Here is a 51,691-nt window from a genome sequence, read left to right on the forward strand (position 1 = left end):
TACTCAGGGGCGAAGGGAAAGTGGGACCAAGCCCCACCCCGAAAGAGCCCCCAGGCCCTTACCCAGGGCGGGCTCGAGGCGCCACAAGCGCCGGCAAGGAGGGTTTATGGTAAAGGACACCCACCGGTTCCAGCCCTTTACCCCAGAGCCCATAAGGCTCATCGGGGAAAAGGGAGAGTGGCTTGGGGATTTCCCCCTGGACCTAGAGGAAGAAAAGCTGCGCCGCCTCTACCGGGACATGCTGGCGGCCCGGATGCTGGACGAGCGCTACACCATCCTCATCCGCACCGGCAAGACCAGCTTCATCGCCCCCGCCGCCGGCCACGAGGCCGCCCAGGTGGCCATCGCCCACGCCATCCGGCGGGGGTTTGACTGGGTCTTCCCCTACTACCGGGACCACGGCCTGGCCCTGGCCCTGGGCATCCCCCCCAAGGAGCTCTTCGGCCAGATGCTGGCCACCCAGGCCGACCCCAACAAGGGCCGCCAGATGCCCGAGCACCCCGGCTCCAAGGCCCTCCACTACTTCACCGTGGCCAGTCCCATCGCCTCCCACGTCCCCCCTGCCGCCGGGGCCGCCATCAGCATGAAGCTCCTGCGCACCGGCCAGGTGGCGGTCTGCACCTTCGGGGACGGGGCCACCAGCGAGGGGGACTGGTACGCCGGCATCAACTTCGCCGCCGTGCAGGGAGCCCCCGCGGTCTTCATCGCCGAGAACAACTTCTACGCCATCAGCGTGGACTACCGCCACCAGACGGCAAGCCCCACCCTGGCCGACAAGGCCCATGCCTTCGGCATCCCCGGCTACCTGGTGGACGGGATGGACGTCCTGGCCGCCTACTACGTGGTGAAGGAGGCGGTGGAGCGGGCCCGCATGGGCGGGGGGCCGAGCCTGGTGGAACTCCGGGTCTACCGCTACGGCCCCCACTCCTCCGCCGACGACGACACCCGCTACCGCCCCAGGGAGGAGGTGGAGGCCTGGCGGAAGCGGGACCCCATCGGGCGGTTCCAGCGGTTCCTCGAGGCCCAAGGCCTCTGGAACCTGGAGTGGGAGGAGGACCTGAAGGAGGAGATCCGCGCCGAGCTGGAACGGGGCTTGAAGGAGGCCGAGGAGGCTGGGCCCGTACCCCCGGAGTGGATGCTGGAGGACGTGTTCGCCGAGAAGCCCTGGCACCTAAAGCGCCAGGAAGCCCTCCTCCGGGAGGAACTCTAGGAGGTAGCCATGGCCCTCATGACCATGGTGCAGGCCCTGAACCGGGCCCTGGACGAGGAGATGGCCCAAGACCCCCGGGTGGTGGTCCTGGGGGAGGACGTGGGCAAGCGGGGTGGGGTCTTCCTGGTGACGGAGGGCCTCTTACAGAAGTACGGCCCCGACCGGGTCATGGACACCCCCCTTTCCGAGGCGGCCATCGTGGGGGCGGCCCTGGGCATGGCCGCCCACGGCCTGAGGCCCGTGGCGGAGATCCAGTTCGCCGACTACATCTTCCCCGGCTTTGACCAGCTGGTGAGCCAGGCGGCCAAGCTCCGCTACCGCTCCGGGGGACAGTTCACCGCCCCCATGGTGGTGCGCATGCCCTCCGGGGGTGGGGTCAGGGGCGGGCACCACCACTCGCAAAGCCCCGAGGCCCACTTCGTCCACACCGCCGGGCTCAAGGTGGTGGCCGTCTCTACCCCCTACGACGCCAAGGGACTTCTCAAGGCCGCCATCCGGGACGAGGACCCCGTCGTCTTCCTGGAGCCCAAGCGCCTCTACCGCTCGCTCAAGGAGGAGGTACCCGAGGAGGACTACGTCCTGCCCCTGGGCCAGGCGGCCCTGAGGCGGGAGGGGAAGGACATTACCCTGATCGGCTACGGCGCGGTGATGCCCGAGGTCTTGCAGGCGGCGGAGGAGCTGGCCAAAGCGGGGGTTTCCGCCGAGGTCCTGGACCTCAGGACCCTCATGCCCTGGGACCATGGGGCGGTGATGGAGTCCGTGGCCAAGACGGGGCGGGTGGTCCTGGTCTCCGATGCCCCCCGCCACGCTAGTTTCATCAGCGAGGTGGCCGCCACCATCGCCGAGGACATCCTGGACCTCCTCCTCGCCCCCCCCATCCGGGTGGCGGGCTTTGACACCCCCTACCCCTACGCCCAGGACAAGCTCTACCTGCCCACCGTCACCCGCATCCTGAACGCGGCCAAGCGGGCGTTAGACTACTGACGTGCCCTAAGGAGGCCTATGCCCAAGGAAATCCTCATGCCCGAACTCGCCGAAAGCGTGGTGGAAGGCGAGATCCTCAAGTGGCTGGTGGCGGAAGGGGACTACCTCAAGAAGGACCAACCCTTCGTGGAGGTGATGACGGACAAGGTGACGGTGGAGCTCCCCTCCCCCTACGAAGGGGTGCTGGTGAAAAAGCTGGCGAGGGAGGGGGAGGTGGTCAAGGTCCACGCCCCTATCGCCCTCCTCGCCGAGCCGGGGGAAGGGGTGGAACCCCCTGTGCAGGCCCGGGAGGAGCGCTCCATCGTGGAGCCGGGGTTGCCCGCCAAGGAGGAAAAGGAGGACCTCTCCCTCTTCAAGCCCGACCCCACCCAGGTGGCGGTGAAAAACCCCTTCCTCTCCACCCCCCCTACCCCCGAAGCGCCTAAGGGTCCCGGGGGGCGGGTCCTGGCCGTCCCCGCCGCCCGCAAGCTGGCCCGGGAGCTAGGGATCCCCATAGAGGCCGTGCCCGGCTCCGGGCCCTTAGGAAGGGTGCGGGTGGAGGACGTGCGGGCTTACGCCGCCAAGCAGGGGGCCTCGAGGCCAGCCCCACCCCCCCAGGAAGCCCCCAAGGAGGCCCCCAGCCTCCCTCCAGGCTTCCCTCCCCCGCCCCGGTACACCCCCCCCAAGGGGTACGAGGGGCTGGAGGAGCGCGTCCCCCTAAGGGGAATCCGCCGCACCATCGCCCATGGCCTCTGGCAAAGCCACCTCTACACCGTGCGCACCCTCAACGTGGACGAGGCCGACCTCACGGAGCTGGTGGCCCTGCGGGAGCGCCTGAAGCCCGAGGCCGAGCGCCAGGGGGTAAGGCTCACCTACCTGCCCTTCATCGCCAAGGCGGTGGTGCGGGCCCTGAAGAAGTTCCCCATGCTCAACGCCAGCCTGGACGAGGAGCGGCAGGAGATCGTCTACAAGCGCTACTACCACCTGGGCCTAGCCGTGGCCACGGAACGGGGGCTCATCGTCCCCGTGTTGCGGGATGCGGACCGGAAAAGCATCCTGGAACTCGCCCAGGAGATCACCGAGCTCTCGGCCAAGGCCCGGGAGGGGCGGCTTTCCCCTGAGGAGGTGACGGGCTCCACCTTCACCATTACCAACATCGGCTCCGTGGGGGCCACCCTGAGCTTCCCCATCATCAACCTTCCCGAGGCCGCCATCCTGGGGGTGCACTCCATCCGCAAGCGCCCCTGGGTCATGCCCGATGGCTCCATCCAGGCCCGGGACATCATGTACCTCTCCCTTTCCTTTGACCACCGCCTGGTGGACGGGGCCGAGGCGGCCAGGTTCACCCGGGAGGTGATCCGGCTTTTGGAGAACCCCGAGGTTCTCCTCCTGGAAATGTAGGAGGACGCCATGAAAACCTACGACCTGATCGTGATCGGCACCGGACCCGGCGGGTACCACGCGGCCATCCGGGGGGCCCAGCTGGGGCTTAGGGTCTTGGCGGTGGAGGCCGCCGAGGTGGGCGGGGTGTGCCTCAACGTGGGGTGCATCCCCACCAAAGCCCTCCTGCATGCGGCGGAAACCCTGCACCACCTGAAGGTGGCGGAGGGCTTCGGGGTCAAGGCCAAGCCCGAGGTGGACCTGGATCGGCTTGGCGGCTGGCGGGAAAGCGTGGTGAAGCGGCTCACCGGGGGGGTGGCCGGCCTTCTCAAGGGGAACAAGGTGGAGCTGGTGCGGGGCTTCGCCCGCCTCACGGGCCCCAAAGAGGTGGAGGTGAACGGGGAGCGCTACGGGGCCAAAAGCCTCATTCTGGCCACGGGGAGCGAGCCCGCTCCCCTTCCGGGCTTCCCCTTCGGGGAGGAGGTCTGGGACTCCACCCGGGCCCTCAGGGTGGAAGAAGGCCTCCCCAAGCGCCTCCTGGTGATCGGGGGCGGGGCGGTGGGGCTGGAGTTCGGCCAGATCTACCGCCGCCTGGGGAGCGAGGTCACCCTCATTGAGTACATGCCGGAAATCCTCCCCGCCGGCGAGGGGGAAACCGCGGCCCTGTTGCGCAAGGCCCTGGAGAAGGAGGGCCTACGGGTGCGCACCGGGACCAAGGCCACCGGCTACGAGCGGCGGGCGGATGGCCTCCACGTCCGCCTCCAGCCCGCCCAAGGGGGGGAGGAGGAAACGCTGGTGGTGGACCGGATCCTGGTGGCCGTGGGCCGGAGGCCCCGCACCCAGGGCCTGGGCCTGGAGGCCTTGGGGATCGCCCTGGACGAGCGGGGCTTCGTCCGGGTGAACGGCCGGATGGAAACCTCCGTGCCCGGGGTCTACGCCATCGGCGACGTGGCCGGCCCCCCCCTCCTGGCCCACAAGGCCATGAAGGAGGGGATCGTGGCCGCGGAAAACGCCGCTGGGAAGAACGCCTTCTTTGACTACCAGATCCCCAGCGTGGTCTATACCTCCCCCGAGTGGGCCGGGGTAGGCCTCACGGAGGAGGCGGCGAAGCGGGCCGGGTACAAGGTCAAGGTGGGGCGGTTTCCCCTCTCCGCTTCTGGTCGGGCCCTTACCCTGGGGGGGGCGGAAGGGCTCATCAAGGTGGTGGGGGACGAGGAGAGCGACCTCTTGCTGGGGGTCTTCATCGTGGGGCCCCAGGCGGGGGAGCTCATCGCCGAGGCCACCCTGGCCCTGGAAATGGGAGCCACGGTGGCGGACCTGGCCCTCACCGTCCACGCCCACCCTACCCTCTCCGAGGGGCTCATGGAGGCGGCGGAGGCCCTGCACAAGCAGGCGGTCCACATCCTGAACCGCTAGCGGATCTCCCGTCCGCCCCAGCGCTCCAAAAGCTTCAGGGCCTCCACGTGGTCGGCCTCGGGACCCAGTTCCCGCTTGGCCGCCTCGTAAAGTTCCCGGGTCAGGCGGAGGAGGGGGCTCGGGTCCTTGGCCCCCTCCAGCACCCCCATGGCGATGCCCAGGTCCTTGACCAGAAGGCCCAGGGCGAAGGTCTTGGGGAAGGCCCGGGTCAGGACCCGCTCGGGGATGAGGTTTTCCGTGGCGTTGGAGCGGCCCGAGGAGGCGTTGATGACCTCGAGGGCCTTCTCGGCGGAAACCCCCTGGCCCACCAGGGCCAAAAGCCCCTCCCCCGCGGCCCAGAGGTTCACCGCCAGGAGGGCGTTGTTGATGGCCTTGACCGCATGCCCCGCCCCCACGGGCCCCACGTGGACCACCTTGCCGGCGTAGGCCAGGTAAGGCCTCACCCGCTCCACCGCCTCCTCGGGACCCCCTAGCATCACCGTAAGGGTGCCCCGGGCCGCCCCCAGGGTCCCGCCGGAAACGGGGGCGTCCAGGTAGGTAACCCCCTGGGCCCCAAGGCGCTCCGCCAGCCTGCGGCTGGCCTCGGGCTCGCCGCTGGTGGCGTCCACCCAGTAGGTTCCGGGCCGCAGGTGGGGCAGGAGGGCCTCGGCCACCTCCACCACCTCCTTGGTGGTGGGCAGGCAGGTGAAGATCACCCCCGCCTCGGCCACCCGCTCCAAGGGCACGGCCTGGGAGCCGAACTCCTCCTGGTGCCTGAGGGCCTTGGCGAAGGTCCGGTTCCAGACCAGGGTGGGGAAACGCCGCGCCAGGTGCCCGGCCATGGGGTAGCCCATGGCCCCCAGTCCGAGGAAGGCCACCTTTTCCATGCCCCCTTTTTACCAGAGGCGCAGGAGCTTGGCGAGGCCCCTCAAGCCCAGGAGGAAAAGAAGGCTAAAGCCCATGGCCACCCCCAGGAAGACGAAGAACCCGGGGCCAAAACTGCCCCCAAGGACCATCTGCCGCAGCCAAAGCCCCGCGGGCAGGGCAAGGAGCCAGGAGAGGAGGAGGTTGGCCCAGGTGGGCCTGCGGTAGGTGCCGAGGAAGGGGGCCAGGAGGAGCCAGACGAAGAGCACGGGGAGGACGTTGCGGGCAAGCCCCGCCAGGGTGAGGGCCTGGCCGTGGGAGGCGAGGCCCGTCCCGGCGAAGAGGAGGAGGGCCAGGAGGTCCAGGAGGAAGAGGGATGGGAAGGACCTGCGCTCCCTGGTCATGGCCCCATTTTAGGCCCTGGGTGGGCGGTGGCCTCGAGGAAGACCCGGTCCGCCCGGTAGGAGCTCCGCACCAAGGGCCCGGAAAAGACCTCCCGGAAGCCCAGCCCATACCCCCAGGCCTCGTACCTCTTGAAGTCCTCGGGGGGCACATAGCGTTCCACGGGCAGGTGGGCCGGGGTGGGCCGCAGGTACTGGCCCAGGGTGAGGATGTCCACCCCCGCGGCCCTCAGGTCCCGCATGGCCTCCAGGATCTCCTCCTCCGTTTCCCCAAGGCCCAGCATGAGGCTGCTCTTGGTGAGGACCCCGGGACGGTACCGCTTGGCGTGGGCCAGGACCCGTAGGGTCTGCTCGTACCCCGCCCGCGGGTCCCGCACCTTGGGGGTGAGGCGGCGCACGGTTTCCAGGTTCTGGGCATAGACCTCTGGGGAAGCGTCCAGGACGGTTTCCACCGCCTTGAGGTCCCCCTGGAAGTCGGGGGTGAGGGCCTCCACCAGGACCCCTGGGGCCTTTTCCTTGATGGCGCGGATGGTGGCGGCAAACTGGGCGGCCCCTCCGTCGGGCAGGTCATCCCGGTCCACGCTGGTGAGGACCACGTAGCGGATGCCCAGGCGGGCGATGGCCTCCGCCACCCGAAGGGGCTCCTCGAGGTCCACGAGGCCTTTGGGGTTCCCTGTGTGCACGGCACAAAACTTGCAGGCCCGGGTGCAGATATCCCCCAGGATCATCACCGTGAGGGTGCCGTGGGTCCAGCACTCCCCCACGTTGGGGCAGAGGGCCTCCTGGCAGACGGTGTGGAGGCGAAGCTCCTCTACCGTCTGCTTCAGGGCCTGGTAACGGGCCCCCGTGGGCAGGGTGGCCCGGAGCCAGGCGGGCTTGTGGCGGTCTATGGGCTCGGGCCGGACCTGGGCCAGGCCCCGCTTGACCACCTTGAGCTCCACCACCTCCCCGTTGGGGGAGAGAAGTTCCACGGTTTCAAACTTGGGCTTCATGCCGCGCTCCTTTCCACCTGGGGGTGAGGCCGAAGACCTCGGCCAAGGCGGCCACCACCCGCTCCTTGACCTCGGGCATGGGCACCTTGCGGCCCAGGAGGCGCTCCAAGGAGGTAACCCCCTTGCCCTTGAGGCCGCAGGGGACGATGACGGAAAAATCGTTCAGGTCCGTGGAGACGTTCAGGGCGAAGCCGTGGAAGCTCACCTCCTCCTTCACCGCCACCCCGATGGCGCAAAGCTTGTCCTCCCCCACCCAGACCCCAGCGTAGCCGGGGCTGGGCTGGGCCTGGATGCCGTAGGCCGCCGCCACCCGGACGATGGCCTCCTCCAGCTGGCGCAGGAAGCGGCGCACCTCCCGGCCCACGGGGAAGATGGGGTAGCCCACCAGCTGCCCCGGGCCGTGGTAGGTCACGTCCCCGCCCCGCTCCACCCAGTAGAGGGCAAACCCGTTCTCCCAATACCAGCTTTCGGGGAAGAGGAGGTTCTCCCCCGTGGCCTTCCGCCCCAGGGTGATGACCCGGGGGTGCTCCAGGAGGAGAAGGGTGGGAGGGCGTTCCCCCTTGGCCACCTCCCGGTGCACCGCCTTCTGGTAGGCCCAGGCTTCCCCGTAGGGAAGGAGGCCCAAGTCCTCCACCAGGAACTCCACGCCCCTAAGCATACGCCAGGGAGGCAGGGGCTCCAAGGGGAAGGCCACAAACCTGACCGGGGCCTGACGGGGGCGCCCAACACTAAGACCATGGACCTGGAAACCCGGCTGGAGATGCTCCTGGAGCTGGCCCCGGAGACCCTGGAACCCGGCCTGGCCGAGCGCCTCATGGACGAGGTGCTCGGGGTCCTCAGGCGGCACCTGCCGGTGAAGGCCCTCGAGGCCCGCCTGGAGAAGCGGGAAGGCCACCTGGTCTTCCTGGCGGCGGTGGAGCTGGCGGACTAGGCCCCGAGGAAGCGGGCCACGAGCCGGTCCCGGAGGCCCGGGGGCAGGAGGCGGAGGAGAAGGGTCTCCCGGGCCCGGGCGGGGTGGGCCACCAGGTAGCGGGCCTTGGGGTGGGGGGTTTCCAGGGCCTCCCGCACCGCCTGGGCCACCCGCTCCGGGGGAAGCCCCCTTTGGGCGCTTCTTTGCGCCAGCCTCCGGGCTGTTTCCAGGTAGCGGCCATAGACCCCTTCCGTGCCCGGGGGCGGGGGCTCCAGGTACCCTTCTGCCCGGCGCAGGGAGCGCTCCCAGATGGGGGTGGCCACGGAACCCGGCTCCACCAGGACCACCCGCACCCCAAAGGGCAAAAGCTCCACCCGGAGGGCATCGGCCAGGGCCTCGAGGGCGAACTTGCTGGCCGCGTAAGGCCCCATGAGGGGCAGGGCCACCAGGCCGGACACCGAGCCCATGAGGACCACCCTTCCCCGGCTCCGCCGCAGGAGGGGCAAAAAGGCCTTCACCGAGGCGAAGGCCCCCAGGACGTTCACCTCCAGGGCCTCGCGGAAGGCGGGGAGGGGCACCAGCTCTAAAGGCCCCGCCACCGCCACCCCGGCGTTGGCCACCAGGGCGTAAAGCCCCTCCTCGGCCAGGGCTTCCCGGGCCCGCAGGAGGTCCTCCTCCCGGGTCACGTCCAGAAGGAGGGGCTCCACCCCCAGGCCCCTCAGCCTCACCCCGTCCTCCTCCCGCCGCACCCCGCCGTAGACCCGGTAACCCCTTTGGGCCAACAGGTGGGCGGTGGCCAGGCCGATGCCGCTTCCCGCCCCCGTGACCAGAACCGCCCGCGCCATTTACACCCAGTTTACCTTTTTCCCGCCTTGGACGTACAATCCTGGGCAAACCGGAGGCCACATGTGGGGTAGAAAGGTGCAGCAAAGGATCTACCTGGCAGGGCTTTGGGGAGAAAAACCCCCGGTGCCCGTCCATCCCGAGGCGTTGGCCGAGGCGGCGCGCCGGCGCATGTCCCTCGAGGCCTGGGCCTACGTGGCCGGAGGGGCCGGGCTGGAGCGCACCATGGCGGAAAACCGCCAGGCCTTTGACCGCTACCGCCTCCTTCCCCGGATGCTCCGGGGAGCCCCACCCCCAGCCCTGGGCCTAAGGGTCTGGGGAAAGGCCTGGGCCGCCCCCCTGTTCCTGGCCCCCATCGGGGTCCTGGAGCTGGCCCACCCCCTGGGGGAGCTGGCCGCGGTGCGGGCCGCCGCCCGGAAGGGGGTCCCCTTCATGGTCTCCAACCAGAGCTCCTACCCCTTAGAAAGGGTGGTGGAGGCGGCCCGGGCGGTGAACCCGGAGGCCTTGGTCTTTTTCCAGCTCTATCACTCCAGCGACCCCCGGGTGGTGGAGAGCTTCCTCCGGCGGGCCCAAAGGGCCGGGTGCGCCGGGGTGGTCCTCACCGTGGACACCGTCCAGCTGGGATGGCGCCCCCGCGACCTGGACCTGGGCCACCTGCCCTTCCTCAAGGGGCAAGGCCTGGCCCAGTACCTCACAGACCCGGCCTTCATGGCCGCCCTGGACGAGCCCCTGGAAGGGCCTGCCCTCAAGGCCCCACGGAGCCTGGCCCTCCTCCGGGCCCTTTGGACCCTGCGCCGGACGGGAAGCAGGGTGGGGGTGCGGGGCCTGGGCCGCCTCCTCCGGGCGGTGCGCCGCTTCGTGGCCACCTATTCCTTTCCCGAGCTCTCCTGGGAGGAGGTGCGCCGGGTGCGGGAAGCCACCCCCCTACCCCTGCTCCTCAAGGGCATCCTCCACCCGGAGGACGCGGCCCGGGCCGTGGCCCTAGGGGTGGACGGGATCTACGTGTCCAACCACGGGGGCCGGCAGGTGGACGGGAGCCTCCCGGCCCTGGAGGCCCTCCCCAGGGTCGTCCAGGCCGTGGAGGGGCGGGTGCCGGTCCTGATGGATAGCGGCGTCCGCACCGGGGCGGACGCGGTCAAGGCCCTGGCCCTGGGGGCCAAGGCGGTGGGGCTCGGGCGGCCCTACGTCTACGGCCTGGCTCTCCGGGGGGAAGAGGGCGTGGAGGCCGTTCTGGACCACTTCCTGGCGGAGATGGAACTCACCTTGGCCCTCTCGGGGGTGGGCCGCCTGGAAGAGGTAGGCCCCCATCTCCTCGCCCCGGGGCCCTAAAGGCTGGGGCGGGGCCCAAGGCCCCGCCCCTTGCGGCCTGCCGGGCATCCTTACTGGGCCACCACGCTCACCTTAAGCCGGATGGGCACCTCGGGGTGGGGCTTGTAGGTGAGGACGTACTCCCCCAGCTCCTTGATGGGCCGCTCCAGCCCCAGGCGCTTGGGATCGATGGTGATGCCGTGCTGGCGGGAAAGGGCCTCGGCCACGTCCTTGGCGGTCACGGAGCCGTAGATCTTGTTCTCCCCCGCCCGCACCGGGATGGTGAGGGTAAGGCTCTCCAGGATTTCCTTGAGGCGCTCGGCCTCGGCCTTGCGCTCCGCCAGGCGCTTGGCCTGGGCGCGGATCTTGGCCTCCAGGGCCTTGAGGTTGCTCTCGGTGGCCAAAACGGCCAAGCCCCGGGGCAGGAGGTAGTTCTTGGCGTAGCCGGGCTTGACCCGCACCACCTGGCCCACGTCGCCCAGGTTCTCCAGGGGTTCCAGCAGGATGACCTTCACGCTTCACCCCCTACTTGCGCACCAGCTTCTCCGTGAAGGGCAAGAGCCCCAGGATCCGCGCCCGCTTGATGGTGCGGGCCAGGATCCGCTGCTCCTTGGCGGTCAGCCCCGTGCGGCGACGGGGGAGGATCTTCCCCGTCTCCGAGAGGAACCGCTTCAGCACCTCCACGTTGCGGTAGTCCTTGAGGTCAAACTCCCCCAGGCTGGCCTTCACCTTGGCCTTCCGGGAGGGGCGCCTTTGCGCCTCCTTCTTGGGTTTCGCGTTCTTCGTGCTCAAAACGGCAAATCCTCCTCCGGCGGGAAGTCTTCCAGTCCATCGTCAATATCCACCCCACCCGTCTGGGCGGGACGCGCCTTGGGCGCATCCTGGGACCCGCTTCCGCCGGCCTGGGCAGGTCCACGGGTGGGTTGCTCCAAGCGGAGGGCTTCCACACGGGTCTGGAAGCGGCGCTCTCCGTTGGAGCCAGTCCAGGAGTCATTCACCAAACGGCCGATCACCAAAAGCCCATCGCCCCGCCTCAGCTCCCCGGCCCACTCGGCCAGTTCGCGCCAGGCCTGAACCTCAATGAAGTGGGTCCTCTCCTCCTCGCCGCCTTGCCCCCGGCGGCGCTCGTTCACCGCTAAGCCCAGCCGGGCCACCGCCGTGCCCTGGGGGGTGTAGCGGAGGTCGGGGTCGCGGGTCAGGTTGCCCATGAGGAGGACCTGGTTGAGGGCGTGGCGGAGCCTGGGCTGGCTCCTGGCATCCTCCTGGGTCTCGCGGCCTCGAGGCTCCAGGGGGTCCACAAACTCCCCCCGCACCTGGAGCTCGCTCCGCTTCTCCCCCTCCCGCTCCCACTGGCGGTACTCCAGCCGCCCCTCCACAAAGAGGAGCTGTCCCTTCTTCAGGGTATCCCCCCACATCTCCGCCTGACGGCCCAAAAGGCGCACCCGGTGGTACCAGGGAACCTCCCGCCCTTGGCCCCCGCTTTCCAGGTAGTCCTGGCCGGCCAAGGTGAGGTCCAAGACGGCCAACCCCCCCGGGGTGTAGCGCATGTCCGGCGGGGCGGCGAGGGCGCCGATGAGAAAGACACGGTTCAGGCCTCTGGCCATGGGATCAGTTTACGCCTTGGCGAGGAAGGGCTCCTGCACCTTGACCACCATCACCCGGCGCACGTTGTCGCGCAGGCGAAGCTCCCGGGCCAGGTCATTGGCCCGGTTCTCGGGCATCTCCACCAGGTAGAAGAGGAAGTAGCCCTGGGTGTCCTTGGCGATGGGGTAGGCCAGGCGGCGCAGCCCCCACTCCTCCACCTTTTCCACCTTGGCCCCGAAGCCCTCGAGGGCCTTGGCGATGATCTCCTTCTCCAGGGTGAGCTGGGACTGGTCCAGGTTGGGGCTCAGGATGATGTTGACCTCGTACTTGCGCATCTCCACCTCCTCTCCGGGCCCGGCAGGCCGCACGAGGAAAGATTATACCCCCTTGGCCCAAAAGATAAAAGACCCGGGGGGGCCCTAAGGCCCCCCTTCTGGCTCCGCGGGCAGGATTCGAACCTGCGACCAACCGGTTAACAGCCGGCCGCTCTACCAGCTGAGCTACCGCGGACCGACCGCACTTGGCACTATACCAGTCCCCCCCGGCTAGCGTCAAGAAGCGGCCCCGGGCAAGCCGGGGCCGCTTGCAAAGGCAAGCTAGAGCTTTTTCAGGGCCTGGGTGAGCTGGGTGAGGACGCCCTGGGCGTCCCCATAGAGCATGCGGGTGTTGTCGGCGTAGAAGAGCTCGTTTTCCACCCCGGCAAAGCCCTTGCCTTGGCCGCGCTTGATGACGATGACGTTCTTGGCCTTGTCCACGTCCAGGATGGGCATGCCGTAGAGGGGGCTTCCGGGGCGGCGGGCGGCGGGGTTCACCACGTCGTTGGCCCCGATTACCACGGCCACGTCCACGGTGGGGAACTCGGGGTTGATCTCCTCGAGGTCCTTCAGCTTGTCGTAATCCACCCCAGCCTCGGCCAGGAGGACGTTCATGTGCCCCGGCATCCGCCCGGCCACGGGGTGGATGGCGAACTTCACCTCCACCCCCCGGCTCTCCAGCAGGTCAGCCAGCTCCTTCACCTTGTGCTGGGCCTGGGAGAGGGCCATGCCGTAACCGGGGACGAAGACCACCTTGCCGGCGTAGGCCAGCATCACCGCCGCGTCCTCCACGTCAATGGGCTTGAGGCTCCCCTTGACCTCCCCCGCCTCCTGCTCCACGCCAAAGCCGCCCACCAAGACGCTCCAGACCGAGCGGTTCATGGCCTTGGCCATGAGCACGGTGAGCAGGGTACCCGCCGCCCCCACCAGGGTGCCCGCCACCATGAGGGCGGGGTTGCCCACGGCGAAGCCCTCAAAGCCCACGGCCATGCCGGTGAAGGCGTTGTAGAAGGAGATGGCCACGGGCATGTCCCCGCCGCCGATGGGCAGGGTCATGAGGATGCCGAAGAGGAGGGCCAGAAGGAAGAAAAGGGTGATGCTGAGGGTGGGGTCATTCCAGAGAAGGGAGAAGCCCAGGAGGACCGTTAGGGCCAGGACCAGGGCGTTCACCACCTTCTGCCCAGGGAAAAGGATGGGGCGGCTATTCATGATCCCCTGGAGCTTGGCGAAGGCGATGAGGCTCCCGGTGAAGGCCACGCTGCCGATGAGGCCGCCCAGGATGGCCAGGGCCATGAGCCCGGGGTTGTCAAAGGCCCCCTTGAAGAGCTCCACCGCGGCGATGGTGGCGGCGGCGCCGCCGCCCATGCCGTTGTAGATGGCCACCATCTGGGGCATGTCCGTCATGGCCACCTTGACCGCCGCCCACCAGGCCACCACCGAGCCCACCCCAAGGGCCAGGAGCATGAGGCCCAGGTTGTGCAGCTCCGGCCAGAAGAAGGTGGCCAGCACGGCCAACACCATGCCCCACCCTGCCCAGACGATGCCGCTTTTGGCGGTGGTGGGGTGGGCCATGCGCTTAAGCCCCACGATGAAGAGGATGGCCACCACGAAGTAGGCCGCCTGGATGAGGTCCATTAGGGACCACCCCCCTTGCCGGGCTTGCGCTCAAACATCTCCAGCATGCGCACCGTGACCGCGTACCCCCCGGCGGCGTTGGCCGCCCCCAGGATGACCCCCAGGAAGCCGATGGCCTTTTCCAGGCCGGTTTCCGCGTGGCCCAGAACCACCATGGCCCCCACCACCACCACCCCGTGGATGAAGTTGGACCCCGACATCAAGGGGGTGTGGAGGATCACGGGAACCCGGGTGATGAGCTCATAGCCCAAGAAGGCCGTGAGCACGAAGATGTAGAGCGCCGACCAGAAGCCAAACTCCATCACGCACCTCCCACGAGGGCCTTGGTGGGCCCGTGCAGGATCTCCCCGTCTTTCATCAGGAGCGCCCCCTTGACGATCTCGTCCTCCCACTTGGGGGCGAACTCGCCCTTTTCCACCAGCAAGGCCGAGAGGTTGAGGAGGTTTTTGGCGTACATCTCCGAGGCGTGCACGGAGAGTTCGCTGGGAAGGTTCAGGGGGCCGTAGATGCGCACCCCCCGGACCTCCACCACCTCCCCGGGCCGGGTGAGGACGCAGTTGCCCCCGCTCTCGGCGGCCAGGTCCACCACCACGGTCCCAGGCTTGAGCCGTTCCATCATGTCCTCGGTGAGGAGGATGGGGGCGCGGCGGCCCGGCACCTGGGCGGTGGTGATGAGCACGTCCATCCCCGCCACGTGCTCGCGCAGGGCCTCGTGCTGGATGCGCTTCTCCTCCTCGGTGAGCTCGCGGGCGTAACCCCCTTCTCCCTCGGCGCTGATGGGGAGCTCAATGGGCTTGGCCCCCAGGGACACCGCCTGCTCCACCGCCGCCTTGCGCACGTCGTAGGCGAAGACCTGGGCCCCCAGGCGCTTGGCGGTGGCGATGGCCATGAGCCCCGCCACGCCCACCCCCATCACCATCACCTTGGCGGGGCGGATGGTGCCCGCGGCGGTGGTGAGCATGGGGAAGAAACGGGGGGAAAGCCGGGCCGCATGGACCGCCGCCAGGTACCCCGCCACCGTGGCCTGGCTGGAAAGGGCGTCCATGCTCTGGGCCCGGGTGATGCGGGGGATGAGCTCCATGGCGATCACCGTGGCCCTCTTGGCGGCCAAGGCCCTCACCAGCTCGGGGTTTTTGTGGGCCTGGACGAAGCCCACCACGATGGCCCCGGGCTCCAAGGCCCCGATCAGGTCCTCGGGGGGAGGTTGGACGGTAAAGAGGAGGTTGGCCCCCTTTAGAAGCTCCCCTCGCTCCACCACCTCCGCCCCGGCCTCCGCGTAGGCCGCATCCGGGTGGTAGGCGCCTTCCCCGGCGCCCCGCTCCACCCGGACCCTGGCCCCCCCTTTGACCAGCCGGGCCACCACCTCGGGCACCAGGGCCACCCGTCTTTCCCCAGGGGCCCTTTCCTTAGGAACCGCGATGGTCACCATAGGACCTCCTTCCGCAGCAGTATACCAGCCTGGGTATGGGCATTTGCCCCACCCTGGGGCCGCTGACCCACTGGTCAGGAAGGGAAGGTTGTGGAAGAATGCCGCCATGCGGCCCTCTGGCCTGAAGATCGCCGGTGTCCTCCTCCTGGGCGTCCTGGCCATCAGCCTGGGCAGCATCCTGGTGCGCCTGAGCCTCGAGGCCGCCTCGGACCGGAGCCTGGCCTTCAGCCTGGTGATGAGCGCCGGGCGCATGGCCCTGGCCGCCCTCCTCCTGGCCCCGGGATGGCGGGCCCCCCTTAGGGCGCGGGCTGGGCTACCCTGGGCGGTGGCCGCGGGGGTGTTTCTGGCCCTCCACTTCGCCTTCTGGATCACTTCCCTCTCCTACACCTCGGTGGCGGCCAGCACCGCCTTGGTCACCACCAACCCCGTCTGGATCACCCTTTTCGGTTGGCTTTTCTTCGGGGAACGCCCTTCCGGGCTCACCCTCCTGGGGGTAGGGGTGGCCCTCCTAGGGGGGCTTACCATCGGCCTGGGGGATGCCCAAGGGGGTTCGGGCCCCAACCCCCTCCTGGGAGACCTCTTGGCCCTTCTAGGGGCCTTGGCCGCCTCCCTTTACTTCCTCCTGGGGCGGGAAGCGCAAAGGCGGGGGCTTTCCATCCTGGAATACGTCCGGGTGGCCTACACCGCCGCCGCCCTGGTCCTTCTCCCCCTCCCCTACCTCTTTGGGGGCGGGTACGGGGGGTACCCGTGGGCGGTCTACGGCTACCTCCTCCTCATGGCCCTCCTGCCCCAGCTGGTGGGGCATACCAGCTTCAACTGGGCCACCCGGCACATCCCCCCAGTCCTGGTGAGCCTGGCCATCCTCTTTGAGCCGGTGGGGGCCAGCCTCCTCGCCTTCCTCCTCTTCGGGGAGTTCCCCGGGGTCCGGGTCCTCCTGGGGGCCTTGGTCCTCCTCCTGGGGGTGGCCTTGGCGGTGGTGGGAGGGCGACGGTGAGCTACGTGGCCTTGGCTGCGTTGCTCTGGGGCCTGGGGGGGGCCCTGGCAGGGCGCTTCATGGAGGCCATCCCCCCGGGGGTCCTGATCCCCTTGCGCTTCCTCCTGAGCTTCCTCCTCCTCCTTCCCCTCCTCCTCCGCTTTCCCCCCAAGGGGGAAGGGCCCCGCCTCCTGGGGGTGGGCCTGGCCCTTTCCGGGGCCCAGGCCTTTTACTACCTGGCCATCCACGCCACCAGCGTGGCCACCGGCATCTTCCTCCAGTACCTGGCCCCCGCCCTCCTCACCCTCTACGCCCTTCTTCGCGGGGAGCGGCTTCCCGGGCGGGCCCTGGGGGGGGTGGCCCTGGCCCTCCTGGGGGCCTACGTGCTGGTGGTGGGGCCAGGGGGGCTTTCCGCTAGCCTCCTCGGGGTGGCCTACGGCCTCCTCTCTGCCCTTTCCTTTGCCCTTTACGCCCTCTTCTCCCACGGGCTCAAGACCCCGCCCCTGGTGAGCCTGGGGGTGGCCACGGGGGTGGGGAGCCTCCTCTCCCTTCCCGTCCTCCTGGCCCACCTGCCCCAGGTCCTGGCCCTCAGCCCCGGGGCCTGGGCGGCGGTGGCCTACGTGGTCACACTGGGCACGGTGGTGCCCTTTGGGCTTTTCCTCCTGGGGGTGCGCACGGTGCCGGCGCGGCAGGCCACCTTGGTGGCCATGCTGGAGCCGGTGGCGGGAGCCCTTTTTGCCTGGCCCCTGGCGGGGCAGGCCTTGCGCCTCGAGGCCCTGTTGGGCGGCGCCCTCATCCTCTTGGGCGTGGCCCTGAACCGGAGGTGATATGGCGGCACGGGTCTTTTTCCTCTTCACCCTAGGGTACTTCCTCTCCTACTTCTACCGCTCGGCCAACGCGGTGCTTTCCAAGGACCTTTCCCAGGAGCTGGGCCTGGGCCCGGCGGAGCTCGGCTTCATGACCAGCCTCTTCTACCTGGCCTTCGCCGCGGTGCAGCTCCCCCTGGGAGGGTTTTTGGACCGGGTGGGGCCGCGGGTCGTCACCCCTAGCCTCCTCCTGGTGGCCGCCTTGGGCAGCCTGGTCTTCGCCCTGGCCCCAAGCTTCCCCGTCTTGGCCCTGGGCCGGGCCCTGATCGGGGTGGGGATGGCCGCGGCCCTCATGGGCTCCCTGAAGGCCTTCAGCCTCTGGTTCCCCCAGGGCTACGCCACGGTTTCCACCCTCCTGGTGGGCTTAGGGGCCACGGGAGGGCTTCTCGCGGCCACCCCCTTGGCCCTCCTGAAGGAAGCCCTGGGCTGGCGCGGGGTCTTCCTCCTGGGAGCGGGGGTGGTGGTCCTGGTGGCCCTCCTCATCCACCTGGGGGTGCGCAACGCCCCGCCTGGGGTCCCGTGGCCCAGGGGCGGGGGTGGCGGGGGGCTGAGGGAGGTCCTGGGCAACCGCCGCCTCCTGCGGGTGGCCTTTTTGGGCCTGGCCTTTGGCGGAAGCTTTCTGGCCCTGCAGACCCTTTGGGTGGGGGCCTACGCCTACGCCCTGGGCCTGGGGGCGGTGGCGGTGGGCAACCTCCTCTTCCTCTACTCGGGGGGGGCGGTGTTGGGCTTTTTGGTCTCGGGCTACTTGGCGGACCGCTTCGGCACCCCCAGGGTGCTGGTCCTCTCCGCCCTCCTCTTCGCCTTGGGCCTTGGCCTCCTCCTCCTTAGGGCCCTCGTACCCGCCTACGCCCTCCTGGGCTTTTTTGGCGCCTTCAACATCCTCACCCTCACCCAAGCCCGAGAGCTGGTCCCCCCCCACCTGGTGGGCCGGGGCACCACCCTGGTCAACCTCTTCGCCATTGGGGGCACTTTCCTCTTGCAATGGGGGGTGGGGGTGGTGGTGGGCGCCCTGGGGTACGGGTGGGCCTTTGGGGGGCTCCTGGGACTCCTGGTATTGGCCCTGGCCCTTTACTGGCCGCTCTTTCGCAGGTAAGCGCGCGGCACCGTGGTAAAATCTTTCCATGCTAGCCCAGGTGCAAAGCTACGCCCTCTTCGGCCTGGACGCGGTTCCTGTCACCGTAGAGGTGGATGTCAGCCCTGGGCTTCCCAGCTACGCCCTGGTGGGCCTGCCGGACAAGGCGGTGGAGGAGAGCCGGGAGCGGGTGCGGGCGGCCCTGAAAAACGCCGGCTTCCCCTACCCCCAGGCCCGGGTGGTGGTGAACCTGGCCCCGGCGGAGCTCAAGAAGGAGGGGAGCCACTTTGACCTGGCCATCGCCCTGGGCCTCCTGGCGGCCCAAGGGGTGGTGCCCCTCGAGGCCCTTTCGGGGCTGGCGGTGGCCGGGGAGCTGGGCCTGGATGGCAGCCTCCGCCCGGTGCCCGGGGCGGTGAACCTGGCCCTGGGGGCCCTGGCCGAGGGGAGGAGGCTCCTCCTCCCCCTCCCGAGCGCCAAGGAGGCCGCCCTGGTGGAGGGGGTGGAGGCCCTGGGGGCGGAAAACCTGGCCCAGGCCGTGGCCCACCTGCGGGGGGAGGAGGCCCTAAGCCCCGCCCTGCCCGAGGCGGCCCTCGAGGCCCTGGAGGTCCTGGACCTCCGGGACGTGAAGGGCCAGGCCAAGGCCAAGCGGGCCCTGGAGATCGCCGCCGCCGGCTACCACCACCTCCTCCTGGTGGGCAGCCCCGGCTCGGGCAAGACCATGCTGGCCCGGCGGCTTCCCTTTCTCCTTCCGCCCCTCTCCCAGGAGGCGGCCCTGGAGGTGAGCCGCATCCACTCCGCTGCCGGGCGGGCCCTCAAGGGCCTTCCCCGCACCCCGCCCTTCCGCGCCCCCCACCACACGGTGAGCTACGCCGGCCTCATCGGGGGAGGGGCCATCCCCAAGCCAGGGGAGGTTTCCTTGGCCCACCGGGGGGTCCTCTTCCTGGACGAGTTCCCCGAGTTCAGCCGCGACGCCCTGGAGGCGCTGCGCCAGCCCCTGGAGGACGGGGTGGTCACCGTGGCCCGGGCCCGGGCCAGCCTCACCTTCCCCGCCCGCTTCCTCCTGGCGGCGGCCATGAACCCCTGCCCCTGCGGCTGGTACGGGGACCCGGAAAGGCCCTGCGCCTGCACCCCTTCCCTTCGCCAGCGCTACGCTGGCCGCATCTCCGGCCCCCTCCTGGACCGCTTCGACCTGGTGGTGGAGGTGCCCCGCCTGACCCCGGAAGAACTGGCCCGCGCCCCCGAAGGGGAGGGTACGGAACGGGTACGGGAAAGAGTTCTAAGGGCCCGGGAACGGATGCTGTTGCGCCAGGGCAAGCCCAACGGGGAGCTTACGGGAAAAGCCCTACGGGAGGCAGCCCGCCTCACCCCGGGGGCCGAGGCCCTCCTCCTTTCCGCCGCCAGGAAACTCCTCCTCTCCGCCCGGGCCCACGACCGCCTCCTCCGGGTGGCCCGCACGGTGGCCGACCTGGCCGGGGCCGAACGGGTGGAGGAGGCCCACGTGGCCGAGGCGCTGACGTACCGGCGGAGCCTCTATTAGGGGGACTACGCCCCCTCCCGCCGCAGAGCCCCAAGCCGCTTCGGGTGCAAGGGGCCAACGGCGAAGAGGTAAAAGGCCAGGAAGCCCAGGAGGCCGAGCCGCAGGAGCCAGGTAGGGTCCAGCCGCCCCAACGCCCCCGCCAGCCTTCCCCCCGCTGCCCCCGCCCCGTAGAGAAGGACCCGGACCGCCGCCAGGCCCTGGGCCAGGCCCTCCCGCTCCAGCAGCCAGCCCCGCAGGGCCCGCAGGTGGGCGCCCATGGCCCCCACAGCAAGCCCGTAGGCCGCCCCGCCCAGGAAGAGGAAGGGGAAGGGCAGCAGGATGGCGAGAAGCCCCAAAGCCGCAAGGGCCGGCCCGCCGAGGAGGGCCAGGGCCAGGGGCACCCGCCCCGCCCCGTAGCTCCCCAGGGTGTAGCCCAGGTCCGCCAGGGCGGAGAAGAGGCCGAAGAGGGCCTCCGGGGTGCCTGCCCGGAGGACCAAGAGGCCCAGGAGGGCGGTGGCCAGGGCGTGGGCCAGGGTGAAGAGGAGGGAGAGGAGGAGGCCCGCGGCCAGGAGGTAGGGAAGGGCGGGGTGGACCAGGAGGAGGGGGGGCCCGAGGAGGCTTCCGAGGAGCCCCCCCAGGTTCCAGGCGGCGTAGAGCCGGCCGGTGCGCTCCAGAAGCTCCCTCCCTCCCGCCCGGGCCAGGAGGGCGTCCCAGGCCACGGCGGAGAGGTCGGTGGCCACCATGAGGGGGTAGGCCAGGAGGACCAGGGGGGCTGCCTCCCGGGGCAGAAAGGGGTAGGGAAGCCAGAGGAGCCCCCGGAGGAGGCGGAGGTAGGGCAGGGCCCGCCCCGGGCCCCACCGGTCCAGGAAGGGGGCGAGGAGGAGAAGGGGCCCCAAGCTGAAGTAGCCTAGGGCGGCGAAGAGGCCTACCCAGAAGGCCTCCCCCGTCCTCGCCACCTCCAGGGCCAGGGCGCTGAAGCCCAGGCTTGCCCCTAGATCCCCCAGGAGCTCGGCCGGGAGGCTCCCCCTCACCGCCACCCCCTTCCCGCCAAGGGGCTCAGGGCCAGGAGGGCCCCACCGGCCAGGAGGAAGGGCAGGGACAGGGAAACCCCAGCCAGCCCCCCGCCCAAAAGGGGCCCCAGAGGGGCCAGGAGGCCCGTAAGGAAGAGGAACCCCCCAGCCACCCGGCCCCTGAGCTCGGGCGGGGCCTGGCTCAGGCGCACCGCCCCCGCCAGGGCGCCAAAAGCCGCGCTCCCTACCCCCAGGAGGAAGCAGCACCCCAGGAGGAGGGGCCAGGGGGGCAGGAGGGCCGCCCCCAGGAGGCCCAGGGCCGCGAGGAGGAGGGAGAGGCTTAGGGTCCTCCCCTCCCCCAGCCGGGCCAGGGCCACCCCCAGGAGGAGGCCCAGGTGGCCGAGGCACTCGCCCACCAGCAGAGCCTGTTCAATCCAGATTAGGGTAAGACAAGCGAGTTGTCTCTTGTTTTTGGAACACAAGCTTGTAGTAGCTTGTTTCTCGGTCAAAGTATAAAACATACGTACACTTGTACCCTAAGGCTGGTTGTCCGCCGTACCGAAAGTAGACTTCCAACAAGTATCGGCCCTGTAGTAAGCTCTCGGGTTTGGGGAGCGTGGAAAGATTTGGCACCTCAAGAGGTACCTCACTAACCTGACCGGGCATAACAACCAGGGGAAAATGTGATGGCCTTAGAAATCTCCTCCCTGCGCTTTCGCTACCAGGTTCGTTGACCTCTACAACCTCAATTCCATACTTAGCCAAGTTGGCAAACTGTATTCTCCACGGAGGATAGACAGTCCGAATAGACAAGGCTGGATTAGTTTCCGCATCAGTCAGTTTCTCCTGCAGTTCCTTCATGGCTCTGGTTGTCCTAGCCTGTTGCCATGCGGCAACTGAAAGAACGAGGGTAAATAAGAGCATTAGAAGGTCCCGTATGGCTTCAAAGACTCCCATGGGCTCATTTTGGGGGTCCGCACATCCATATAGCAAGAATCTCAAACGCTCGCACAAAAAAGCGAGCAAAGAGCCCTTCGGCGTAGAAGCAGTACCAAAAACAAGCTAATCCTAGGGCATCCTTTTACTCCCCCAGGACCAAGGCGTGGTAGAGGTCAAAGACCAGGAGAAACCCTCCCTGAAGCCCCACCGCCCAGCCCGCCCCCTGGAGCCGGGGGTCGGGGCGGGTGGCAAGCCAAATCCCCCCGGCGATATAGAGAAGGTCCAAAGCGGCATTTAGGTAGAGGATGTCCCGGAGCTCTGCCCGGCTGGGCTCGGGGGAAAGGAGGCCCACCAGGGCGACGGCGGAGTTGACGGAGGTCCAGAGGGCATTGGTGAGCCAGAAGCTCCGCCCCTTAGGGTCCTCGCTCAGGATCCCCCCTAGGGCCCCGGCCAAGCTCCAGGGGACGCTCCAGAGGAGAAGCCTCGCGGAAAGGGAAAACCCCGAGTACCCTTCCGGTAGGGGTCCAAGGAGGAGGCGCTCCAGAGGGGGCCTCTCCCCGACCCCAGGCCCCTGGGCCAGGGCCGCCCCCCCAAGGGCCAGGGCCAGCAGGAGTCCCAGGACCCGTACCATGCCCCAAGCATCCCACCTGGGCCCGGCGGGAAAGCTTCCCGGGGGCACACTACCCCCCGGATTGGGCCCTAAGCCAGGGGACCAGGGCCTCCGCCGCCACCAGGTTGGTGGCCAAGGGCACCCCGTGGACGTTGCACACGCGCATCAGGGCCTGGACGTCGGGCTCGTGGGGCTTGGGGGTGAGGGGGTCTTGGAAGAAGAGGACGCAGAGGACCAGGCCCTCCGCCACCCGGGCCCCGATCTGCTGGTCCCCTCCCAAGGGGCCGGAGAGGACCCGCTCCACCTCCAGCCCCGTGGCCTCGGCGATGCGCTTCCCCGTGGTGCCCGTGGCCAGGAGGGGAAAGCGGGCCAGGAGGTCCCGGTGGCGGCGGCAGAAGGCCACCATCTCCTCCTTCTTGGCGTCGTGGGCGATGAGGGCCAGGAACCTCATGGGAGCATTGTAAGCTTGGGGCATGGACTACGCGCCCCACCTGCCTTTCCTGGAAAGGCTCCTCATGGCCGCGGGCCCCTCGGGGTTTGAGGGGGAGGCCACCCGGGTCTTCCTGGAGGAGGCCAAGACCTTCGCCCTTACCGAAGAGGACCGGCACGGCAACGCCTACGCCCGGCTGAACCCCGGAGGCAGGCCCAAGGTCCTCCTCCTGGGGCACGCGGACGAGATCGGGGTCATCGTGAGCCACGTGGAGGAAGGAGGCTTCCTGCGCCTCAAGCCCCTGGGGGGCTGGGACCCGCAGGTCCTGGTGGGGCAGCGCCTCCGCTTCCTGGGCAAGGGGGGGCCGGTTTACGGGGTGGTGGGCCGGAAGGCGGTCCACGTGCTCAAGGAGGAGGAGCGCAAACGGGCCGTGGCCCTGGAGGACCTCTTCGCCGACATCGGGGCCAGGGACCGCGAGGAGGCCCTGGCCCACCTCGAGGTGGGCTCGGTGGGCGTCCTGGACCAGCCGCCCCGCTGGCTCCTGGGGAGGAGGCTCGCCTCCAAGGCCCTGGACAACCGCCTGGGGGCCTTCGTGGTCCTGGAGGCCCTCCGCCTCCTCCAGGGGCGCACGGGGGCTGAGGTGGTGGCGGTGGCCACGGTGCAGGAGGAGATCGGAGCCTACGGGGCCAGGACCGCGGCCTTCCGCGAGGCCCCGGACCTGGCCCTGGTGGTGGACGTCCACCACGACGGCACCACCCCCGGGATGGAGAAGGCCCGGGTGGGGGAGGCGGCCCTGGGCCAAGGGGTGGTGCTGGACGTGGGGCCCTTCGCCGACCGGGAGGTCCTGAAGGGCCTTAGGGCCGTGGCCGAGGAGGCGGGCATCCCCTATGTCCTCCACGCCCACGGGCCCTCTTCCGGCACCGACGCCGACGAGGTGGCCAAGGTGCGGGAGGGGATCCCCACGGGCATCCTCTCCCTCCCCTTGCGCTACATGCACTCCCCGGTGGAGGTGGTGGACCTGGCCGACGTGGAGCGGGCCGTCCGCCTTCTGGCCCTCTACGTGGCCCGCCTCTAGGGGGAAGCCATGGGCGAGCTCACCTTCAAGCAGGCCCAAAGGGAGGTGGACGCCTGGATCTCCGGGTTCCAGGAGGGCTACTTCCCTCCCCTCCTGATGCTGGCCCGCCTGGCGGAGGAGCTCGGGGAGGTGGCCCGGGTCCTGGCCCACCGCCACGGCAAGCGGCCCAAGCCGGGGGAGGAGGAAGGGGATCTGGCCGAGGAACTGGCCGACCTCCTCTTTGTCCTCATCTCCCTGGCCAACCGGGAAGGGATTGACCTAGAGGAGGCCTTCCGCAAGGCCATGGCCAAGTACCGGGCCCGGGACGAAAAGCGGTGGACGAAAAAGGAATGAAGCCCGTTCTCCACACCATTACCCCATGGACCCCGCGGGCTTGGCCGGGGAGCTGAATGGCCCTTCTGGTCTGAGGCCACGTCCAGGACCGCTACCGGGAAATCCAACCCGAGGGCAACCGCCCTCTCTCCTTCACGGAGAGCCGAGCCTTCTTGCTTTGCCGGGGAAATCCTCCCCACCCCAGGGCATACCGACCCTACTCCTGGACGACGGCCGTGCCTTCGCCGGGGACCTGCCCCCGGAAGGGGGGGCTGGGACAGCCCTGGTGTCTTGGAAAGCTGGGCCCTCCTGCGGGCCAAGGGAGGTCGGCTCGTCCATCCGGGGCACGGACCGGTGTCCCCCCTAGAATAGGACCATGGACAGCCCCCTGTTGCAGGCCCAGGGCCTACGCAAGCGCTTCGGTGCCCTCGAGGCCGTCCGGGGCGTAAGCCTTGAACTGCGCCCCGGGGAGGTGCTGGCCTTCCTGGGCAAAAACGGGGCGGGCAAGACCACCACGGTGAAGATGCTGGCGGGGCTCCTCCTCCCCGATGGGGGTAGGGTGCACCTCCTGGGAAAGGACCCCTTCCAGGACCCCTGGGCCCTGAGGCACCTGGGAGCGGTGCTGGAGGGCAACCGCAACGTCTACTGGCGCCTGAGCCCCCTGGAGAACCTGGTCTACTTCGGCGTGGCCCGGGGGCTCCGGCTTGGGGCGGCGAGGAAGCGGGCCCTGGCCCTTTTGCAGGAGTACGACCTCCTGGAAAAGGCCCACACCGAGGTGCGCCACCTCTCCCGGGGGATGCAACAGAAGCTGGCCTTCCTCCAGGCCCTGGTCCACGACCCCGAGGTCCTCCTTCTGGACGAGCCCACCCTGGGCCTAGACGTGGAAACCGCCCTCCTCGTTCAGGGCAAAATCCGCAAGCTGGCCCAAGGGGGCAAGGCCATCCTCCTCACCACCCACCAGCTGGAGGTGGCCGAGGCCCTGGCCGACCGGGTGGCCATCATCCACCGGGGAGAGGTGATCCTGGAGGAGGAGAAGGAAAGGCTCCTCGCCCGTTTTGCCGGGGACCACTACGTGCTGGAGCTGGAGGGCCCCGCGCCCCGGGAGGTCCTGGCCCGCCTCCGGGCCTTGGGGGTGGAGGGGGAGGGGCCCTTCCTTTTCCGGGGAAACGGGGAGGCCCTTTGGCGGGTCCTGGAGGCCCTAAAGCCCCTGCCCCTCAGGCGGGTGGCCAAGGCCGAAGTGGATCTCCTGGAGGTCTTCTTGAAGGTGGTGGGCCATGCTTGACCTCTTCCTGGTGGAGTTCTGGCGGAGCCTGCTCTACCTGCGCCGCTACCCCCTGGAGCTTCTGGGGGCGGTGGTCACCCTGAGCCTCCTCTTCTACCTCCTCTTCCTGGGGGCCCGCTTCCTGGCGGGGCCGGGGGCGGAGTTCGGTGGGCGGCTGGAGGCTGTCCTGGTGGGGTATTTGCTTTGGACCTTCACCCTTTCCGCCTACAACGGCCTCTCCTTCGGCCTCATGGAGGAGGCCCAGACGGGCACCCTGGAACAGGTCTTCCTCACGCCCCATGGCCCCATCCCCCTCTTCCTGGTGCGCAACCTGGCGGGCCTCCTCAGCCAGGGGCTCCTGGTCTTCCTCATCGCCTTGGTGCTCATGGCCCTCACCGGGGCCAGGCTCTCCTTCGCCCCCGGGGTGCTCCTCCCCTTCCTGGCGGTCCTCCTGGGGGGGTACGGCCTGGGCTTCGCCATGGGAAGCCTGGCCCTCCTTTACAAGCGGATCGGCCAGCTCCTGGGGCTTTCCCAGTTTCTCCTCCTCTTCCTCCTTCAGGCCCCGGGGAAAGGGGCCTTCCTCCTCCTGCCCCTGGCTCCAGGGGCGGCCCTGGCCCGGGAGATGCTGGCCCAGGGAAGCCCCTTGGACCCCATGGCCCTGGGCCTAGCCTTTCTGAACGGCTTCCTTTACCTGGGGCTCGGGCTTTTCCTCTTCGGGCGGGCGGTGAGGCGGGCCAAGGCCCGGGGGCTCCTCCATGGCTACTAGGGCCCTCCTCCTGGCCCTGGGGCCGGCCAGCGCCCTGGGCCTGGGCCGCTTCGCCTACGCCCTGGTCCTCCCCCTGATGCAGGGGGCCTGGGGGCTTTCCTACGCCCAGGGCGGCCTTTTGGGAAGCGCCAACACCCTGGGCTACCTCCTGGGGGCCCTCCTGAGCCACCACCTCCTGGGGCGGATGGGGTACCGGAGGGGGTTTTTCCTGGCCCTCCTCCTGCAAGGGCCCTTGCTGGCCCTCACCGGGGTCAACGGGTACGGCCTGGCCTTTGCCCTCAGGCTCCTGCAGGGGCTTCTTGGGGCCCTGGTCTTCGTGGGCGGGGCGGCCCTCCTCATGGCCCTGGGGGGTTCGGGCCGGGCCCTGGGGGCCTACTACGGGGGGGTGGGCCTGGGCCTCCTCCTCGCCCCTTGGGTCCTGGTGGGGGCCGAGGGCCCGGAAGCGGCCTGGGGACGGCTTGGCCTCCTGGCCTTCCTCCTGGGCCTCTTCGTCCTCCCCGCCCGCCCTGGGCTCCGGGAACCCCCGCCCCCCGCCCAGGGGGAAGGGGGCCTGGGCCCCATCCTGCCCCTCCTCCTGGCCTATGGCCTCTACGGGGCAGGGTACATCGGCTACATGACCTTCGTGACCAGCGCGGTGGGGAACTGGCCCCTCCTCTTCACCCTCCTGGGCCTGGGGGCCCTCCTCACCGGGGTCCTCTGGGGGCCATGGGTGGAACGGGTGGGGGGAAGGCGGGGGCTTTTCCACGTGCTCCTGGTGCTCTTCCTGGGGAGCCTACCCCCCCTGGCCCAGGGCCTGCCCCCCGCAAGCGCCTTCCTCTTTGGCCTTTCCTTTCTGGGGGTGATCACCGCCCTCACCCAGGCCTTCCGCGCCCTTCTGCCCCCCTCGGCCTGGCCTCGAGCCATGGGGCTTTCCACCGCCGCCTTCGCCCTGGGCCAGGCGGTGGGGCCCACCCTGGCCGGCCTGGCCGCCGAGGCGGTGGGCCGGGGGGAGGGGGCGCTCTGGGCAGCCTCCAGCCTCCTGGCCCTGGCCCTCCTCCCCCTAGGGCCCCGTCACAGGGCGTAAAGGGCCCGGTACTTCCCCTCCAGGTAGGCCAGGAAGGGCCCGGCGCTGGGGGGGGCTCCGGTCACCCGTTCCACCAGGGCCTTGGGGCGGAAGCGGCTCCCCTCGGCGTGGATCTTCCTCCGGGTCCAGTCCAAAAAGGGGCGGAACTCCCCAAGGCGGAAGAGGCCCTCCAGGTCCCCAAGCTCCTCCTCCGCCTTGGCGAAGAACTGGGCGGCGTAGAGGTTCCCCAGGGTGTAGGTGGGGAAGTAGCCGAAAAGCCCCCCCGACCAGTGCACGTCCTGCATCACCCCGTCCTTGTAGTCCCTGGGGGCCACCCCCAGGTAGGCCCGGTACTTCTCCGCCCAGGCCCCGGGCAGGTCCTCCAGGGAAAGCTCTCCCCGGAAGAGGGCAAGCTCCAGCTCCAGGCGCACCAGGATGTGCAGGTTGTAGGTGACCTCGTCCGCCTCCACCCGGATCAGGGAGGGGGCCACGGCGTTCACGGCGAAGTGGAAGTCCTCGAGGCCCACCCCCTCCAGGCTTGGGAAATGGGCCTGGGCCCGGGGGAAGAAGCGCTCCCAAAAGCCCAAGGAGCGGCCCACCAGGTTCTCCCAGGTACGGCTTTGCGACTCGTGCACCCCCAGGGAGACCGCCTCCCCCCGGGGGGTCCCCCAGTGCTCCGGGGGCAGGCCCTGCTCGTAGAGGGCGTGGCCCATCTCGTGCAGGGTGCCGAAGATGCCGGCGTTGAAGAAGTCCTGGAAGTAGCGGGTGGTGATGCGCACGTCCCCAGGGCCGATGGAGATCTCAAAGGGGTGGGCGGTGGGGTCCAGGCGGCCCGCCTCGAGGTCGTAGCCACAGGCCTGCAAAAGTTCCAGGGCGAAGGCCCGCTGGGCCTCCTTGGGGTAGGAACGGTGGAGGAGGGTGGTATCGGGCCGCTTGGGGCTCCCTAGGATGCGGTCCAAAAGCCCGGCAAGACCCTGGCGCAGCTGGGCAAAAAGGAGCAGGAGCTCCGCCGCCCGCATCCCCGGCTCGTACCCCTCCAGAAGGGCGTCGTAGGGCTCCCCATACGGGGGGTCCCCCTGGGGCACCGGGAGGGCGTAGAGGATCTCCGCCTTCTCCCGGGTGAGGGAGAAGACCCGCTTCAGGTAGGGCAGGAAGCCCTGCCAGTCGTCCTTGGGCCGGGCTTCCTCCCAGTAGCTCTCGCTTTCGCTCTCCGCCTCCGCCAGCTCCACCGCTAGGCGCTCGGGGATGGCCCGGGCCCGCTCGTAGGCCTGCCGCCACTCCCGCACGTTGACCGCGGCATCGGAAAAGGGGTCTTGCACCAGGTGCGAACCCTCCACCCGCTCCAGCCACTCCCCGATCCGGGGATCGGTCATGCGCCCGTGCAGGAGCTTGGCCAGGGCAGCCATCTGCTTGGCCCGGTGGGCGTGCCCTTTTTTGGGGATCATGGTGCGCTGGTCCCAGGCGGCCAAGGCTCCCAGGGAGGCCAGGTAGGCGGTTTCCCGTTGGAACTCCAGGAGGTTTTGGTAAGCGGCTTCCGGCGTCACGGGGGCATCATACCCCTTTCCGCCGGGTATGCTAAGGGCCATGCGCGGCCTATTGGTAAGGCTTCTTCTAAACACCTTGGCCCTTTGGCTGGTGAGCCTCCTCTACCCCGGGGTCCGCTTCGCCCCGGGGGCGGGGCTTTTGGACTACCTGGTGGCTGGGGCCATCTGGGGCCTGGCCAACGCCCTTCTCAGGCCCCTGCTCCTCCTCCTGACCCTGCCCCTAAACCTCCTCACCCTGGGGCTTTTCACCCTGGCGGTCAACGGGGCCGTGCTCTACCTGGTGGCCGAGGCCACAGCCCTCGAGGTCCAGGGCTTCCTAGGGGCCTTGGTGGGGGCCCTGATCCTCTCCCTGGTGAGCCTTTTCCTCAACTGGCTCTTCCGCGACTAGCGGTTTTCGGTCACGTAGCGGGAAAGCTCGCCGATCAGGACCTCCTGCTCGCCGATGATGGCTTTGACCACATCCCCGATGGAGATCACCCCCACCACCCGCCCCCCCTCCACCACGGGCAGGTGGCGCACCCGGTGCTCGGTCATGAGGCGCATGGCCTGGGCGAGGTCGGCCTCGGGGGGGAGGGTGAGGGGGTCGGGCGTCATCACCTCCGCCACCCGGGTGTCCTTGGAGAAGCGGCCCAGAAGGACCAGCTTGCGGGCATAATCCCGCTCGGAGAAGATGCCGAGAAGCCTCTCCCCCTCCATGACCAAAAGGGCGCCGATATCGTGCTGGGCCAGCGCCTTCAGGGCCTCCAGCACCGTGGCCTCCGGGGAGATGGCGTAGACCTCGCCCCCCTTACGCAACAGGACCTGGCGGACCGTCATAGGACCCCCTTTCCCTCTTGAGGGTTTCATTATAGCAGAGGGACCCTTTGAGGGTTTCATTACCCTCAGCGCACGGTCAGCACCGGGCCCACCGCGTGGCGCACCACGTGCTCGGCGGTGCTGCCCAGGACCAGGCGGCGCACGGGTGCCCCCAGGGCCAGGAGGTCCGAGGGGCCTTGCAGGGCGAGGAGGTGCTCCGCGGGGTCCCCGGAGAAGGCCAGGGCCTCCACGCGAAGCCCCTGGTCCCGGAGGTAGGCCTCGGCCTCGAGGGCCCAGGCCCCAGCCTGGGCCGGGTCGTCGTGCACGCTCACCACCCGTACCCCAAGCCCCAGGGGCTTGGCCAGGGAGGCCAGGGTGTGCAGGGCCCGCACCGCGCTCTCGGAGGCGTTGTAGCCCAGGATGGCCCCCTCCAGCTCCACGTAGTCCGTGGGGGCCACCAGGACCGGGGTGGGCGAGGCCCGCAGCACCCGGTCCACCGTACTCCCCAGGCCGGCAAAGCTCCCCCCATGGGCCTCCCCGCTCCGCCCCAGGACCAGGAGGTCGGCGGCGCGGGCATGGCGGAGGATCACCTCGTGGGGCAGGCCGGTTTCCATAAGGGTTTCCACGGGGATGCCCGCTTCCCTGGCGCTTTGGGCCAGCCGGCCCAAAAGGGCCTCTCCCTTGGCGGTCAGGGCCTTCTCCAGCTCCTCCCGGTAGGCGGGCAGGGGGATGGTGAGGGCCCCGAAATCCAAAAGCTCGGGCACCCGCACCAGGCGCACATCCCGCACAAAAAGGGCCACCAGCTTGGCCGAAAGCTTGTAGCACAGCCACTCGGCCAGCACCTCCGCCCCCCGGGCCTGGGGGGAGCCGTCCGTGGCCAGGAGGATCCTCATGCCCCCATCTTACGCCCCCCGGGCCCAAGGCTCCCGCACCGCCCGGGCCAGGGCCCAGGCCGGCAGGATCAAAACCCCCAGGGCCAGGAGAACGGGCATGACCCCCAAGGCCTCGATGAGGTGCCCGATGGGGGCGTAAAAGAGGCCGGCGAAGCCCCAGGTAAAGCCCATGAGGAGGCCGGAAACCGTGGCGGTCTGGGTGGGCTCCAGCTCCTGGGCCATGGCCACGGCCACGGGGATGCCCGCGTTCATCAGGGCCCCGGTGACCGCCAGGAGGAGGAGGTACAAGGGGTTTTCTGGGGGAAAGAGGAGCAAGGCCAGGTAAAGGGGAAGCCCAAAGGCCAAGGTACCCACCAGCACCCTCTGGCGGCCAAAGCGGTCCGAGAGGGTACCCCCCAGGAAGGCCCCCAGGGTGGCGGAAAAGCTGTAGACGGAGAGGCTGAAGGCGGTATAGGCATCGGAAAGCCCCTTTTGGGCGTACCAGTAGGGCAAGGTGGTGGAAAAGCTCATGAAGACCAGGCTCCTCAAGGTGGCCATGCCCCAGAGCCGGGCCACATCCCCGCGGAAGACCCGGAGGAAGTCGCGGAAGCCGGCAGGCCGCCCTTGGCGGCGCACCGGGGGCAGGCGCAGCAAGGCCAAGGCGGGCAGGAGGGCCAAGGGGGTAAGCCAGATGAGGCCCTCCAGCCCCCAGGCCCCCACGGCGAAGAGGGCCACGATGGGCCCCAGGGAGAGGCCCAGATACCCCGCGGAGCCGAAAAAGGAAAGCCAGAAGCCCCGGCGGTCCCCAGGGGCGAACTCCCCCACCAGGCTGGCCCCGGAGGCGTGGAAAAGGGCCGAGCCCATGCCCGCAAGCAGGAGGACCCCAAGCAGGACCTCAAAGCGGGGCCAAAGGCCCAAGGAGCCCATGCCCAAGGCCACCAACACCGGCCCCAGGGCGGCAAGGAGCCTGCGGTCGCTGCGGTCGGCGATCAGGCCCGCCAGGGGCTGGAGGAGGCTTCCCGTGAGGGAGTAGGCGGAAACCAGAAGCCCCGCCGTGCCCAGACCCACGCCAAAGTGGGCCATGAGCTTGGGCAGAAGGGGGGTGAGGAAGTTGGAGAAGAGGTCGTTGACCGCGTGGAGCCAGGCCAAGAGAAGGGGCAGCACCTCCCCATCCTAAACCCAACCCTCACGGAGCGTGTGCTAAAATCCCTTCGTGCTGAAGGCCTTCCGGGGTGGAAAAAGAAAAATGGCGCGCCCGAGAGGACTCGAACCTCTGACCTTCGGCTCCGGAGGCCGACGCTCTATCCAGCTGAGCTACGGGCGCACTCAGCGGGAGCTATCGTAGCACGCATAGGAGGAGGCGGTCAAGTGTTTGGGATCAACAAGCGGCTCATCACCATACTCTTCGGTCTTCTGGCCTTGGCCTTCGCCGTGGGGGCCATCCTGCTTTTCACCCCCCAGGCGGGGCAGCAGGCGCGGGGCAAGCCCGTGCTCTGGGTGAACGGGAAGGCGGTTTACGAGCTGGATCTCCTCAGGCTCCAGGGGAACGACCCCCTGTACGCCGCCAACCCCCAGGGGCTTTTGAAGACCCTGGTGGACACCCACTTCCTGGAGCAAGTGATCCTTACCGAGGCCCTGAAGCAGGACGCGGCCCGGGTCCGGGTGGGGAGCGCCGAGGTGCGCAAGGAGGTGGACCGGATCCGGGAGCAGTTTGGCCTCAAGGACAAGAAGGCCTACGAGCAGTTCCTGAACCAGGTGGGGTACACCGACGCCCAGCTGCGGGGGGAGGTCAAGACCCAGCTCCAGATCCAAAAGCGCCTGGAGCAGATCCGCTCCGGCGCCAAGCCCACCCCGGAAGAGGTGCGGCTCTACTTTGAGACCCACCGGGATACATACAAAGGGGAGGACCGGGTCAAGGCCCGCCAGATCGTGGTGGACGACAAGAAGCTGGCGGAGGAACTCCTGGCCAAGGCCAAGGCCGGGGAGGACTTCGCCGCCTTGGCCAAGGCCCACTCCAAGGTGGGGGCGGAGCAGGGCGGGGCCCTGGGGGCGGCCCCGGGGGAAAGCACCCCCAAGCCCGTGACCAAGGTGGTCTTCCCCGAGAAGGTGGCCGAGGCGGTCTTCGCCCTCAAGGGTCCGGGCCTGGTGGGCCCCCTCGAGGCCGGGGGCCGGTACTACCTGGTGCGGGTGGAGGAGTACCTCCCCGCCAAGACCCCCTCCTTTGAGGAGGTCAAGGACCGGGTGGAGAAGGACGCCCAGGAGGCTAAGGGGAACGGGGCCCTCGAGGCCTATCTGGAGGAACTTCGGAAAAATGCCCAGGTCCGCTTCGCCGAGGGCATCGCCTACACCTACAAAAACCCCCCGGTGGCCAGCGTGAACGGGAAGGAGATCCTCCTCGCCCAGGTCCTCCAGCCCGTCTTCTCCAACCAGCAGACCGCCGCCCTCATCCAGCAGGGTCTGGGGGAGCTGGCGGTGCAGTTCTTCCTGCCCCAGACCCTGGAAAGCCTCATAGACCGCGAGCTCCTGGCCGAGGCAGCCAAGAAGAGCGGCCAGCCCTTCATCGGCTCCAAGGACGATGTGGCCCAGGCCTACCTCTTCTACCAAACCCGGGAGCTGAGCGCCACCGAGGAGGAGGCGCGCAAGTTCTATGCGGAAAACCCCGCCCTCTTCACCGTACCGGCCAGCGCCGAGGTGGTGGGGGCCACCTTCGCAGCGGAGGCCAAGGCCAAGGCCTTCCGCGAAGCCGCCCTTAGGGGCGGGGACCTCCAGGCCCTGGCCAAGGCCCAAGGGGGCTCGGTGACCGAGTACGGCACCGTCAACCCCAACCAGCTTCCCGCGGTGCTGGACCGGCTGGTCTTCAAGGTGAAGGAAACCTTCCCCCAGGGCCCCTTGGGGGAGGTGAGCGAGGTGGTGAAGCTGGAGGACGGCACCTTCGCCGTGCTCCTCATCAAGAACCGCAAGCCGGAAACCCTCAAGCCCTACGCCCAGGTGATGGAGGAGGCCAAGGCAGGGGTGATAGGCCGCAAGCGGCAGCAGGCGGCCCAGGCCCTCATCCAGAAGCTCCGCCAGGAGGCCAAGGTGGAAAACCGCCTAAGCCAGGTGCTGGCCGAGCTCACCCCCAAGACGGAGGAGAAGCCCAAGGAAGAAGCGCCCAAAGAGGCGCCCGCCAAGCCTTAGGCCCAGGGGACCTGTCCGCAGGGGGGCCCAAAGGCCCCCCGCTTTTTAAGATGGGGGCATGGACCTCCCCAAGCTCCTCACCCTGTACTACGAGGAACGCCCCGACCCAGAAGACCCCTTGCTGCGGGTGGCCTTCGGCACCAGCGGCCACCGGGGCACCAGCCTCAAGGGCACCTTCACCGAGGCCCACGTCCTGGCCATCGCCCAGGCCATCGCCGACCTGAGGGCCTCCTTTGGGGCCACAGGGCCCCTTTTCCTGGCCAAGGACACCCACGCCCTTTCCCAGCCTGCCTGGGCCACGGCCCTAAGCGTATTCGCCGCCAACGGGATCGAGGTCCTGGTGGAGCCTGAGGAGGGGTATACGCCCACCCCTCTGGTCTCCCTGGCCATCCTGGAGCACAACGCCCATCACTCGGCCAAGGCGGATGGGGTCCTCCTCACCCCGAGCCACAATCCCCCCGAGGATGGGGGCTTCAAGTACAACCCCCCCACGGGGGGTCCGGCGGACACCCGGGTCACCAAGGCCATTGAGGCCCGGGCCAACGCCCTCCTCAAGGAGGGCCTGAAGGGGGTGAAGCGGCTTCCCCTCAAGGAGGCCAAGGGGCGGGCCAAGGCCTTTGACTACGCCGGTCTCTACGTGGCCCGGATCAAGGAAGCGGTGGACCTCGAGGCCATCCGGGCCTCCGGGCTGCGGATCGGCGTGGACCCCTTGGGGGGGGCAAGCCTCCGGGTCTGGGAGCGCCTGGCGGAGGCCTACCGCCTGAACCTGGAGGTGGTAAACCCCATCCTGGACCCCACCTTCCGCTTCATGCCCCCCGACCACGACGGCAAGATCCGCATGGACTGCTCCAGCCCCTACGCCATGGCAGGCCTCCTGGCCCTCAAGGACCGGTACGATCTGGCTATCGGCAACGACCCCGACGCCGACCGCCACGGCATCGTGACCCCCAGGGGCCTCATGAACCCCAACCACTACCTGGCCGCCGCCCTCCACCACCTCTTCACCACCCGGGCCTGGCCTGGGGCCAAGGTGGGCAAAACCGCCGTCACCTCAGCCCTCCTGGACCGGGTGGCCGCCGCCTTGGGCCGGGAGGTCTACGAGACCCCGGTGGGCTTCAAGTACTTCGTGGCCGGGCTGTTGGAGGGCTGGCTGGGCTTTGGGGGTGAGGAGAGCGCCGGGGCAAGCTTCCTCCGCTTGGATGGCCGCCCCTTCTCTACCGACAAGGACGGGATCCTCCTGGGCCTTTTGGCCGCAGAGATGGCCGCCAAGGAGGGCAAGGCCCCGGACGAGGTCTACGAGGCCCTGGCCCAAGGCCTGGGCCGCCCCTACTACGCCCGCAAGGACCTGCCCATCTCCCCCGAGGCCAAGGCCAAACTGGCCCGCCTCTCCCCCGAGGACGTGGGGGAGAAGGAGCTGGCCGGGGAGCCCATCCGGGCCGTCCTCACCCGGGCCCCGGGGAACGGGGAGCCCTTGGGGGGCCTCAAGGTGGTGACCGAAAACGCCTGGTTCGCCGCCCGGCCCAGCGGCACCGAGGACGTGGCCAAGGTCTATGCGGAAAGCTTCCGGGGGGAAGAGCACCTGGAGGCCGTGCTCCAGGCCGCTTTGGCCCTGGTGGCCAAGGTGCTGGCCTAGCCCTTCACCGCCCCCGCGGTAAGCCCGGCCACGATGCGCTGCTGGAAGATGAGGACCAGGACCACCAGGGGCACCGTGACCACCACGCTGGCGGCCATGATGGAACCCCAGGGGATCTCAAAGGGGGTGGCCCCGCCGAAGCTGGCGATGGCGGGGGGTACGGTTTTTACCGCATCCCCTACGGTGAAGGTAAGGGCAAAGAGGTACTCGTTCCAGGCGGCGATGAAGGCCAGAAGCCCCGTGGTCACCAACCCGGGCCCCGTGAGGGGGAGCATGATGCGGAGCAGGGTCTGCAAGGGCGTGGCCCCGTCCACGTAGGCCGCTTCCTCCAGCTCCCGCGGCAGCCCGCGGAAGTAGCCCACCAACACCCAGACGGTAAAGGGCAGGGTGAAGAGGAGATAGCTGAGGATCAGGCCCAAGTGGGTGTTGAAGAGGCCCGCCTGCCGCAAGAGCATGAAAAGCCCTCCCAACACGGAGATCTGGGGGAACATGGTCATGGCCAGCACCAAGTAGAGCACCGCGTTCCTAGGCGGGAAAGGAAGCCGCCCCAAAGCGTAGGCGGCCAGCACCCCCAGAACCAGGGAAAGCAGGGTGGCTCCCCCGGCCACGATGAGGGAGTTGAGCAGGTTGCGGCCGAAGTTGGCCTGCAGGAAGACGTTGCGGTAGTGGTCCAGGGTAAAGGGGGTAGGCAGGAAGCTAGGGTTGGCGGCGAAAAGGGCATCGGAAGGCTTGAAGCTGGAGATCACCGCCCAGTAGAAGGGGAAAACGCTGTACACCACCACGAAGACCACCAGGAGGTAAAAGAGGGTACGGTTGAGTCCGCGCAGCAGGCGCTTCATTTCAGGGCCTCCCTGCCAAGGGTGCGCATGTAAAGGACCACAAAGAGGAAGATGAGCACCAGGATGGCCACGCTGATGGCCGAACCGTAGCCCAAGTCCTGAAAGTCGATGAGGGTCTGGCGGTTGTAGACCGCCAGGGTCCTGGTGGCGGGGTTGACCCCGCTCATGACGAAGATGACGTCAAAGACCCTGAGGGCGTCCAGGGTGCGGAAGATGAGGGCCACCACCAAAGCCGGGGTGAGGAGGGGCAGGGTGATGGTCCAAAACTGCTGCCACCGGGTGGCCCCGTCGATGCTGGCCGCCTCGTAGAGTTCCTCGGGAATGAGCTGGAGCCCCGCCAGGAGCAAGAGGGCCATGAAGGGGGTGGTTTTCCAAACGTCCACGGCGATGATGGCGGGAAGGACCAGCTCGGGCCGGGCCAGGAAGGCCACCTTTTGCGAGAGGAGGCCCAGCTTGACCCCGAGGACGTTGATGACCCCGTAGACATCGTGGAGCATCCACTGCCACATCTTGGCCGAGACCACGGTGGGAATGGCCCAGGGGATGAGGATGGCGGTGCGCACCAGGCCGCGGCCACGGAAGTTGGAGTGGATGATGAGGGCAATGGCCAGACCCAGGACGGTTTCCAAGCTCACGGAGATGAGGGTGAACTTCACCGTGTTCCAGAGGGCCTGGCGGAAGTCAGGGTCTTGAAGGAGGAAAAGATAGTTCTCCAAGCCCACGAACTCCGGGGGCTCCACAAAGGCGATGTCGGCCTTGAAGAAGGACCAGTAAAAAACCTGCGCCAAGGGATAGCCGGCCACCAGGGCCACCACCACCAAGGTGGGAAGGACCAGGAACCAGGCCAGTCGGACCTGCCGCTGCGTCAGCATGATGCCTAAGGATAATCCGCCGGGGGGCCTGGGGCCCCCCGGGAGGGGATTGGGCTAGCGCAGGATGCGGCGGATACGGCCCTCGAGGTCCCGCACCGCCGCCTCCCCGGTCTTCCGACCGGTGAGGGCGCTGTGGACCTCGGTCCAGATGGCCTCGGAAACCTGGTTGTACCGGGCCCCGGCCACGTCAGAGGGACGGGAAACGGCGTTCTGGAAGACAGGAAGGAGGTCGCGGAACCAGGCGTTCCTGGCCAGCACGTCCCGGTCGGTGTAAAGGGCTGGCCGGGTAGGCAGGCGGGAAAGCCTTACGGCGTTATCCTTTTGTACCTCGTAGGAGGCCAGGTACTTGACCAGGTCGGCGGCCTCCTTGGGGTAGCGGCTGTAGGCGGAAACCATAAGCTGCCACCCTCCCAGGGTGGCGGCATTGGGGGCATCGGCCCCGCCCTTGGGCAGCACGGTAACGGCGAACTTGCCCCGGATGGGGCTCCCTTCCGCCTGGCCCAAGGCGTAAGCGTAGGGCCAGTTGCGCATGAAGAGGGCGTTCCCTTGCTGCCAGACGTTCCTGGCCTCTTCCTCGGCGTAGCTGGTGACCCCGGAAGGGGCAATGGTGCCCACAAAGCGGCGCACGGTGTTCAAGGCCAGGGCGGCCCGGCCGTTGTTCACGCTGATGGTCCCGTCGGGCTCCACGATGCGCCCGCCCTTATGGGAGTAAATCCATTCCAGGGCGTCGCAGGTGAGGCCCTCATAGGCCTTGCCCTGGAAGACGAAGCCCCAGAAGTCGCGGTTGCCCGCCTTGCGCTCCCCCTCCATCACCTTCTGGGCCATCTGCTCCAGCTCGGCCCAGGTGCGGGGCGGGTTCTTGTAGCCGTACTTCTCCAGCAGGTCCTTGCGGTAGTAGAGGATACCGGCATCGGTGAAGAAGGGAATGGAGGTGAGCTTGCCCCGAATGGTGTTGTTCTGGACGATCCGGGGGAAGAACTCCCTGAGCTCGGCCTCGGAGAAGTAGGCCTTCAGGTCGGCGGCGTGGGGGGCCACGATACCCGGCCAGATCACGTCGATCATGTAGACGTCCACATCTGGGCTCTTGGCCGCCCAGTACTGCTGGTAGAGGGCCAGACGATCGTTGGTGTCCGCCGGGGCATCGATGTACTCCACCCGGGTGCCCGTCTTCTTACCCCAGGCCTCTACCATCTCCTTCATCCAGCGGCCGCCCTCCCCCACGGCGGTGGAGTCCCCCGCCACCCGGATGATGGGGCCCGCTTGCGCCCGCACCGCCGCTGGACCCAGGACCAGACTGGCCGCCAGACCCACCCCTGCCTTCTTGAGAAACTCCCTACGCCTCATACGCAACCTCCTACTGGAAGCTTTTCCAAAGGGATTTTACCCCCACCTCCTCCTGGCGTCAACGGTCCTAAGGGGCGCTTGGGGTCTGGACGTCAGACCCAGGCCAGCTCCAGGCGGGCCTCGAGGTGCCCCACGGGGAGGCCGCGGTGGTTGCGCACCTCGGGCCGGTCCCAAGGGGTGGGGCCGGGGTCCAGGCCCAGGGCGCGCAACAGGGCCACCACCATCACCTCCCGGGCCTGGGCCGAGCCATCCTCCACCTTGAGGGCCACGCCCAAGGGCCCCCTGGGGGTTTCCGGAAGGGCTAGCCCGTAGTAGCCGTCGGCCCCCCGCTTGGCCAGGAGGGGAAGGCGTTCCATCAGGAGGGTGTCAATGCTCCCTGGGCCCGCCACCAGCTCCGGATGGCGGCGCATGGCCTCCCCCACCCGCCTTAGGGGCTCCCGGTAGGCCGCAGGGGCCTTTTTCGGGTCCGCCAGGAAGTAAAAGGCCCGGGCCGCCCGGGCCAAGGGCAGGGCAAAGGTGGGCACGCTGCACCCGTCCGTGGCCCAGAGGGGCTCTCCCCCCGCCAGCTCGGCCAGGGTCCGGCGGTTCAGGAGCTGGACGGGGTGGTCGGGGCGCTCGTACCCCTCCGGGGGTACCCCCAGGGCCAAGGCGGCGGCCAGCATGCCCGCGTGCTTCCCCGAGCAGTTGTGGTGGAGGGGGGTGGGCTTTTGTCCCGCTTCCTCCAGGGCCTTCCGGGCCTCCTTGGAAAAGGGGGGGTGGACCCCGCAGGCCAGGCGCTCCGGCCCTAGGGCCAGCTTTTCCAGAAAACGGGCGGCCACGGCCACGTGCCTGGGGGTGCCGTCGTGGCTGGCGGTGGCCAGGGCCACCTCCTCTTCCGTGAGGCCAAAGCGCTCCGCCGCCCCGGTGAGGAAAAGGGCCAGGGCCTGGAAGGGCTTGGCCGAGGAGCGGAGGTAGCTAAGGCGGGTGGGGTCCCCGGCATAGGCCAAAAGCCCTTCCTGGCCGTAGATGGCCAGGGAAACCCGGTGGCGGTTTTCCACCAGCTCCCCGCGGTAGGCGTAGACCCAAGCGTTCACCCTCCAAGTCTACGCCGGGCCTCGCGCCAAAGGGGGTGCCAGTCCAGGCCCAAATAGGGGGAAGGAAAGGGGGCCAGCTTGGCCTCCGCCTTGCGCAGGTTCCTCAAGCCCCCCTGGCCCAGGCTGGCCTGGTGCAGGGCAGCGGCCAGGAGGAGGAGCCCCTGCAGAAAGGGGCGCTCCTCCCCCCTCGCCTCCCGCCAGGCCTCCTCCAGGACCTCGTGGGCCTCAAAGTACCTTTCCTGGGCAAAAAGCCGCTGGGCTTCCTCGAGGGCCTGCATCTACGCCCTCCACCCCCCGCCCGCCACGGGAGGGAAGAGGTCCAAGGTGGCCTCCGGGGATAAAGGGGTGGCCAGGCCCTGGAGGTAGCGCACGTCCCGGCCCTCCAGGAAGACCGAAACCCGCTCGGCCAGCTCCCCCCCCTCAAAGAGCTCCTCCCTCAGGGCGGGGTAAAGGCGGATGAGGTGCTCCAGCACCTCCCCCACGGTGCTTCCCTCTATCTCCAGGTAGCTTTTCCCGGTGAGGTCGCGGAAAGTCGCGTAAAGGTTGACCTTGGGCATACCCCGAGTCTAAAGGAAACCCCGGCCCAAGGCCGGGGCCCTGAATCCCAGGGGGATCAGTCCGCCGCCTGGGAGAGGATGCCCAGCTCCCGCAGCTTGGCCGGGGGTACCACGCCCCTCTCCCAGCCCCGCTCCTGGTAGTACTCCTGGAGCATAAGGTCCAGCTCGGCCACCTGGCCCTTGGAGCCGGCGCTATCCGAAGGCTCCTTCAGGAAGCGCTCGGGCAGGTAGTCCGAGCCCTCGGCCCAGCCCGCCAGGTTGTTGTAGTAGCGCTCCAGGTTGTAGATGCGCTCGCCGATGCGGAGCACGTCCTCGGCGCTCACGGGACGGCCCCAGTAGGCGGAAAGCTGCTTGGCGTAGGTCTCGGGGTCCTCGGCAAACTGGCTGAACTTGCAGAGGTCCAAGGAGTCGGTAAAGGCGGAGAGGTCCTGGAAAAGCTTGGTGAGCTTGCCCTTCCCCTCCCAGGCCAGGGGGTCGGTCTTGTAGGGCACCCCCAGGATCTCCGAGGCCGGGGTGTAGGCCCGCAGGTGGCAGGCCCCCCGGTTGGAGGTGGCGTAGGCGATGCCCATGCCCTTGAGGCCCCGGGGGTCGTAGGCGGGGATGGACTGGCCCTTGACCTCCAAGGCGATCTCGGGGTGGCCGATGGCCTTGGCGAAGCGGGCCGGGCCCTCGGCCAGCATATCCCCTACCCCCTTGCGGTAGGCGATGGCCTCGAGGATCCGGATCTCCCCCTCCTTGTCGCCGAAGCGGATCCCATCAGACCCCTGGTAGTACCCCTTCTCCGTGGCCTCCATGAGGACGGCCACCGCGTTGCCGGCCTCAATGGTGTCCATCCCGTAGGCGTTGCAGAGGTAGATGGCGTACCCGGTCCAGTCGGTGTCCGTGTGGCCGGCTTGGGCCCCCAGGGCCCAGGCGGACTCGTACTCGTAGGACTCAAAGCGGATGGTCTTGCCGTCCACGTGGACCTCCACCATCTTCTTGCAGGCCACGGGACAGGCGTGGCAGGTGTTGTCCTGGATGAGGCGGTGCTCGCGGATGTACTCCCCGGAGATCTTCTCCGCCCCCTCAATGGAGGTGTGCTGGGCGTTGAAGGTGGGCAGGGCCCCCATGACGTTGGTGATGTTCATGAGGACGTTGGTGCCATAGAGGGAAAGCCCGCCCTTCTTGGGGGCGGTGACGTTCTTGGGGTCGTTGATGGCCGCCGAGGCCAGCCGGTCCGCCTCCCGCCAAAGCTCCTTGTCCTGGGGCTGGGGCATCTGGTCCTGCTTACCCACCACCACAATGGCCTTGAGCTTCTTGCTCCCCGCCACCGCCCCCGTCCCCCCGCGGCCTGCAGCCCGCTCGTCGTTGTTGACCCAGTTGGCGAAGCGCACCAGGTTTTCCCCCGCGGGGCCGATGGCCATCACGTCGGCCTCCTCCCCGTGGCGCTCGCGGAGGAGGCGGTGGACCTCGTGGGTGGTCTTGCCCCAGAGGTCGGAGGCGTCGTGGATGGAAACCTCCCCGTCCTTGACCAGGAGGTAGACGGGCTTGTCCGAAGCCCCCTTGATGAGGAGGCCGTCAAACCCCGCCCACTTGAGCTTGGCCGCGGTCCACCCCCCCATGTGGCTGTCCGTCACGGTGCCCGTGAGGGGGCTTTTGGTGACCACCGCCAGGCGCCCGGACATCTTGGCCCGGGTGCCGGAGAGGGGGCCATTCATGATGGCGAGAAGGTTCTCCGGGCCCAAGGGGTCCACCTGGGGGCCGTTGTCAAAGACGTACTTGACCCCCAGGCCCCGCCCCCCCACGTACATCTCCAGGTCCTTGGGGTCGGGGGCGAAGTACTCCACCTGTCCGGTGCTCAGGTCGATACGGGCCAGCTTATGGGCATATCCGCCGAGCATCCCTTACCTCCTTTTAGGGCCAGGAAGGCCGCGCCCATGGCTTGGAAAGGTGCGCATGGCTGCCCAGGTTCGGCTGGATTATACCACCTGCCCGGGGGGAAAATGTAAAGGCGACCAGGATAATGGGAGCATGCTGGCCCTAGCCGGTGAGGTCCTCCTGGACCTCCTGTGGGAAGAGGCGACCCCTTGGCGCTTCCAGGGCGTCCTGGGGGGCTCGGTCCTCAACACGGCCACGGCCCTACGCCGCCTGGGCTTTCCCGTGCGCCTCCTCTCGGAGCTGGGTTCGGACTGGCTTTCCCGCCGCTGCGAGGCGGAGATGGAGGCGCGGGGGCTGGAGCTTCGCCTCCTCCGCCACCCCGAGGCCATGCCCCTGGCCCTGGTCCAACCCAATCCCCAAGGGGAGGCGGCCTATAGCTTCCACCTTCCCTTCCGGGCCCCCTACAGCCCCGAGCCGGGAAGCCTTAGGGGGGCCAAGGTCTTCCACTTCGCCTCCCTCTTCGCCCTGGACCCCAGGACGGAAGGGGGCCTGGCGGCCCTGCTGGAAGAGGCGCGGGGGGAAGGGGCCCTCCTCGCCTTTGACCCTAACCTGCGCCGCCCTCCCACCCCGGAGGAAAGGCGGCGCCTTTGGGGCTACTTCCACCAGGTGGACCTCCTCAAGCTCTCCCTGGAGGATGCCCGCCTCCTCTTCCCGGAGGACCCCGTGGGAAGGGTAAGGAGACTTCCCCCCAGGCTCAAGGTCCTCACCCTGGGGGCAGAGGGGGCGGTGGCCTTTTTCCGGGGAGAAGCGGTGCGCCTCCCCGGGGAAGCGGTGGCGGTGGCGGACACCGTGGGGGCAGGGGATAGCTTCACCGCCGGGTTTCTCGCCCTCCTCCTCCGGCGGGGCTACACCCGGGCCAACCTGGACCGGCTACGCCCAGAGGACCTGGAGGAGGCCCTCCGGGGGGGCATCGCCCTCGGCGCCTTGGCCTGCACCGTGCGGGGGGCAGGGCTGCCCGAGGCGGGGCTTGCCGCCTGGAAGAAGGCCTACCTAGGGGATTAGGAGGACCTTGCCCGTGGTCTTCCGCCCCTCCAGGGCCTGGTGGGCTTCCTGGGCCCTTTCCAGGGAGAACTCAGCCCCGATCCGCACCCTAAGCCAGCCCTCCCGCAGGGCCTGGAAAACCTCCCCCGCGCGGAAGAGGAGCTCCTTGCGGCTCGCCGTGTGGTGGTGCAGGGTGGGCCGGGTGAGGAAGAGGCTTCCCTTACGGTTCAGCTCCTGGGGGTCCAGGGGGGGGACCGGCCCCGAGGACTGGCCGAAGAGGACCAGGTAGCCCCGGGGCCTGAGGGCCTCGAGGCTCCCCTGGAAGGTGGCCTGCCCCACCCCGTCGTAGACCACGTCCACCCCACCCCCGGAAAGGGCCTTCACCGCCTGGGCAAAGCCCTCGTAGGGCAGGGCGTAGTCTGCCCCCAGGGCCCGGGCCAGGGCCCGCTTCTCCTCGGTGCTGGCGGTGGCGTAAACCGTGGCCCCCAGGCGCTTGGCCCACTGGATGAGGAGGGTGCCCACCCCCCCGGCCCCGGCGTGCACCAGGACCTGGTCCCCCGGGGCCACGGGGTAGGTGCTCTTGAGGAGGTAGTGCACGGTCATGCCCTGGAGAAGGCTGGCGGCGGCCAGCTTGGGGTCCAGCCCCTCGGGCAGGGGCACGAGCCTTTCCGCGGGCACCACCTGGTACTCCGCATAGGCTCCCTGGACGTTGGCGAAGGCCACCCGGTCCCCCGGGCGCACCCCCTCCACCCCCTCCCCCACCCGCTCCACCACGCCCGCCCCCTCCTCCCCCAGGGTGAAGGGGAGGGGCATGGGGTAGAGGCCCCTGCGCTTGTAGGTGTCGATGTAGTTGACCCCGATGGCCAGAAGCCGCACCAGGACCTCCCCCGGGCCTGGCTCGGGCAGGGGAAGCTCCTCCAGCCGCATGACCTCCGGCCCGCCCACCTGGTGTACCCGTATGGCCCTCATGCAAGGAGTTTATCCGAAGAGGGGCCGGGGGACCCCCTTGACGGATTTAACTTTGTGTCGCAAAGCTATTTGTAGGAGGTAAAGCATGCGGCGCCTAGCGGCAGGCCTACTCCTCCTCCTGGCTCCGGCCTGGGCGGGAGGCCTGAGGTACGGCTTCCTGGGCTACCAGGGCGGATTCCAGGGGGGTGGGGGCGGTTTGGGCACGGTGCGGCTGGAGGGCCTCCCTTGGGCCTTCGGGGGGGAGGGGTATGGGGGAGCGGGCCAGCGGGGAGGGATTTTCTACACCGGGCCCCTCCTGCGGCTGGAAGGGGTCTACCTCCTTCCCCTCCTCGGCTTGGGCGGGGAGGAGCGGAACGGGGCCGGGGGGTTCCTGGTGGAGGTGGGGGTACGGGCCTTCTACTTCCCCCAGGGAACCGGCCCCCTCCTGGGCCTGGGGCTGGGGTACGGCCTGGGTAGGGGCGGCCCCTACCTGCGCCTCCTCTTCGGGGGTGGAGCGCCATGAGGGAGGTGAGGGAGGAAGCCAAGCGCCTCCTCCGGGCGGCCCAGGAAGCCGAGGCCCAGGGCCAGCTCCGCCTGGCCCTGCTGGACGGGTGGTTGCCCCTGGTCTGGGGCGGGGTTTTCGCCCTAGGGCACGCCCTAAGCGCGGCCAACCCCCTGTGGGCCAAGGGGTTCTGGTCCTTGGCTGCTCCCCTGGCCACCCTGCTCACCTTCTACCTGGGTTTCCGGCAGGGGACCTGGGTGGCCAGCGAGCGAGGCCTCCAGACCTTTGCCCTTTGGGGGCTTCTCACCCTCTTCGCCCTCTTGCACTGGCTTCCCCTCCTGCCCCCCAAGGGGGTGGCCGGCCAGAGCTTCCTGGTGAGCCTGGCGGCCTTCGGCTTGGCCTTCACCGGGGTCCTCTGGCGGGCCTGGGGGGTGGTGGGGGCGGGGCTTGGGCTTTTCCTCCTGGACCTCCTCCTCTTCCGCCTCCTTCCCCAGGCCTTCCATCCAGGGATGGCCCTGGCCGGCCTCCTGGCCCTGGTCTACGGAGCGGCATGGCGCCGGCGCTGGACCCCCTGATCCACCAGGAAACCCGGCTCCGCCTGATGGCCCTCCTGGCCGGCCTGGGGGAGGGGGTGCGGGTGGAGTTCGGCTGGCTGAAGGAGGCCCTGGGCCTCACGGAGGGCAACCTTTCCAGCCACCTGCAGAGGCTGGAGGAGGGGGGGTATGTGGGGGTGGAGAAGGGCTACCAGGGCCGCCGGCCCAGGACCTGGGTGTGGCTCACCCCGAGGGGCCTCGAGGCCTACCGCGCCTACCGGGCCCTCCTCCTGGAGATCCTGAAGGACGGGGGGGCAGGGTAGGGGCTTAAAATCTCCCCATGTGGCCCCTTTTCGCCCTGGTCCTAGGCCTCCTGGTGGGCTCCTTCCTCAACGTGGTGATCGGGCGGTTGCCTAAGGGAAAGTCCATCCTCTTTCCCCCTTCCCACTGCCCCCAGTGCGGCCACCGCCTGGGCCCTTCCGACCTCATCCCCCTCCTCTCCTACCTCTTCTTGCGGGGGCGGTGCCGCTACTGCGGGAAGCCCATCCCCCTCCGCTACCCCCTGGTGGAGGGGCTTACCGGGGGGCTTTTCCTCCTCGCCGCCCTCTTCTACCCCCCCTCCCTCGAGGCCTTCCTGGTCTTCGCCTTCCTGGCCTTCCTGGTGGCCCTCGCCTTCATTGACCTAGACACCTACGAGCTACCGGATGGGCTCACCTATGGCCTCCTGGGGCTTGGCCTCCTCTTTGCCTATGCCCTCGCCTTTCCCCTTCCCTTCCCCGAGGCCCTGGACGGGGCCCTGATGGCCGCCGGGGGGCTAGGCCTGGTCGCCGGGTACGGGGGGCTTTTCCTCAGGCGCTTCCGGGAAGGGAAGGCCGAGGTGCCCGTGGGCCCCCACCAGGTGCACATGGCCGCCCTCTTGGGCCTCCTCCTGGGGCCGGGGGTGGGGATGGCCCTAGCCTTCCTAAGCTGGGCCCTTTCCGCCCGCACAGGGAGGCCCGTGGTCCTCCCCGACCGCCTCACCCTCCCCCTCCTCCCCCTGGCCCTTCTCCTCACCCCCCTTCTCGGCCTTTCCCCCCTCGAGGCCTTAAGGGGAAGCCTCCTGGCCGCCGGGGGGCTCGCCCTGGCCGGGGGGCTTTACTGGGCCTTCCGCACCCTCCCCGAAGGGGAAGAGGAGGAGGAGCCCGTGGCCATGGGCTATGGGGACGTGAAGCTCTTGGGGGCCCTAGGGGCCTGGCTTGGGGCCTACAGCTTCCTGGCCCTTTTCCTCGGGGTCTTCGCCGGGGCCTTCCTGGGCCTACTCCTTCGGCAACGGAAGCTTCCCTTTGGCCCCTACCTGGCCCTTGGGGGGGTGGTGGCCTTCTTCTTTGGCGAGGGCCTTTGGCGGGCCTACCTGGCCTGGCTCGGGCTATAGTGGGGGGCGTGGAAGGGAAGTCCCTAGGCGAAGCCCTGGGGGAGGTCCTGGCCCGTCGCCGCAGCGTCCGCCGCTTCAAGCCCCTCCCCATTCCCCAAGAAGACCTGGAAAGGCTCCTTTTCGCCCTGCAGCGGGCCCCCACGGACGCCAGCGCCCAGCTGTACACCGCCATCCGGGTCCGGGACCCGGGGCTGCGGGAGAGGGTGGCGCGGCTTTCTGGGGACCAGGAGCACATCCGGCAGGCGGCGGAGTTCTTCGTCTTCCTGGCCGACGTGCACCGCCTGGAAAGGCTTCTCGCCCACCGGGGGGAGAGGATGGCCCGCTGGCCCAGGACCGCCCTCCATTTCGCCATCCTGGACGCGGGCCTGGCCGCCGCCTACCTGGCCCTCACCGCCGAGGCCCTGGGGTATGGGGTCTGCTTCATCGGCGGGGTGCTGAACGGGGTGGGGGAGCTGGTGGACCTCCTCGGCCTGCCCCCGAGGGTCCTGCCCGTGGTGGGCCTGGCCGTGGGGATACCGGACGAGGAGGGCCCACCACGGCCCAGGCTGCCCCGGGGGCTGGTGGTCCACGAGGACCGTTACCGCCCCTACACCCCGGAGGACCTCGAGGCCGCCTACGGGGCCATGGCCCCCTACAGCCGGGTGGGGGACTGGGGCCGGGTCTTAAGGCGCTACTTCGCCCAGGGGGGGACCATGGAGGAGCGGGAAGGGCCTTACGGCCGCACCCTGGCCCGCCAGGGCCTAGACCCCGACCTGCCGACGGGAGCGGCCTTTTACTCCCTAGGGGCCCTTTTGGAGGAAGCCCTGGCCGAGGCCCAGGGCGTCCTCTTCCGCCCAGGCGAAGCCTGGCTGGAGCGGGAAACCGAGGCCTTCCGCGGGGAAGGGAAGCCGGCAGAAGCCCTGCTCACCGCCTTGCGCAAGGCCCGGGGAGAGGTTTCGGACTGGCCCTAAGCTATTTCCGGGCCTCCTGCGGGGGCCTTCTTGCCCCCCGGTAGGCCTTCTGGTAGTGGGGGGCGAGGAGGCTCTCGATGACCACCCGGCTCCCGTAGCTGCTGGCGTGGGCGAACACCCCCCGGCCCAGGTAGAGGCCCACGTGGTCCACCTCCTTGCCGCCGAAGCTGAAGAAGACCAGATCCCCGGGCCTTAGGTCCTCCACGGGAAGGAGGGCCCCGTACTGTTCCCGGGTGGTGCGGGGCAGGGCCACCCCCAGCTCGGCGTAGACCTGGGCCACAAAGGCCGAGCAGTCCAAGGCGGTGGGGGAGGCCGCCCCGTACTTGTAGGGCACCCCCAGGTAGCGGAGCACGATCCGCAAAAGGGGGTTCTCCGGGTCGTAATCCTCCTTGTCCCCTGGGGCCTCCTGCGTCCGCCCCTCCCTGTACAAGCCCCCTTCCTGGGGGGAGGAGGCCCTTGGCGGAAGGCGCAGGACCTGCCCCACCTTAAGCTCCGGGGAAGGGAGGCCGTTGAGGCGCATCAGCTCCTCCACCGTGGTCCCGTAGCGCCGGGCCAAGGAGAAGAGGGTGTCCCCAGGGGCCACCACGTGGGTGGCCTCGAGGGCGCGCACGCGCAGGACCTGCCCGGGCTGGATGAGGAAGTTCTCCAGCCCATTGAGGCGCATGAGGGCCTCCACCGTGGTCCCGTAGCGCCGGGCGATGGCAAAAAGGGTGTCCCCGGGGGCCACGGTATGGGTCTCCTCCTGGGCGGGTTGGGCCAAGGCCAGGAAGAGGAGGAAGGCCAGGGCGGAAAGCCGGGGCATAGGGCCATTCTACCCGGGCCACCCCCTTGGCCTAGGGCCCGGGGGTGTGCTAGAATCCCCAAGGCGGGGGCCGTTAGCTCAACTGGCAGAGCACCGGTCTCCAAAACCGGGGGTTGGAGGTTCGAGTCCTTCACGGCCCGCCAGATGGCCCTTCGGGGCCTTTTTTTATGGGAGCGTACCAGGTCTTGATCGTGGGTGCCGGCTTCGCCGGCAGCGAGGCCGCCTACCGGCTGGCGCAAAGGGGGGTGCGGGTGGGCCTCCTCACCCAGAGCCTGGACTCGGTGATGATGCCCTTCCTGCCCCCTACCCCCCCCTTCCCCCCAGGAAGCCTCTTGGAGGGGGCCTATGACCCCCAGGACCCCAGGGTCTGGGCCTTCCACGCCCGGGCCAAGTACTTCCTGGAGGGGGAGCCCCGCCTTCACCTCTTCCAGGCCACGGCCACGGGCCTCCTCCTAGAGGGGGAAAGGGCGGTAGGGGTGACCACCTGGGAAGGGCCTTCCGTGCGGGCCGAGCGGGTGGTCCTGGCGGTGGGAAGTTTCCTGGGGAGCACCCTGCGGATGGGGGCGGTGGAGGAGGAGGCGGGCCGGCTCTCCGAGGCCAGCTACCCCGACCTCTTCGCCCACCTCCAGGAGCTGGGGTTCCGCTTCCAGGTACGGGAGGGGGAGGTGCCGGAAACCCCCTCCACCCCGGGGTACCGGGTGCGCTACCACGCCTTCCTCCCCGAGGAGTGGGAGGAGGCCACCTTCCGCCTACGGCGCCTTGGGGGGCTTTACGCCGTGGGGCTTTGCGTCCGGGAGGGCCCCTACGCCCTCATGAGCCAGGAAGGCCTGCGCCTGGCGGAGCACCTTCTCCATGAGCTTGGGTAAGGGCTTTTGCCCTGGCTCCTCCCCTTCCCCGTCCCAAAGGGCCCCGTAGACGGCCACCCTAAGCCGCCGGTGGGTGAGGGCGTGGACCACCTGGCCCAAGGGGCGGGGCTCCACCCCCAGGGCCTTGGCCCTTGCCTCCAGCTCCCCTTCCGGGAAGAGGGGGACCCCATAAAGCCCGGGGAAACGCCCCTCCAGGCGCTCCAGGTAAACCCCCTTGCGCCCCCGGAGGACCAGGGCGGCCAGGCGCTCCTCGAGGACCCGGCGCCTTCGCGGCCTGGGGTAACGGGCCGCTTCCCCCTGGCCCTGGCAGAAAGGCGCCAGGGGACAGGAGGGGCAAAGGGGGGCCTTGGGCAAGCAGACCGTGGCCCCCAGCTCCATGAGGGCCTGGTTCCACTCCCCTGGGTCCACCCCCTGGGGCAAGAGGCCCTGGGCCAGGAGGCGGAGCTCCTTGGGGGAAGGGTCCTCCTGGGCGAAGAGCCGGGCCAGGACCCGACGCACGTTCCCGTCCACCGCCGCCACCCGCTCCCCAAAGGCCATGGAGGCCACGGCCGCCGCGGTATAAGGGCCCAGGCCGGGAAGCCTCACCAGCGCGGCGTAGGTGCGGGGCAGGTCCCCCTGCTGGCAGGCCAGGCGGTGGAGGTAGAGGGCCCGGCGGTAGTACCCCGCCCCCTGCCACACCCGGAGCACCTCCTCCAGGGGGGCCTCGCCCAGGGCCTTCAGGGTGGGGAAACGCTCCAGGAAGCGGTGGTAGTAGGGGATGGCCTGGGCGGTGCGGGTCTGCTGCAGGAGCACCTCGGAGACCAGGATGCGGTAGGGGTCCTTCTCCCCCCGCCAGGGCAGGAGGCGGGCGTGGGCCCGGTACCAAAGGAGGAGGGCTTCGGCCAGCACAGGGTTAGGGAAAAAGGCGCCGGTGCTCCACCATGAGGCAGCGGTCGGCCACCAGGGGGATGCCCGCCTCGCGCAAGGCCGCCTCAAAGCCCGGGTGGCGGATCCCCGACTGGAGCCACACCAGGCCCGGGCGCAGGGCCAGGACCTCCTCCAGGTGGTCCATGAGGGCCTCCGGGGGGCGGAAGACGTCCAGGAGGTCCACGGGTTCCCCAAGCTCCCGCAGGCTCGCCACCACCCGCTCGCCAAAGAGCTCCTCCCCGGCGAAACGGGGGTTCACGGGCAGGATGCGGTAGCCCCGCTCCCAAAGGTATTTGGGCACGTAGTGGGCAGGGCGGCTAGGGTCCCTGTGGGCGCCCAATACGGCGATGGTCCGAGCCTTCTCCAGATATGCCCTGAGTTCACTGGCGTTCATGGCCGGTAATCCAAGGGGCGCAGGTAAAACTCCCCGATGGCCGTGGAGGAGAGGAGGGCCACGGTGGGCAAGGCCCGCTTCCAATGGCTACGGTTCACCCGCTCCTTTACCCGCAGGACCTCCTCCTCGGTGTAACCCAGGCCCAGGATGTAGGCGTCGGGGTACCCCTTCAGGTAGTGCTCCAGGATCACGTCGGCCCGCAGGTAGCGCACCCCCAGGTCCCCTTCGTCCGTCTGGCCGGGGATGAGGTCGGCGGTGGGGACCTTCTTTACCACCACCTCCGGCACCCCCAGGTAGCGGGCCAGGCCCCAGACCTGGGTCTTGTACAGGTCCCCCAAGGGGTTTAGGGGAGGGGAGTCGTCCCCGTGCCAGGTGTAGTAGCCGAAAAGCCGTTCCGTCTTGTTCCCCGTGCCCAGGGGCAGGGCCCGGTAGGCCTCGGCCTTGTCAAAGAGGACCATCATCCGGGCCCGGGCCATGAGGTTGCCCTTGCGGTGGGGGGTGAGGCCGGGGGTCTTCTCCGCGTACCCCTCCACCATAGGGGTAATGTCCACCTCCTCCAGCTCCACCCCAAAGGTCCCCGCCACCAGGTAAGCGTGTTCCCGGGAAAGGGGGCTGGAGTCCCGGTGGGGCAGGAAGAGGGCGTGGACCCTATCGGGGCCCAGGGCCCGCACGGCCAGGGCCAGGGTGGTGGCGGAGTCCACGCCCCCCGAGACCGCCACCAGGGCCCTCTCGTACCCCCGCCAGGCCAGCTCCTCCCGCAGGAAGCGGGTGAGGAAGTCCGCCACCAGGGGCCAGTTGAGTTCCAACACCTCCTGCGCCTTGGGGGCCTCAAGAATCCGCATGCTGCCTCCCGTTCAGCACCCGCTTTAGGTCGGGAAGGAGGAGGGGAAGGCCTGCCTCGAGGTCCGAAAGGAGCGGGCTGTCGTACCGCACCGGGGGGATCCTCTCCCGGTCCAGGTGGAAGAGGAGGGCCGCTTCCTCAAAGAGGGGGGCCTCGGCCAGAATCCGCCCCTCGGGGCCCACCACCAGGCTCCCCCCGCTCATGCCCTTGCCCGCCTCAAACCCCACCAGGCTAGCCAGGATCACGTAAAGCCCGTGCTCCGCCGCCACCGCCCGGGCCAGGGTGCGCCAGCGCTCCACGTTCTCCGGCCGCTCCCCCTGGAAGCCCCGGGCCGGGCTGGCCGAGGGCACGTAGATCACCTCCGCCCCGTCCAGGGCGGCGATGGCCGCGGTGACGGAGTGCCAGAAATCCTCGCAGATGAGGATGGCTGCCCGGCCAAAGCGGGTGGGGAAGGCCTCCACCCGCCGCCCCCGGGCCAGGTAGCGCTCCTCGTCAAAGACCCCATAGGTGGGCAGGAAGACCTTGCGGTGCACGTGGACGATGCGGTGGGGCAGCTCCAGGTAGGCGGCGCTGTTGTAGTAGGCCCCCTCGTCCCGCTCGTAAAAGCCCACCACCAGGTCCAAAAGGCCCAGGTCCTCCCAGCCCGCCTGTTGGTAGACCCCGGAGAGGAGCTCCAGAAGCTCAAAGCGGGTCAGGGCCAGCTCCCTAACCCCCCCCTGGAGGAAGTAGCCCGTAAGGGCCGCTTCGGGCAGGACCACCACCTCGGGGGCGTAGGGGCGGAGGGCCTTCAGGTGCTCGGCCAGGCGGGAGAGGTTCTCCCTAAGCCTCGCCTTC

The 51,691-nt window shown here is 69.1% G+C and carries 58 protein-coding genes, 3 tRNA genes and 1 pseudogene (1 of these 62 running past the window's edge); 26 read left to right on the plus strand and 36 right to left on the minus strand.

The window, feature by feature from the left end; translation table 11 throughout:
- The first annotated feature begins 106 nt into the window (after positions 1-106).
- The 4 genes from TCCBUS3UF1_RS10200 to lpdA are packed head-to-tail and all read left to right on the plus strand — an operon-like array spanning position 107 to position 4,969.
- The gene (locus TCCBUS3UF1_RS10200; RefSeq protein WP_014516430.1) at positions 107-1,210 is read left to right on the plus strand and encodes a thiamine pyrophosphate-dependent dehydrogenase E1 component subunit alpha; all 1,104 of its coding nucleotides are present in this window, start codon (positions 107-109) and stop codon (positions 1,208-1,210) included.
- 9 nt (positions 1,211-1,219) lie between these two features.
- Positions 1,220-2,194, plus strand: coding sequence for an alpha-ketoacid dehydrogenase subunit beta (locus tag TCCBUS3UF1_RS10205; protein WP_014516431.1), 975 nt, complete (start codon positions 1,220-1,222; stop codon positions 2,192-2,194).
- Between the two features lie 18 nt (positions 2,195-2,212).
- Entirely contained in the window at positions 2,213-3,574 is a 1,362-nt protein-coding gene (locus TCCBUS3UF1_RS10210; protein WP_014516432.1) for a dihydrolipoamide acetyltransferase family protein, read from the plus strand.
- Positions 3,575-3,583: 9 nt separating this feature from the next.
- A complete protein-coding gene (gene lpdA / locus TCCBUS3UF1_RS10215; protein WP_014516433.1) occupies positions 3,584-4,969 on the plus strand; it encodes a dihydrolipoyl dehydrogenase in 1,386 nt (461 codons plus the stop codon).
- On the opposite strand, the gene TCCBUS3UF1_RS10220 is transcribed toward lpdA, so the two are convergent.
- Genes TCCBUS3UF1_RS10220 through lipB form a run of 4 tightly spaced genes read right to left on the minus strand, consistent with a single transcriptional unit; the run spans position 4,966 to position 7,851 of the window.
- Complete coding sequence (locus TCCBUS3UF1_RS10220; protein ID WP_014516434.1) at positions 4,966-5,835, minus strand: NAD(P)-dependent oxidoreductase; 870 nt, start codon at positions 5,833-5,835, stop codon at positions 4,966-4,968. The genes lpdA and TCCBUS3UF1_RS10220 overlap by 4 nt on opposite strands.
- Positions 5,836-5,844: 9 nt before the next feature.
- Positions 5,845-6,216, minus strand: a complete 372-nt coding sequence (locus TCCBUS3UF1_RS10225; RefSeq protein ID WP_014516435.1) for a DUF3054 family protein — start codon at positions 6,214-6,216, stop codon at positions 5,845-5,847.
- Entirely contained in the window at positions 6,213-7,205 is a 993-nt protein-coding gene (gene lipA, locus TCCBUS3UF1_RS10230) for a lipoyl synthase (RefSeq protein WP_014516436.1), read from the minus strand. Before lipA ends, TCCBUS3UF1_RS10225 begins: the two co-directional genes overlap by 4 nt.
- Positions 7,189-7,851, minus strand: a complete 663-nt coding sequence (gene lipB / locus TCCBUS3UF1_RS10235; protein WP_155983294.1) for a lipoyl(octanoyl) transferase LipB — start codon at positions 7,849-7,851, stop codon at positions 7,189-7,191. The genes lipA and lipB overlap by 17 nt, the downstream gene beginning before the upstream one ends.
- 90 nt (positions 7,852-7,941) lie before the next feature.
- Here lipB and TCCBUS3UF1_RS10240 point away from each other — a divergent pair, with 90 nt between their 5' ends.
- Positions 7,942-8,136 carry a hypothetical protein gene (locus tag TCCBUS3UF1_RS10240; RefSeq protein ID WP_041433889.1) on the plus strand — a complete coding sequence of 65 codons (195 nt, stop codon included), beginning with the start codon at positions 7,942-7,944 and terminating at the stop codon, positions 8,134-8,136.
- Here TCCBUS3UF1_RS10240 and TCCBUS3UF1_RS10245 read toward each other — a convergent pair.
- Entirely contained in the window at positions 8,133-8,960 is an 828-nt protein-coding gene (locus tag TCCBUS3UF1_RS10245) for an SDR family oxidoreductase (protein WP_014516438.1), read from the minus strand. The two genes, TCCBUS3UF1_RS10240 and TCCBUS3UF1_RS10245, sit on opposite strands and share 4 nt — an antisense overlap.
- A gap of 61 nt (positions 8,961-9,021) precedes the next feature.
- On the opposite strand from TCCBUS3UF1_RS10245, the gene TCCBUS3UF1_RS10250 reads away from it, so the two are divergent.
- Positions 9,022-10,287, plus strand: coding sequence for an alpha-hydroxy-acid oxidizing protein (locus tag TCCBUS3UF1_RS10250; protein WP_014516439.1), 1,266 nt, complete (start codon positions 9,022-9,024; stop codon positions 10,285-10,287).
- A gap of 50 nt (positions 10,288-10,337) precedes the next feature.
- Here TCCBUS3UF1_RS10250 and rplI read toward each other — a convergent pair whose 3' ends face one another.
- From rplI to TCCBUS3UF1_RS10290, 8 genes are all read right to left on the minus strand, one after another.
- Entirely contained in the window at positions 10,338-10,781 is a 444-nt protein-coding gene (gene rplI, locus TCCBUS3UF1_RS10255; RefSeq protein ID WP_014516440.1) for a 50S ribosomal protein L9, read from the minus strand.
- A 10-nt stretch (positions 10,782-10,791) separates the two neighbouring features.
- Positions 10,792-11,058 carry a 30S ribosomal protein S18 gene (rpsR, locus tag TCCBUS3UF1_RS10260; RefSeq protein ID WP_014516441.1) on the minus strand — a complete coding sequence of 89 codons (267 nt, stop codon included), beginning with the start codon at positions 11,056-11,058 and terminating at the stop codon, positions 10,792-10,794.
- Positions 11,055-11,870, minus strand: coding sequence for a single-stranded DNA-binding protein (gene ssb / locus TCCBUS3UF1_RS10265; RefSeq protein WP_041433890.1), 816 nt, complete (start codon positions 11,868-11,870; stop codon positions 11,055-11,057). The genes rpsR and ssb overlap by 4 nt, the downstream gene beginning before the upstream one ends.
- 9 nt (positions 11,871-11,879) lie before the next feature.
- On the minus strand, positions 11,880-12,185 hold the full coding sequence (rpsF, locus tag TCCBUS3UF1_RS10270) for a 30S ribosomal protein S6 (RefSeq protein ID WP_014516443.1): 306 nt from the start codon (positions 12,183-12,185) through the stop codon (positions 11,880-11,882).
- Positions 12,186-12,284: 99 nt separating this feature from the next.
- A tRNA-Asn gene (locus tag TCCBUS3UF1_RS10275) sits at positions 12,285-12,360 on the minus strand.
- 86 nt (positions 12,361-12,446) lie between these two features.
- Complete coding sequence (locus TCCBUS3UF1_RS10280; RefSeq protein ID WP_014516444.1) at positions 12,447-13,799, minus strand: NAD(P)(+) transhydrogenase (Re/Si-specific) subunit beta; 1,353 nt, start codon at positions 13,797-13,799, stop codon at positions 12,447-12,449.
- Complete coding sequence (locus TCCBUS3UF1_RS10285; RefSeq protein ID WP_014516445.1) at positions 13,799-14,101, minus strand: proton-translocating transhydrogenase family protein; 303 nt, start codon at positions 14,099-14,101, stop codon at positions 13,799-13,801. The genes TCCBUS3UF1_RS10280 and TCCBUS3UF1_RS10285 overlap by 1 nt, the downstream gene beginning before the upstream one ends.
- The gene (locus TCCBUS3UF1_RS10290; RefSeq protein ID WP_014516446.1) at positions 14,101-15,228 is read right to left on the minus strand and encodes an NAD(P) transhydrogenase subunit alpha; all 1,128 of its coding nucleotides are present in this window, start codon (positions 15,226-15,228) and stop codon (positions 14,101-14,103) included. Before TCCBUS3UF1_RS10290 ends, TCCBUS3UF1_RS10285 begins: the two co-directional genes overlap by 1 nt.
- A 106-nt stretch (positions 15,229-15,334) precedes the next feature.
- Between TCCBUS3UF1_RS10290 and TCCBUS3UF1_RS10295 the strand changes: the two genes are divergently transcribed.
- From TCCBUS3UF1_RS10295 to TCCBUS3UF1_RS10310, 4 genes are read left to right on the plus strand one after another with little or no spacing between them, the layout of a single operon-like run.
- Positions 15,335-16,222 carry a DMT family transporter gene (locus TCCBUS3UF1_RS10295; RefSeq protein WP_014516447.1) on the plus strand — a complete coding sequence of 296 codons (888 nt, stop codon included), beginning with the start codon at positions 15,335-15,337 and terminating at the stop codon, positions 16,220-16,222.
- Complete coding sequence (locus tag TCCBUS3UF1_RS10300) at positions 16,219-17,028, plus strand: EamA family transporter (RefSeq protein ID WP_014516448.1); 810 nt, start codon at positions 16,219-16,221, stop codon at positions 17,026-17,028. Before TCCBUS3UF1_RS10295 ends, TCCBUS3UF1_RS10300 begins: the two co-directional genes overlap by 4 nt.
- A 1-nt stretch (position 17,029) precedes the next feature.
- Positions 17,030-18,160 carry a nitrate/nitrite transporter gene (locus TCCBUS3UF1_RS10305; RefSeq protein ID WP_014516449.1) on the plus strand — a complete coding sequence of 377 codons (1,131 nt, stop codon included), beginning with the start codon at positions 17,030-17,032 and terminating at the stop codon, positions 18,158-18,160.
- Between the two features lie 28 nt (positions 18,161-18,188).
- On the plus strand, positions 18,189-19,676 hold the full coding sequence (locus tag TCCBUS3UF1_RS10310; RefSeq protein WP_014516450.1) for a YifB family Mg chelatase-like AAA ATPase: 1,488 nt from the start codon (positions 18,189-18,191) through the stop codon (positions 19,674-19,676).
- 5 nt (positions 19,677-19,681) lie between these two features.
- Here the strand turns inward: TCCBUS3UF1_RS10310 and TCCBUS3UF1_RS11835 are convergent, their stop codons facing one another.
- From TCCBUS3UF1_RS11835 to mgsA, 5 genes are all read right to left on the minus strand, one after another.
- Positions 19,682-20,686, minus strand: a complete 1,005-nt coding sequence (locus TCCBUS3UF1_RS11835) for a hypothetical protein (protein ID WP_014516451.1) — start codon at positions 20,684-20,686, stop codon at positions 19,682-19,684.
- Positions 20,683-21,081 (minus strand): MFS transporter, encoded by a 399-nt coding sequence (locus TCCBUS3UF1_RS10320; protein ID WP_014516452.1) that lies wholly within the window; start codon positions 21,079-21,081, stop codon positions 20,683-20,685. Before TCCBUS3UF1_RS10320 ends, TCCBUS3UF1_RS11835 begins: the two co-directional genes overlap by 4 nt.
- A gap of 13 nt (positions 21,082-21,094) precedes the next feature.
- Positions 21,095-21,622, minus strand: coding sequence for a hypothetical protein (locus TCCBUS3UF1_RS11910; protein WP_196793741.1), 528 nt, complete (start codon positions 21,620-21,622; stop codon positions 21,095-21,097).
- Between the two features lie 124 nt (positions 21,623-21,746).
- Complete coding sequence (locus tag TCCBUS3UF1_RS10325) at positions 21,747-22,235, minus strand: hypothetical protein (protein WP_041434047.1); 489 nt, start codon at positions 22,233-22,235, stop codon at positions 21,747-21,749.
- Between the two features lie 49 nt (positions 22,236-22,284).
- Complete coding sequence (gene mgsA, locus TCCBUS3UF1_RS10330) at positions 22,285-22,665, minus strand: methylglyoxal synthase (protein ID WP_041433891.1); 381 nt, start codon at positions 22,663-22,665, stop codon at positions 22,285-22,287.
- A gap of 22 nt (positions 22,666-22,687) precedes the next feature.
- On the opposite strand from mgsA, the gene TCCBUS3UF1_RS10335 reads away from it, so the two are divergent.
- The 5 genes from TCCBUS3UF1_RS10335 to TCCBUS3UF1_RS10355 all read left to right on the plus strand — a co-directional run bounded on the left by TCCBUS3UF1_RS10335 (position 22,688) and on the right by TCCBUS3UF1_RS10355 (position 27,121).
- A complete protein-coding gene (locus tag TCCBUS3UF1_RS10335) occupies positions 22,688-23,719 on the plus strand; it encodes a M42 family metallopeptidase (RefSeq protein WP_014516455.1) in 1,032 nt (343 codons plus the stop codon).
- Positions 23,720-23,728: 9 nt separating this feature from the next.
- Positions 23,729-24,052 (plus strand): nucleotide pyrophosphohydrolase, encoded by a 324-nt coding sequence (locus TCCBUS3UF1_RS10340; RefSeq protein WP_014516456.1) that lies wholly within the window; start codon positions 23,729-23,731, stop codon positions 24,050-24,052.
- Positions 24,053-24,407: 355 nt separating this feature from the next.
- Complete coding sequence (locus tag TCCBUS3UF1_RS10345; protein ID WP_014516457.1) at positions 24,408-25,313, plus strand: ABC transporter ATP-binding protein; 906 nt, start codon at positions 24,408-24,410, stop codon at positions 25,311-25,313.
- The gene (locus tag TCCBUS3UF1_RS12390) at positions 25,306-26,058 is read left to right on the plus strand and encodes a hypothetical protein (RefSeq protein WP_014516458.1); all 753 of its coding nucleotides are present in this window, start codon (positions 25,306-25,308) and stop codon (positions 26,056-26,058) included. The genes TCCBUS3UF1_RS10345 and TCCBUS3UF1_RS12390 overlap by 8 nt, the downstream gene beginning before the upstream one ends.
- Positions 26,048-27,121, plus strand: a complete 1,074-nt coding sequence (locus TCCBUS3UF1_RS10355) for a YbfB/YjiJ family MFS transporter (protein WP_014516459.1) — start codon at positions 26,048-26,050, stop codon at positions 27,119-27,121. The genes TCCBUS3UF1_RS12390 and TCCBUS3UF1_RS10355 overlap by 11 nt, the downstream gene beginning before the upstream one ends.
- Here TCCBUS3UF1_RS10355 and TCCBUS3UF1_RS10360 read toward each other — a convergent pair.
- Positions 27,109-28,644 (minus strand): carboxypeptidase M32, encoded by a 1,536-nt coding sequence (locus TCCBUS3UF1_RS10360; protein WP_014516460.1) that lies wholly within the window; start codon positions 28,642-28,644, stop codon positions 27,109-27,111. The two genes, TCCBUS3UF1_RS10355 and TCCBUS3UF1_RS10360, sit on opposite strands and share 13 nt — an antisense overlap.
- Before the next feature lie 40 nt (positions 28,645-28,684).
- Between TCCBUS3UF1_RS10360 and TCCBUS3UF1_RS10365 the strand changes: the two genes are divergently transcribed.
- The gene (locus tag TCCBUS3UF1_RS10365; protein WP_041433892.1) at positions 28,685-29,032 is read left to right on the plus strand and encodes a phage holin family protein; all 348 of its coding nucleotides are present in this window, start codon (positions 28,685-28,687) and stop codon (positions 29,030-29,032) included.
- Here TCCBUS3UF1_RS10365 and TCCBUS3UF1_RS10370 read toward each other — a convergent pair.
- The 4 genes from TCCBUS3UF1_RS10370 to TCCBUS3UF1_RS10385 form a co-directional block, all read right to left on the minus strand.
- Entirely contained in the window at positions 29,029-29,460 is a 432-nt protein-coding gene (locus TCCBUS3UF1_RS10370; protein WP_014516462.1) for a CBS domain-containing protein, read from the minus strand. The two genes, TCCBUS3UF1_RS10365 and TCCBUS3UF1_RS10370, sit on opposite strands and share 4 nt — an antisense overlap.
- 65 nt (positions 29,461-29,525) lie before the next feature.
- Positions 29,526-30,332 carry a universal stress protein gene (locus TCCBUS3UF1_RS10375; RefSeq protein WP_014516463.1) on the minus strand — a complete coding sequence of 269 codons (807 nt, stop codon included), beginning with the start codon at positions 30,330-30,332 and terminating at the stop codon, positions 29,526-29,528.
- Positions 30,333-30,341: 9 nt separating this feature from the next.
- Positions 30,342-31,475 (minus strand): MFS transporter, encoded by a 1,134-nt coding sequence (locus TCCBUS3UF1_RS10380; protein ID WP_014516464.1) that lies wholly within the window; start codon positions 31,473-31,475, stop codon positions 30,342-30,344.
- Between the two features lie 83 nt (positions 31,476-31,558).
- Positions 31,559-31,635: transfer RNA gene (locus TCCBUS3UF1_RS10385), tRNA-Arg, on the minus strand.
- A gap of 44 nt (positions 31,636-31,679) precedes the next feature.
- On the opposite strand from TCCBUS3UF1_RS10385, the gene TCCBUS3UF1_RS10390 reads away from it, so the two are divergent.
- Positions 31,680-33,488: a peptidylprolyl isomerase gene (locus TCCBUS3UF1_RS10390; protein ID WP_014516465.1), complete on the plus strand. Its 1,809-nt coding sequence runs from the start codon at positions 31,680-31,682 to the stop codon at positions 33,486-33,488.
- Between the two features lie 58 nt (positions 33,489-33,546).
- Positions 33,547-35,121: a phosphoglucomutase (alpha-D-glucose-1,6-bisphosphate-dependent) gene (pgm, locus tag TCCBUS3UF1_RS10395; protein WP_014516466.1), complete on the plus strand. Its 1,575-nt coding sequence runs from the start codon at positions 33,547-33,549 to the stop codon at positions 35,119-35,121.
- On the opposite strand, the gene TCCBUS3UF1_RS10400 is transcribed toward pgm, so the two are convergent.
- From TCCBUS3UF1_RS10400 to TCCBUS3UF1_RS10430, 7 genes and pseudogenes are all read right to left on the minus strand, one after another.
- Complete coding sequence (locus TCCBUS3UF1_RS10400) at positions 35,118-35,960, minus strand: carbohydrate ABC transporter permease (RefSeq protein ID WP_014516467.1); 843 nt, start codon at positions 35,958-35,960, stop codon at positions 35,118-35,120. The two genes, pgm and TCCBUS3UF1_RS10400, sit on opposite strands and share 4 nt — an antisense overlap.
- On the minus strand, positions 35,957-36,832 hold the full coding sequence (locus TCCBUS3UF1_RS10405) for a carbohydrate ABC transporter permease (RefSeq protein WP_014516468.1): 876 nt from the start codon (positions 36,830-36,832) through the stop codon (positions 35,957-35,959). The genes TCCBUS3UF1_RS10400 and TCCBUS3UF1_RS10405 overlap by 4 nt, the downstream gene beginning before the upstream one ends.
- A 54-nt stretch (positions 36,833-36,886) precedes the next feature.
- A complete protein-coding gene (locus TCCBUS3UF1_RS10410; RefSeq protein WP_014516469.1) occupies positions 36,887-38,176 on the minus strand; it encodes an ABC transporter substrate-binding protein in 1,290 nt (429 codons plus the stop codon).
- 92 nt (positions 38,177-38,268) lie between these two features.
- Entirely contained in the window at positions 38,269-39,249 is a 981-nt protein-coding gene (locus tag TCCBUS3UF1_RS10415) for an asparaginase (protein WP_014516470.1), read from the minus strand.
- Positions 39,246-39,527: a DUF309 domain-containing protein gene (locus tag TCCBUS3UF1_RS10420; RefSeq protein WP_014516471.1), complete on the minus strand. Its 282-nt coding sequence runs from the start codon at positions 39,525-39,527 to the stop codon at positions 39,246-39,248. The genes TCCBUS3UF1_RS10415 and TCCBUS3UF1_RS10420 overlap by 4 nt, the downstream gene beginning before the upstream one ends.
- Before the next feature lie 12 nt (positions 39,528-39,539).
- Positions 39,540-39,806, minus strand: a pseudogene (locus tag TCCBUS3UF1_RS10425) (ubiquitin-like small modifier protein 1); the annotation flags it as partial.
- A gap of 56 nt (positions 39,807-39,862) precedes the next feature.
- Positions 39,863-41,686, minus strand: a complete 1,824-nt coding sequence (locus TCCBUS3UF1_RS10430) for an aldehyde ferredoxin oxidoreductase family protein (protein ID WP_014516473.1) — start codon at positions 41,684-41,686, stop codon at positions 39,863-39,865.
- 130 nt (positions 41,687-41,816) lie between these two features.
- Here TCCBUS3UF1_RS10430 and TCCBUS3UF1_RS10435 point away from each other — a divergent pair, with 130 nt between their 5' ends.
- A complete protein-coding gene (locus tag TCCBUS3UF1_RS10435) occupies positions 41,817-42,725 on the plus strand; it encodes a carbohydrate kinase (protein ID WP_014516475.1) in 909 nt (302 codons plus the stop codon).
- Here the strand turns inward: TCCBUS3UF1_RS10435 and TCCBUS3UF1_RS10440 are convergent.
- Positions 42,714-43,673 carry a quinone oxidoreductase gene (locus TCCBUS3UF1_RS10440; protein WP_014516476.1) on the minus strand — a complete coding sequence of 320 codons (960 nt, stop codon included), beginning with the start codon at positions 43,671-43,673 and terminating at the stop codon, positions 42,714-42,716. The two genes, TCCBUS3UF1_RS10435 and TCCBUS3UF1_RS10440, sit on opposite strands and share 12 nt — an antisense overlap.
- Positions 43,674-43,758: 85 nt before the next feature.
- Between TCCBUS3UF1_RS10440 and TCCBUS3UF1_RS10445 the strand changes: the two genes are divergently transcribed.
- From TCCBUS3UF1_RS10445 to TCCBUS3UF1_RS10465, 5 genes are read left to right on the plus strand one after another with little or no spacing between them, the layout of a single operon-like run.
- Entirely contained in the window at positions 43,759-44,175 is a 417-nt protein-coding gene (locus tag TCCBUS3UF1_RS10445) for a hypothetical protein (protein WP_014516477.1), read from the plus strand.
- A complete protein-coding gene (locus TCCBUS3UF1_RS10450) occupies positions 44,172-44,729 on the plus strand; it encodes a hypothetical protein (protein ID WP_014516478.1) in 558 nt (185 codons plus the stop codon). Before TCCBUS3UF1_RS10445 ends, TCCBUS3UF1_RS10450 begins: the two co-directional genes overlap by 4 nt.
- A complete protein-coding gene (locus TCCBUS3UF1_RS10455) occupies positions 44,705-45,010 on the plus strand; it encodes a transcriptional regulator (RefSeq protein WP_014516479.1) in 306 nt (101 codons plus the stop codon). The genes TCCBUS3UF1_RS10450 and TCCBUS3UF1_RS10455 overlap by 25 nt, the downstream gene beginning before the upstream one ends.
- A gap of 17 nt (positions 45,011-45,027) precedes the next feature.
- Positions 45,028-46,098 carry an A24 family peptidase gene (locus TCCBUS3UF1_RS10460; protein WP_014516480.1) on the plus strand — a complete coding sequence of 357 codons (1,071 nt, stop codon included), beginning with the start codon at positions 45,028-45,030 and terminating at the stop codon, positions 46,096-46,098.
- A gap of 8 nt (positions 46,099-46,106) precedes the next feature.
- Positions 46,107-47,048, plus strand: coding sequence for a nitroreductase family protein (locus TCCBUS3UF1_RS10465; RefSeq protein WP_014516481.1), 942 nt, complete (start codon positions 46,107-46,109; stop codon positions 47,046-47,048).
- Between the two features lies 1 nt (position 47,049).
- Here the strand turns inward: TCCBUS3UF1_RS10465 and TCCBUS3UF1_RS10470 are convergent, their stop codons facing one another.
- Positions 47,050-47,850: a C40 family peptidase gene (locus tag TCCBUS3UF1_RS10470; protein ID WP_014516482.1), complete on the minus strand. Its 801-nt coding sequence runs from the start codon at positions 47,848-47,850 to the stop codon at positions 47,050-47,052.
- A gap of 67 nt (positions 47,851-47,917) precedes the next feature.
- Between TCCBUS3UF1_RS10470 and TCCBUS3UF1_RS10475 the strand changes: the two genes are divergently transcribed.
- A tRNA-Trp gene (locus tag TCCBUS3UF1_RS10475) sits at positions 47,918-47,993 on the plus strand.
- A 24-nt stretch (positions 47,994-48,017) separates the two neighbouring features.
- Positions 48,018-48,716 carry an FAD-dependent oxidoreductase gene (locus tag TCCBUS3UF1_RS11665; RefSeq protein WP_081477235.1) on the plus strand — a complete coding sequence of 233 codons (699 nt, stop codon included), beginning with the start codon at positions 48,018-48,020 and terminating at the stop codon, positions 48,714-48,716.
- Here TCCBUS3UF1_RS11665 and TCCBUS3UF1_RS10480 read toward each other — a convergent pair.
- The 4 genes in view from TCCBUS3UF1_RS10480 to TCCBUS3UF1_RS10495 are tightly spaced (at most 4 nt apart) and all read right to left on the minus strand, a layout consistent with a single transcriptional unit that may run on beyond the window.
- The gene (locus TCCBUS3UF1_RS10480; RefSeq protein WP_014516483.1) at positions 48,600-49,604 is read right to left on the minus strand and encodes an A/G-specific adenine glycosylase; all 1,005 of its coding nucleotides are present in this window, start codon (positions 49,602-49,604) and stop codon (positions 48,600-48,602) included. The genes TCCBUS3UF1_RS11665 and TCCBUS3UF1_RS10480 overlap by 117 nt on opposite strands.
- A gap of 4 nt (positions 49,605-49,608) precedes the next feature.
- The gene (locus tag TCCBUS3UF1_RS10485) at positions 49,609-50,016 is read right to left on the minus strand and encodes a CoA-binding protein (protein WP_041433893.1); all 408 of its coding nucleotides are present in this window, start codon (positions 50,014-50,016) and stop codon (positions 49,609-49,611) included.
- Positions 50,013-50,858, minus strand: coding sequence for an NAD+ synthase (locus tag TCCBUS3UF1_RS10490; RefSeq protein WP_014516485.1), 846 nt, complete (start codon positions 50,856-50,858; stop codon positions 50,013-50,015). Before TCCBUS3UF1_RS10490 ends, TCCBUS3UF1_RS10485 begins: the two co-directional genes overlap by 4 nt.
- Positions 50,845-51,691, minus strand: partial view of a nitrilase-related carbon-nitrogen hydrolase gene (locus TCCBUS3UF1_RS10495; protein WP_014516486.1) — the 3' portion only. 35 nt of this gene lie beyond the right edge of the window; 847 of the gene's 882 nt are visible here — the last part of the coding sequence; its start codon lies beyond the right edge, outside the window; it ends in the stop codon at positions 50,845-50,847. Before TCCBUS3UF1_RS10495 ends, TCCBUS3UF1_RS10490 begins: the two co-directional genes overlap by 14 nt.

It is taken from the genome of Thermus sp. CCB_US3_UF1 (assembly GCF_000236585.1).
Taxonomy (GTDB): Bacteria; Deinococcota; Deinococci; order Deinococcales; family Thermaceae; genus Thermus.

Coding starts and splice junctions, on each gene's coding strand:
- TCCBUS3UF1_RS10295 (WP_014516447.1), top strand. CDS start 15,335: ATGCGGCCCTCTGGCCTGAAGATCGCCGGTGTCCTCCTCCTGGGCGTC.
- TCCBUS3UF1_RS10460 (WP_014516480.1), top strand. CDS start 45,028: ATGTGGCCCCTTTTCGCCCTGGTCCTAGGCCTCCTGGTGGGCTCCTTC.
- rpsF (WP_014516443.1), bottom strand. CDS start 12,185: ATGCGCAAGTACGAGGTCAACATCATCCTGAGCCCCAACCTGGACCAG.
- TCCBUS3UF1_RS10445 (WP_014516477.1), top strand. CDS start 43,759: ATGCGGCGCCTAGCGGCAGGCCTACTCCTCCTCCTGGCTCCGGCCTGG.
- TCCBUS3UF1_RS10370 (WP_014516462.1), bottom strand. CDS start 29,460: ATGACGGTCCGCCAGGTCCTGTTGCGTAAGGGGGGCGAGGTCTACGCC.
- TCCBUS3UF1_RS10450 (WP_014516478.1), top strand. CDS start 44,172: ATGAGGGAGGTGAGGGAGGAAGCCAAGCGCCTCCTCCGGGCGGCCCAG.
- TCCBUS3UF1_RS10210 (WP_014516432.1), top strand. CDS start 2,213: ATGCCCAAGGAAATCCTCATGCCCGAACTCGCCGAAAGCGTGGTGGAA.
- TCCBUS3UF1_RS10345 (WP_014516457.1), top strand. CDS start 24,408: ATGGACAGCCCCCTGTTGCAGGCCCAGGGCCTACGCAAGCGCTTCGGT.
- TCCBUS3UF1_RS10305 (WP_014516449.1), top strand. CDS start 17,030: ATGGCGGCACGGGTCTTTTTCCTCTTCACCCTAGGGTACTTCCTCTCC.
- TCCBUS3UF1_RS10325 (WP_041434047.1), bottom strand. CDS start 22,235: ATGGTACGGGTCCTGGGACTCCTGCTGGCCCTGGCCCTTGGGGGGGCG.
- TCCBUS3UF1_RS10420 (WP_014516471.1), bottom strand. CDS start 39,527: ATGCAGGCCCTCGAGGAAGCCCAGCGGCTTTTTGCCCAGGAAAGGTAC.
- mgsA (WP_041433891.1), bottom strand. CDS start 22,665: ATGAGGTTCCTGGCCCTCATCGCCCACGACGCCAAGAAGGAGGAGATG.
- TCCBUS3UF1_RS10405 (WP_014516468.1), bottom strand. CDS start 36,832: ATGCTGACGCAGCGGCAGGTCCGACTGGCCTGGTTCCTGGTCCTTCCC.
- TCCBUS3UF1_RS10430 (WP_014516473.1), bottom strand. CDS start 41,686: ATGCTCGGCGGATATGCCCATAAGCTGGCCCGTATCGACCTGAGCACC.
- TCCBUS3UF1_RS10365 (WP_041433892.1), top strand. CDS start 28,685: ATGCGCGGCCTATTGGTAAGGCTTCTTCTAAACACCTTGGCCCTTTGG.
- TCCBUS3UF1_RS10310 (WP_014516450.1), top strand. CDS start 18,189: ATGCTAGCCCAGGTGCAAAGCTACGCCCTCTTCGGCCTGGACGCGGTT.
- TCCBUS3UF1_RS12390 (WP_014516458.1), top strand. CDS start 25,306: ATGCTTGACCTCTTCCTGGTGGAGTTCTGGCGGAGCCTGCTCTACCTG.
- TCCBUS3UF1_RS11665 (WP_081477235.1), top strand. CDS start 48,018: ATGGGAGCGTACCAGGTCTTGATCGTGGGTGCCGGCTTCGCCGGCAGC.
- TCCBUS3UF1_RS10220 (WP_014516434.1), bottom strand. CDS start 5,835: ATGGAAAAGGTGGCCTTCCTCGGACTGGGGGCCATGGGCTACCCCATG.
- TCCBUS3UF1_RS10490 (WP_014516485.1), bottom strand. CDS start 50,858: ATGCGGATTCTTGAGGCCCCCAAGGCGCAGGAGGTGTTGGAACTCAAC.
- TCCBUS3UF1_RS10335 (WP_014516455.1), top strand. CDS start 22,688: ATGGACTACGCGCCCCACCTGCCTTTCCTGGAAAGGCTCCTCATGGCC.
- TCCBUS3UF1_RS10485 (WP_041433893.1), bottom strand. CDS start 50,016: ATGAACGCCAGTGAACTCAGGGCATATCTGGAGAAGGCTCGGACCATC.
- TCCBUS3UF1_RS10245 (WP_014516438.1), bottom strand. CDS start 8,960: ATGGCGCGGGCGGTTCTGGTCACGGGGGCGGGAAGCGGCATCGGCCTG.
- TCCBUS3UF1_RS10200 (WP_014516430.1), top strand. CDS start 107: ATGGTAAAGGACACCCACCGGTTCCAGCCCTTTACCCCAGAGCCCATA.
- TCCBUS3UF1_RS10410 (WP_014516469.1), bottom strand. CDS start 38,176: ATGAGGCGTAGGGAGTTTCTCAAGAAGGCAGGGGTGGGTCTGGCGGCC.
- lpdA (WP_014516433.1), top strand. CDS start 3,584: ATGAAAACCTACGACCTGATCGTGATCGGCACCGGACCCGGCGGGTAC.
- TCCBUS3UF1_RS10240 (WP_041433889.1), top strand. CDS start 7,942: ATGGACCTGGAAACCCGGCTGGAGATGCTCCTGGAGCTGGCCCCGGAG.
- TCCBUS3UF1_RS10285 (WP_014516445.1), bottom strand. CDS start 14,101: ATGGAGTTTGGCTTCTGGTCGGCGCTCTACATCTTCGTGCTCACGGCC.
- TCCBUS3UF1_RS10455 (WP_014516479.1), top strand. CDS start 44,705: ATGGCGCCGGCGCTGGACCCCCTGATCCACCAGGAAACCCGGCTCCGC.
- TCCBUS3UF1_RS10280 (WP_014516444.1), bottom strand. CDS start 13,799: ATGGACCTCATCCAGGCGGCCTACTTCGTGGTGGCCATCCTCTTCATC.
- TCCBUS3UF1_RS10290 (WP_014516446.1), bottom strand. CDS start 15,228: ATGGTGACCATCGCGGTTCCTAAGGAAAGGGCCCCTGGGGAAAGACGG.
- TCCBUS3UF1_RS11910 (WP_196793741.1), bottom strand. CDS start 21,622: ATGGGAGTCTTTGAAGCCATACGGGACCTTCTAATGCTCTTATTTACC.
- TCCBUS3UF1_RS10375 (WP_014516463.1), bottom strand. CDS start 30,332: ATGAGGATCCTCCTGGCCACGGACGGCTCCCCCCAGGCCCGGGGGGCG.
- pgm (WP_014516466.1), top strand. CDS start 33,547: ATGGACCTCCCCAAGCTCCTCACCCTGTACTACGAGGAACGCCCCGAC.
- TCCBUS3UF1_RS10435 (WP_014516475.1), top strand. CDS start 41,817: ATGCTGGCCCTAGCCGGTGAGGTCCTCCTGGACCTCCTGTGGGAAGAG.
- ssb (WP_041433890.1), bottom strand. CDS start 11,870: ATGGCCAGAGGCCTGAACCGTGTCTTTCTCATCGGCGCCCTCGCCGCC.
- TCCBUS3UF1_RS10340 (WP_014516456.1), top strand. CDS start 23,729: ATGGGCGAGCTCACCTTCAAGCAGGCCCAAAGGGAGGTGGACGCCTGG.
- TCCBUS3UF1_RS10440 (WP_014516476.1), bottom strand. CDS start 43,673: ATGAGGGCCATACGGGTACACCAGGTGGGCGGGCCGGAGGTCATGCGG.
- TCCBUS3UF1_RS10225 (WP_014516435.1), bottom strand. CDS start 6,216: ATGACCAGGGAGCGCAGGTCCTTCCCATCCCTCTTCCTCCTGGACCTC.
- TCCBUS3UF1_RS10470 (WP_014516482.1), bottom strand. CDS start 47,850: ATGCCCCGGCTTTCCGCCCTGGCCTTCCTCCTCTTCCTGGCCTTGGCC.
- TCCBUS3UF1_RS10205 (WP_014516431.1), top strand. CDS start 1,220: ATGGCCCTCATGACCATGGTGCAGGCCCTGAACCGGGCCCTGGACGAG.
- lipA (WP_014516436.1), bottom strand. CDS start 7,205: ATGAAGCCCAAGTTTGAAACCGTGGAACTTCTCTCCCCCAACGGGGAG.
- TCCBUS3UF1_RS10400 (WP_014516467.1), bottom strand. CDS start 35,960: ATGAAGCGCCTGCTGCGCGGACTCAACCGTACCCTCTTTTACCTCCTG.
- TCCBUS3UF1_RS10355 (WP_014516459.1), top strand. CDS start 26,048: ATGGCTACTAGGGCCCTCCTCCTGGCCCTGGGGCCGGCCAGCGCCCTG.
- TCCBUS3UF1_RS10250 (WP_014516439.1), top strand. CDS start 9,022: ATGTGGGGTAGAAAGGTGCAGCAAAGGATCTACCTGGCAGGGCTTTGG.